The 57,671-nt window shown below is 35.5% G+C and carries 54 protein-coding genes (2 of these 54 cut by a window edge); 23 read left to right on the top strand and 31 right to left on the bottom strand.

The features are described from left to right. The 4 genes in view from G6W41_RS03770 to rpsJ are tightly spaced (at most 20 nt apart) and all read right to left on the bottom strand, a layout consistent with a single transcriptional unit that may run on beyond the window. Window positions 1-42 carry the 5' portion of a 50S ribosomal protein L23 gene (locus tag G6W41_RS03770; protein ID WP_002941535.1) on the bottom strand. 240 nt of this gene lie to the left of the window's left edge, so 42 of the gene's 282 nt are visible here — the first part of the coding sequence; the start codon lies at window positions 40-42; the stop codon falls past the left edge of the window. 1 nt (window position 43) lies between these two features. Then, window positions 44-658, bottom strand: coding sequence for a 50S ribosomal protein L4 (gene rplD / locus G6W41_RS03765; RefSeq protein WP_002941609.1), 615 nt, complete (start codon window positions 656-658; stop codon window positions 44-46). Next, the gene (gene rplC, locus G6W41_RS03760) at window positions 655-1,233 is read right to left on the bottom strand and encodes a 50S ribosomal protein L3 (protein ID WP_002941563.1); all 579 of its coding nucleotides are present in this window, start codon (window positions 1,231-1,233) and stop codon (window positions 655-657) included. Before rplC ends, rplD begins: the two co-directional genes overlap by 4 nt. A gap of 20 nt (window positions 1,234-1,253) precedes the next feature. Further along, the gene (rpsJ, locus tag G6W41_RS03755) at window positions 1,254-1,562 is read right to left on the bottom strand and encodes a 30S ribosomal protein S10 (protein WP_009295257.1); all 309 of its coding nucleotides are present in this window, start codon (window positions 1,560-1,562) and stop codon (window positions 1,254-1,256) included. 363 nt (window positions 1,563-1,925) lie between these two features. On the opposite strand from rpsJ, the gene G6W41_RS03750 reads away from it, so the two are divergent. From G6W41_RS03750 to G6W41_RS03740, 3 genes are all read left to right on the top strand, one after another. Further along, window positions 1,926-3,020, top strand: a complete 1,095-nt coding sequence (locus G6W41_RS03750) for an ATP-binding protein (RefSeq protein WP_194170671.1) — start codon at window positions 1,926-1,928, stop codon at window positions 3,018-3,020. Between the two features lie 77 nt (window positions 3,021-3,097). Beyond that, window positions 3,098-3,952, top strand: a complete 855-nt coding sequence (locus G6W41_RS03745) for a hypothetical protein (protein WP_194170670.1) — start codon at window positions 3,098-3,100, stop codon at window positions 3,950-3,952. Then, on the top strand, window positions 3,952-4,506 hold the full coding sequence (locus tag G6W41_RS03740) for a ribonuclease HII (RefSeq protein ID WP_194170669.1): 555 nt from the start codon (window positions 3,952-3,954) through the stop codon (window positions 4,504-4,506). The genes G6W41_RS03745 and G6W41_RS03740 overlap by 1 nt, the downstream gene beginning before the upstream one ends. Here the strand turns inward: G6W41_RS03740 and G6W41_RS03735 are convergent. The 6 genes from G6W41_RS03735 to G6W41_RS03710 all read right to left on the bottom strand — a co-directional run bounded on the left by G6W41_RS03735 (window position 4,498) and on the right by G6W41_RS03710 (window position 9,143). Continuing rightward, the gene (locus G6W41_RS03735; protein ID WP_194170668.1) at window positions 4,498-6,075 is read right to left on the bottom strand and encodes a DUF4153 domain-containing protein; all 1,578 of its coding nucleotides are present in this window, start codon (window positions 6,073-6,075) and stop codon (window positions 4,498-4,500) included. The genes G6W41_RS03740 and G6W41_RS03735 overlap by 9 nt on opposite strands. A 92-nt stretch (window positions 6,076-6,167) precedes the next feature. Continuing rightward, window positions 6,168-6,725, bottom strand: coding sequence for a ribosome recycling factor (frr, locus tag G6W41_RS03730; RefSeq protein ID WP_087581160.1), 558 nt, complete (start codon window positions 6,723-6,725; stop codon window positions 6,168-6,170). Then, window positions 6,715-7,674 carry a polysaccharide deacetylase family protein gene (locus G6W41_RS03725; RefSeq protein ID WP_194170667.1) on the bottom strand — a complete coding sequence of 320 codons (960 nt, stop codon included), beginning with the start codon at window positions 7,672-7,674 and terminating at the stop codon, window positions 6,715-6,717. The genes frr and G6W41_RS03725 overlap by 11 nt, the downstream gene beginning before the upstream one ends. 2 nt (window positions 7,675-7,676) lie before the next feature. Continuing rightward, window positions 7,677-8,006, bottom strand: coding sequence for a preprotein translocase subunit SecG (gene secG / locus G6W41_RS03720; RefSeq protein WP_194170666.1), 330 nt, complete (start codon window positions 8,004-8,006; stop codon window positions 7,677-7,679). A 62-nt stretch (window positions 8,007-8,068) separates the two neighbouring features. Continuing rightward, window positions 8,069-8,452, bottom strand: coding sequence for a hypothetical protein (locus G6W41_RS03715; RefSeq protein WP_002941503.1), 384 nt, complete (start codon window positions 8,450-8,452; stop codon window positions 8,069-8,071). Beyond that, the gene (locus G6W41_RS03710; protein WP_002941542.1) at window positions 8,445-9,143 is read right to left on the bottom strand and encodes a Bax inhibitor-1/YccA family protein; all 699 of its coding nucleotides are present in this window, start codon (window positions 9,141-9,143) and stop codon (window positions 8,445-8,447) included. Before G6W41_RS03710 ends, G6W41_RS03715 begins: the two co-directional genes overlap by 8 nt. 171 nt (window positions 9,144-9,314) lie before the next feature. Here G6W41_RS03710 and G6W41_RS03705 point away from each other — a divergent pair, with 171 nt between their 5' ends. The 5 genes from G6W41_RS03705 to G6W41_RS03685 all read left to right on the top strand — a co-directional run bounded on the left by G6W41_RS03705 (window position 9,315) and on the right by G6W41_RS03685 (window position 14,151). Next, a complete protein-coding gene (locus tag G6W41_RS03705; protein WP_194170665.1) occupies window positions 9,315-9,959 on the top strand; it encodes a carbonic anhydrase in 645 nt (214 codons plus the stop codon). Next, window positions 9,952-11,796 (top strand): mechanosensitive ion channel family protein, encoded by a 1,845-nt coding sequence (locus G6W41_RS03700; RefSeq protein WP_194170664.1) that lies wholly within the window; start codon window positions 9,952-9,954, stop codon window positions 11,794-11,796. Before G6W41_RS03705 ends, G6W41_RS03700 begins: the two co-directional genes overlap by 8 nt. Window positions 11,797-11,806: 10 nt before the next feature. Continuing rightward, window positions 11,807-11,965 (top strand): hypothetical protein, encoded by a 159-nt coding sequence (locus tag G6W41_RS03695; protein WP_002941615.1) that lies wholly within the window; start codon window positions 11,807-11,809, stop codon window positions 11,963-11,965. A gap of 46 nt (window positions 11,966-12,011) precedes the next feature. Then, entirely contained in the window at window positions 12,012-13,109 is a 1,098-nt protein-coding gene (locus tag G6W41_RS03690; RefSeq protein WP_194170663.1) for a GGDEF domain-containing protein, read from the top strand. An 82-nt stretch (window positions 13,110-13,191) separates the two neighbouring features. Continuing rightward, window positions 13,192-14,151, top strand: a complete 960-nt coding sequence (locus G6W41_RS03685) for a GGDEF domain-containing protein (protein WP_346010876.1) — start codon at window positions 13,192-13,194, stop codon at window positions 14,149-14,151. A gap of 25 nt (window positions 14,152-14,176) precedes the next feature. Here the strand turns inward: G6W41_RS03685 and G6W41_RS03680 are convergent, their stop codons facing one another. From G6W41_RS03680 to G6W41_RS03670, 3 genes are read right to left on the bottom strand one after another with little or no spacing between them, the layout of a single operon-like run. Then, entirely contained in the window at window positions 14,177-15,460 is a 1,284-nt protein-coding gene (locus tag G6W41_RS03680; protein ID WP_194170661.1) for a TRAP transporter large permease, read from the bottom strand. A gap of 10 nt (window positions 15,461-15,470) precedes the next feature. Further along, window positions 15,471-16,013: a TRAP transporter small permease gene (locus tag G6W41_RS03675; protein WP_021084026.1), complete on the bottom strand. Its 543-nt coding sequence runs from the start codon at window positions 16,011-16,013 to the stop codon at window positions 15,471-15,473. After that, window positions 16,013-17,005 carry a DctP family TRAP transporter solute-binding subunit gene (locus tag G6W41_RS03670; protein ID WP_148786747.1) on the bottom strand — a complete coding sequence of 331 codons (993 nt, stop codon included), beginning with the start codon at window positions 17,003-17,005 and terminating at the stop codon, window positions 16,013-16,015. Before G6W41_RS03670 ends, G6W41_RS03675 begins: the two co-directional genes overlap by 1 nt. A gap of 467 nt (window positions 17,006-17,472) precedes the next feature. On the opposite strand from G6W41_RS03670, the gene sodB reads away from it, so the two are divergent. Beyond that, complete coding sequence (gene sodB, locus G6W41_RS03665; protein ID WP_103646039.1) at window positions 17,473-18,090, top strand: superoxide dismutase [Fe]; 618 nt, start codon at window positions 17,473-17,475, stop codon at window positions 18,088-18,090. A gap of 655 nt (window positions 18,091-18,745) precedes the next feature. Here the strand turns inward: sodB and G6W41_RS03660 are convergent. Together G6W41_RS03660 and G6W41_RS03655 are read right to left on the bottom strand one after the other, a co-directional pair. Further along, a complete protein-coding gene (locus tag G6W41_RS03660; protein WP_194170660.1) occupies window positions 18,746-18,889 on the bottom strand; it encodes a hypothetical protein in 144 nt (47 codons plus the stop codon). Between the two features lie 244 nt (window positions 18,890-19,133). After that, on the bottom strand, window positions 19,134-20,300 hold the full coding sequence (locus tag G6W41_RS03655; RefSeq protein WP_103613105.1) for a MalY/PatB family protein: 1,167 nt from the start codon (window positions 20,298-20,300) through the stop codon (window positions 19,134-19,136). Between the two features lie 88 nt (window positions 20,301-20,388). Here G6W41_RS03655 and G6W41_RS03650 point away from each other — a divergent pair, with 88 nt between their 5' ends. The 6 genes from G6W41_RS03650 (at window position 20,389) to G6W41_RS03625 (ending at window position 32,627) form a co-directional block, all read left to right on the top strand. Next, window positions 20,389-20,844 carry a DIP1984 family protein gene (locus tag G6W41_RS03650; protein ID WP_194170659.1) on the top strand — a complete coding sequence of 152 codons (456 nt, stop codon included), beginning with the start codon at window positions 20,389-20,391 and terminating at the stop codon, window positions 20,842-20,844. Between the two features lie 218 nt (window positions 20,845-21,062). Further along, entirely contained in the window at window positions 21,063-22,205 is a 1,143-nt protein-coding gene (locus G6W41_RS03645; protein ID WP_194170658.1) for a trans-sulfuration enzyme family protein, read from the top strand. Window positions 22,206-22,214: 9 nt separating this feature from the next. Then, complete coding sequence (tpx, locus tag G6W41_RS03640) at window positions 22,215-22,745, top strand: thiol peroxidase (RefSeq protein ID WP_194170657.1); 531 nt, start codon at window positions 22,215-22,217, stop codon at window positions 22,743-22,745. 195 nt (window positions 22,746-22,940) lie between these two features. After that, window positions 22,941-24,917: an NAD-binding protein gene (locus G6W41_RS03635; protein WP_194170656.1), complete on the top strand. Its 1,977-nt coding sequence runs from the start codon at window positions 22,941-22,943 to the stop codon at window positions 24,915-24,917. After that, on the top strand, window positions 24,914-27,691 hold the full coding sequence (locus tag G6W41_RS03630; protein ID WP_194170655.1) for an AAA family ATPase: 2,778 nt from the start codon (window positions 24,914-24,916) through the stop codon (window positions 27,689-27,691). Before G6W41_RS03635 ends, G6W41_RS03630 begins: the two co-directional genes overlap by 4 nt. A 25-nt stretch (window positions 27,692-27,716) precedes the next feature. Further along, a complete protein-coding gene (locus tag G6W41_RS03625; RefSeq protein WP_194170654.1) occupies window positions 27,717-32,627 on the top strand; it encodes an ATP-binding protein in 4,911 nt (1,636 codons plus the stop codon). 570 nt (window positions 32,628-33,197) lie between these two features. Here G6W41_RS03625 and G6W41_RS03620 read toward each other — a convergent pair. Beyond that, entirely contained in the window at window positions 33,198-33,422 is a 225-nt protein-coding gene (locus G6W41_RS03620) for a type II toxin-antitoxin system VapC family toxin (RefSeq protein WP_021092441.1), read from the bottom strand. A gap of 169 nt (window positions 33,423-33,591) precedes the next feature. Between G6W41_RS03620 and G6W41_RS03615 the strand changes: the two genes are divergently transcribed. Both G6W41_RS03615 and G6W41_RS03610 read left to right on the top strand, forming a co-directional pair. Continuing rightward, a complete protein-coding gene (locus G6W41_RS03615; RefSeq protein ID WP_021089960.1) occupies window positions 33,592-33,843 on the top strand; it encodes a hypothetical protein in 252 nt (83 codons plus the stop codon). Then, a complete protein-coding gene (locus G6W41_RS03610; protein ID WP_194170653.1) occupies window positions 33,844-34,131 on the top strand; it encodes a type II toxin-antitoxin system RelE/ParE family toxin in 288 nt (95 codons plus the stop codon). A gap of 10 nt (window positions 34,132-34,141) precedes the next feature. Here the strand turns inward: G6W41_RS03610 and G6W41_RS03605 are convergent, their stop codons facing one another. The 6 genes from G6W41_RS03605 to G6W41_RS03580 form a co-directional block, all read right to left on the bottom strand. Continuing rightward, the gene (locus tag G6W41_RS03605) at window positions 34,142-35,392 is read right to left on the bottom strand and encodes a hypothetical protein (protein ID WP_194170652.1); all 1,251 of its coding nucleotides are present in this window, start codon (window positions 35,390-35,392) and stop codon (window positions 34,142-34,144) included. Window positions 35,393-35,901: 509 nt separating this feature from the next. After that, window positions 35,902-37,170: a 5-methylcytosine restriction system specificity protein McrC gene (locus G6W41_RS03600; RefSeq protein ID WP_194170651.1), complete on the bottom strand. Its 1,269-nt coding sequence runs from the start codon at window positions 37,168-37,170 to the stop codon at window positions 35,902-35,904. A gap of 4 nt (window positions 37,171-37,174) precedes the next feature. Then, the gene (locus G6W41_RS03595) at window positions 37,175-38,785 is read right to left on the bottom strand and encodes an McrB family protein (protein ID WP_194170650.1); all 1,611 of its coding nucleotides are present in this window, start codon (window positions 38,783-38,785) and stop codon (window positions 37,175-37,177) included. Window positions 38,786-38,886: 101 nt separating this feature from the next. Next, a complete protein-coding gene (locus G6W41_RS10445; RefSeq protein WP_430733013.1) occupies window positions 38,887-39,195 on the bottom strand; it encodes a DUF1566 domain-containing protein in 309 nt (102 codons plus the stop codon). 353 nt (window positions 39,196-39,548) lie between these two features. Then, window positions 39,549-39,872, bottom strand: coding sequence for a DUF1566 domain-containing protein (locus tag G6W41_RS10440; RefSeq protein ID WP_429803777.1), 324 nt, complete (start codon window positions 39,870-39,872; stop codon window positions 39,549-39,551). A gap of 158 nt (window positions 39,873-40,030) precedes the next feature. Further along, complete coding sequence (locus G6W41_RS03580) at window positions 40,031-40,513, bottom strand: DUF1566 domain-containing protein (RefSeq protein ID WP_103615039.1); 483 nt, start codon at window positions 40,511-40,513, stop codon at window positions 40,031-40,033. Between the two features lie 200 nt (window positions 40,514-40,713). Between G6W41_RS03580 and G6W41_RS03575 the strand changes: the two genes are divergently transcribed. The 4 genes from G6W41_RS03575 to G6W41_RS03560 all read left to right on the top strand — a co-directional run bounded on the left by G6W41_RS03575 (window position 40,714) and on the right by G6W41_RS03560 (window position 45,015). After that, window positions 40,714-41,145 (top strand): hypothetical protein, encoded by a 432-nt coding sequence (locus G6W41_RS03575; protein WP_002941319.1) that lies wholly within the window; start codon window positions 40,714-40,716, stop codon window positions 41,143-41,145. Window positions 41,146-41,516: 371 nt separating this feature from the next. Beyond that, window positions 41,517-42,800 (top strand): hypothetical protein, encoded by a 1,284-nt coding sequence (locus tag G6W41_RS03570; RefSeq protein ID WP_194170648.1) that lies wholly within the window; start codon window positions 41,517-41,519, stop codon window positions 42,798-42,800. Between the two features lie 96 nt (window positions 42,801-42,896). Beyond that, entirely contained in the window at window positions 42,897-43,454 is a 558-nt protein-coding gene (locus G6W41_RS03565) for a ClpP family protease (protein WP_103652008.1), read from the top strand. Between the two features lies 1 nt (window position 43,455). Then, window positions 43,456-45,015 carry a TraM recognition domain-containing protein gene (locus G6W41_RS03560; protein WP_194170647.1) on the top strand — a complete coding sequence of 520 codons (1,560 nt, stop codon included), beginning with the start codon at window positions 43,456-43,458 and terminating at the stop codon, window positions 45,013-45,015. Window positions 45,016-45,053: 38 nt separating this feature from the next. On the opposite strand, the gene G6W41_RS03555 is transcribed toward G6W41_RS03560, so the two are convergent. The 7 genes from G6W41_RS03555 to G6W41_RS03525 form a co-directional block, all read right to left on the bottom strand. Beyond that, on the bottom strand, window positions 45,054-47,027 hold the full coding sequence (locus tag G6W41_RS03555) for a double zinc ribbon domain-containing protein (RefSeq protein ID WP_194170646.1): 1,974 nt from the start codon (window positions 47,025-47,027) through the stop codon (window positions 45,054-45,056). Window positions 47,028-47,039: 12 nt separating this feature from the next. Beyond that, window positions 47,040-47,591 carry a zinc ribbon domain-containing protein gene (locus tag G6W41_RS03550; RefSeq protein WP_194170645.1) on the bottom strand — a complete coding sequence of 184 codons (552 nt, stop codon included), beginning with the start codon at window positions 47,589-47,591 and terminating at the stop codon, window positions 47,040-47,042. Between the two features lie 96 nt (window positions 47,592-47,687). After that, window positions 47,688-48,152: a hypothetical protein gene (locus tag G6W41_RS03545; RefSeq protein WP_194170644.1), complete on the bottom strand. Its 465-nt coding sequence runs from the start codon at window positions 48,150-48,152 to the stop codon at window positions 47,688-47,690. Then, entirely contained in the window at window positions 48,149-49,486 is a 1,338-nt protein-coding gene (locus G6W41_RS03540) for a hypothetical protein (protein ID WP_194170643.1), read from the bottom strand. Before G6W41_RS03540 ends, G6W41_RS03545 begins: the two co-directional genes overlap by 4 nt. A 34-nt stretch (window positions 49,487-49,520) precedes the next feature. Continuing rightward, window positions 49,521-50,030, bottom strand: coding sequence for a hypothetical protein (locus tag G6W41_RS03535; RefSeq protein WP_242039895.1), 510 nt, complete (start codon window positions 50,028-50,030; stop codon window positions 49,521-49,523). Between the two features lie 180 nt (window positions 50,031-50,210). Further along, a complete protein-coding gene (locus G6W41_RS03530) occupies window positions 50,211-50,513 on the bottom strand; it encodes a type II toxin-antitoxin system RelE/ParE family toxin (protein WP_194170642.1) in 303 nt (100 codons plus the stop codon). Then, on the bottom strand, window positions 50,500-50,769 hold the full coding sequence (locus G6W41_RS03525) for a type II toxin-antitoxin system prevent-host-death family antitoxin (protein ID WP_194170641.1): 270 nt from the start codon (window positions 50,767-50,769) through the stop codon (window positions 50,500-50,502). The genes G6W41_RS03530 and G6W41_RS03525 overlap by 14 nt, the downstream gene beginning before the upstream one ends. A gap of 201 nt (window positions 50,770-50,970) precedes the next feature. Between G6W41_RS03525 and G6W41_RS03520 the strand changes: the two genes are divergently transcribed. Both G6W41_RS03520 and G6W41_RS03515 read left to right on the top strand, forming a co-directional pair. Continuing rightward, complete coding sequence (locus G6W41_RS03520) at window positions 50,971-54,768, top strand: hypothetical protein (RefSeq protein ID WP_194170640.1); 3,798 nt, start codon at window positions 50,971-50,973, stop codon at window positions 54,766-54,768. 3 nt (window positions 54,769-54,771) lie between these two features. Beyond that, complete coding sequence (locus G6W41_RS03515; RefSeq protein ID WP_194170639.1) at window positions 54,772-56,133, top strand: thioredoxin reductase; 1,362 nt, start codon at window positions 54,772-54,774, stop codon at window positions 56,131-56,133. 73 nt (window positions 56,134-56,206) lie between these two features. Here G6W41_RS03515 and G6W41_RS03510 read toward each other — a convergent pair whose 3' ends face one another. Together G6W41_RS03510 and G6W41_RS03505 are read right to left on the bottom strand one after the other, a co-directional pair. Further along, complete coding sequence (locus G6W41_RS03510; RefSeq protein ID WP_194170638.1) at window positions 56,207-56,422, bottom strand: hypothetical protein; 216 nt, start codon at window positions 56,420-56,422, stop codon at window positions 56,207-56,209. A 417-nt stretch (window positions 56,423-56,839) separates the two neighbouring features. Then, window positions 56,840-57,671: the 3' portion of a tyrosine-type recombinase/integrase gene (locus tag G6W41_RS03505; protein ID WP_194170637.1), read on the bottom strand. Its footprint extends 809 nt past the window's final position; the window shows 832 of its 1,641 coding nt (coding positions 810-1,641); the start codon falls outside the window, past its right edge; the stop codon is at window positions 56,840-56,842.

Here is a 57,671-nt window from a genome sequence, read left to right as displayed (position 1 = left end):
TTCTGTATAAATAATTGTTTTGATATCAGTTATATCCGCCATTTTAGCCCTCTTTTGTTATAGTTTTTAGTGCAGCTTTTTCAATGATAACCGAACTAAATGTAGAGACAAGATAAGCATTTACCTCATTTGCATCTACTACATAGCAGTTTGCTAAATTTCTAAAAGCAAGTAGTGTTTTATCGTCTAGTAAATCTTTAACGATAAGTGCGTCTTTTACTTTTAAATTTTTGATGATATTAGCTGCATCTTTTGTCTTTCCAGACTCGATTGAGATGCTATCTACTGCGAAAATTTTACCATCTTGTGCTTTTGCTGCCAAAGCGTACTCAAGAGCTAGTCTTTTTTGTTTTTTATTGACTTTTTGAAAATAGTTTTTCTCGTTTGTTGGACCAAATGCAACTGCACCGCCTACCCAAACGTTAGTTCTAGTTGAACCCGCTCTTGCACCACCACGTCCTTTTTGTCTCCATGGTTTTTTACCACCACCGCTTACAAAAGCACGGCTTTTAGTATGAGCCGAATTTGCTCTTATGCCAGCAAGGTAAGATTTTACATAAAGATATAGGTTGTGCGGATTTACTTCAGCGTAGCTTGCAGGAAGCTCTAACTCGCCTGAATTTTCAAATTTATCGTTTAATACGTGAATTTTACTCATTTTACAATCCTTATTTTACCCATTGCACCATTGTGACCAGGAACGCAACCTTTTACAACTACGATGCCATTTTGAGCGTCAAAGCTTATTAGCTCGTTTTTAACAGTAACTTTCTCATTGCCCATGTGTCCTGCCATTTTCATACCTGGTTGAACACGACCTGGCCATTCGCAGTTACCAATTGAACCGTGGCGTCTGTGGAAACGTGAGCCGTGGCTTTTTGGACCACCACCGAAACCATGTCTTTTTACCACACCTTGGTAGCCTCTACCTTTTGAGTTAAAGCTAACTTTTAAAATTTTAGCCTCATTTAATGGTGTAAAGTCTAGGTTTCCAACTTCGCTATTAGCTACTTCAAGCGTAGCAAATTTGTTAAATTCTGCTGTCAGATTGTATTTTTTTTGCTGACCAGCGATAGCTTTGTTGTTTGCTTTAGTGTGGGCATACGCTACGATAGCACGTTTGTTTTCGTCGATCTCACATACTTTAGCCTCAACTAGCTTAAGTAGTGTAACTGGCGTACTCTTCGTGGCAATCGTTCTACTCATGCCTATTTTTTCTACAATATATTCCATACTCTTATCCTTTTGTCCGCTTATTTCATCGCACGAACTTCGACATTAACTTCTGGAGCTAGGTCGAGTTTTGTTAGGCTATCTACAGTTTCTGGAGTAGCAGCTACGATGTCAAGCATACGAGCGTGTATTCTCATCTCAAACTGCTCACGTGAGTCTTTGTTGATGTGTGGAGATTTTAAGACTGTATAGCGTTTGATCTTTGTAGGCATTGGTACCGGGCCACGAACGTCGGCACCTGTTCGTTTGACAGCTTCTACGATTGCTGCAACAGTGCGGTCTAGAACTCTATGGTCGTAAGCTTTTAGCTTTAACCTGATTCTTTCCATGTGTTTTCCTTTAAAAAGAACTTGTCGCAAACTCGCGACCTCTTTACATCAAAATAACTCGCATAGGATCAAGCGATCGTACGAGCAAGACATAGGTCTTTCGTAAAGAGATAGGGATTTTACAAAAAAGCTATTATAGTTGTCAAGAAAAACGCTATTTTTTGTTGAATTTTGAGTAATTATTTCCTTTTGATAAGGAAAGTATATTGCAAATGGAGAATTTATTTTTCAAAAATTTTATAAATTTCTAGTCTAAATTTTTATTTTTTATTTCTAAATTTTGTTTATTTTTTAAAATTTAACACAATATTTTCCTTTTTAAAAGGAAGTGGCTATAATTTCAAAAAGCCAAAAAGTTCAAATTTGAAAAGTTTAGAAACGCTCTATCAAGCACCTATTAAAAATGCTAAATTTATCCCTAGAAAATATGAGATCATCTCGCCAAAGACACTTATCATTGGTGCCGTATCAAGTGGCAAAACAGCCCTTGTTTATGAGTTTTTGAGTCATTACAAGAGCGAGGAGAGGCTTTATATAAATTTAGACGATCTAAGGATAGATAGAGCCTTGCTTTTAGCAAATTTAAAAGAGTTTTTAGAAAAAAATGCCCAGATAAAGGTGCTCGCAGTTGAAAATTTACAAGGCGCTGATCTTATAAATTTAAGCTTTTTAAAAGATGCTACACTTGAAAATATCATCCTCACAAGCAAGGAATTTTCACTCTCGCTTGATGGCTTTGTGCGCATAAATTTAAACTATCTCGACTACGAAGAATTTATACTATTTTTTAAGAAAAATTTAGACCAAGACCTGCTTTTTAGCTACTTTTTGGCCCATGGCAACGAGATAGCAAGCGCCTTTTTGGACTCCAGCGAGGTTACGGCCCACTTGCAGCAGCTCTTAAGAGCAAATTTAAACGAGCAAAGCATCGCCATCTTAAAAGAGTGCGCAACAAAGTGTCACGACACCATAAGCGCCTTTGGGATTTATAAAAACCTAAAAGAGCAGATGAAAATTTCAAAAGATAGCGTTTATAGCGCGATAAATTTGCTAAATGAGAGCGGATACGTGGAGTTTGTGCCAAATTTAGATGAGAGTAGCACGAGTAAGAAAATTTACTTTACAAATTTCGCACTTCGCAACGCTTTGTGCCTAAAAAAGGACTTTTTGGCTGTCTTTGCAAATGTCGTTTTTTGCGAGCTGCTTAAATTTAAAGATGAAATTTACTACACAAAAGAGATCGATTTTTTCCTTACAAAAAGGAAGCTTGCGATCATTTGCGTGCCATTTTCTGCGCCTGAGATCGTCTTTTTGAAATTTAAAAAACTCCACGCGAGCCTAAAAGAGCTGGGCGTTAGCAAACTTCAAATCATCAGCGTCGCAAACCAAGCCGAGCAAAGCATCGAGGGGATAAAGTGCGAGATCTTGCCATTTTCTAGGTGGAGCCTAGGTTTATAAATTTAAACTCTTTGTTTGTTTATCATTTTAAAAGTCTAGAGATAAAATAGTTATAATCAAAAAAACGAAGGACAGACATGAGAGCATTTTTTGGGATCTTATTCATCGCTGCAAGCCTTTTTGGCTATGAGATAAACCACGAAAACTGGGCTAAATTTTATAAATTTAGTGGCGATGCAAATGGTGTGAAATTTGAAGTTTATATGAACTATTTTAAAGATGAATTTGAAAATTTCAAACAAAGTAAGAGCTTTAAGGTCCCGCCTAAGATAAGCGGCCACATCTTTTTTGACGGCGCAAAATACGACTACGAGAAGGGCTCTTTTGAGCAAAATGGCAGTGAAATTTCTTCATTAAATGCAGTCTCAGATAAGATAAATTTAGACGTTAAAAACGAAAACGGCGAGCTAAAAGGCAAGATAATCGTCAAAAACAAAGCCTACAACGCCACCATAAAAGAAGAAAAAGAGTATGAGATCCTAAATATCGGCATCCAAATGACCGAAGCAAACGGCACAAGATATGAGGCGATCACTAACGATATCTTCGCTAAAGACTCCGCTAAAAAAAACAAAAACAAGCTTCTTGCAGAGTTTTACGACCTAAAAAGCGAACGCAAAAAATGGCTAAACAACCAGTATGAAAGCCTAAAAGAGATCTACTACATCAACGACAAGATCAAGAGCGTTTGCACCTATAAAAATGAAAAAACAAACTGCGAGGTGATCTCGCTTGCGGCAAACAAAAAGCTAAAGCTAAAGCAAATCTTTAAAGATATAAACGACAGCCACCTAAAAGCGATCCTTGCAAATGCTGGTGTGAGCGATAACTTCGTGCTTTCGCCACTTGGGCTTACATTTTTAAACGAAGAGCAGATCAGCGTGCCACTTGAGGAGCTAAGACCTTACTTTAGCGATGAAGTCGGGCTGTAATGGCTAAAATTTGCGGTATCGACGAGGCTGGACGTGGGGCGCTGGCTGGACCTCTAAGCGTGGCTGCTTGCGTGCTAAATAGCGAAATTTCTGGTCTAAACGACTCCAAAAAACTAACCGCAAAAAGGCGCGAAGAGCTCTTTAAAGAGATCACAAAAAGCTCAAATTTCCTCATCGCCTACTTTTCAAACGCCCAGATAGACGAGCTTGGGCTAAGTGAGTGCCTAAGGCGCGCGCTCAAACTTTTCAAGGCGCATTTTGAGGGCTTTGAGATCATTTACGATGGAAATTTAGACTATGGCGTTGGCATCACGACGATGATAAAGGCCGACGGCAAGATCGCTGGGGTAAGCGCTGCTAGTATATTAGCAAAAGTAAGCCGTGACCGCTTGATGAGCGGCTGGGATAAATTTTACCCAGCTTACGGCTTTGCAGGACACAAGGGATATGGCACAAAGTCGCACCTGGACGCCATAGCTAAATTTGGCTACTCAGACTTTCACCGCAAAAGCTTTGTCATAAAGCCAAAACTCACGCAAGGCTCGCTATTTTAGCAACGCATCCTCCATATAAAAAAGCACGCTTGCGTCGTAAAATTTATAAACTCCGTTTTCTTGTACGATTTCCATAGAGCGCAAAACAAAGGCGCGCTTGCCAACTTCAAAGATCAAAAGCTTCCCTTTTAGCCGCTCAAATACCTCAGCGCCAAAGTCGCCATCTGGCTTTAAATTTACACTTGCAAGCGCCTTTTCTAGGTGCTTTTGCATATCTATGCTAACGCTTTCATTATCTAGCTGCATAACGAGCTCGTCACCATTTGTGCTGCTTGCGACGGGCATTTTGATGGTTGCATCTTTCACGTTTATAGCGGTGCCACTAAAGTCTATGCTAAATATCTGCCAATTTTTCTGTTCAGCCGCCTCAAGACCCGCTATAAATTTTTTATTTTCTAACGCAAATTTATCGCCATTTTCTATTAAAAAGTCAAATTTATCTTGCAAAAAGTAGAGCTTCTCTTTGCCTATCTTGCTCAAGTCGCCGCTTAGCGAGCCACTGCTATCAAGTAAATTTAGTGCTCTTAGCTCTCTTAGTAAAAGCTCTTTTTGGGAATTTAGCACAAGCTGCTTCGTATCAAGGACAAAATGGGTGAAAAATATGCCAAATATCATGAAAAACGCTAGAAATTTATAAGAGAAATTTCTAAGAAATATCATCACAAAATAGCTCAAATTTGCAAATATCACGCAGGCTATGAGATAGATCCTAGCCTCGCTTAGACCGTACTCGCCGACCCTGTGCATGACGCCCCACCAAAGCATTATGCTAGGCAAGATGATAAAAAGTGGCAAGAGCTTAAAAATTTGATCATAAATTTGGCTTTTGATAAGTAAATTTAGCCCCCTTAAAACAAAGCCGGCGATCAAGCAGGCAAGCACGATATAAGCCACTCCGCCACGTGGCAGCTCAAGCAAAACAAGCCTATAAATGCAGTATAAATTTAAAAGCACCACATAGATGATGAGCACGGGATTTAGGATGAAATTTATAGCGATCTTGATGAAATTTAAGAGCCTATACTCGCTAAATTTGCTCTCAAAAAAGATAAATAGACAAGGCAGACCAAAAGAGGCTAGTGTCAGATAGAGCCTTTGCGCCCTGTGACTGGTTAGAAGCTCTAAATCAAAAAGGTAGTTAAGCCCTGCACAAACAGCCACAATGCCAAGAAAAAATAGGTGAAAAAGGGCAAATGAGATGAGTAAATTTAAAAGTCTTGCTAGGCTCCCTCTTATAAATTTCTCATTATCTTTGGCAAAATTTAAAGAGAATAAAAGCACAAAAGCCATGAGATAAAGTGCCACAAGATCGCTGGCGTGACCGCTTAGCTTAAGGCCAAAAAAATAAAGGCTAGCTCCAAATATCAAAAAATATAAAGGTAGTAAAATTTGCCTTTTATTTAGGTAGATAGCGACCAAAAGTAGCGGCTCAAGCAGCCAAAAACCTCTATACTCATCTACTATCTGGCTGGGGCTAAGAAAAATAGTAGCTAGGCTAAATGCCAAAATGGTAAGAAACAAAATTTTTTTATCAGCAAATGCGGTTTTTAGTTCAGTGGCGATCTGCAAGGTCGTCCTTTAAAGAGTGAAATTTAGCCACTTTGCATGGCTAAAAAGTGGGGGTTTAGAAATTTGCAAGGGGCGCAAATTTCTAAGTAAATTTAGATTTTTAAAAGCTCGGCTTCTTTCTCTTTTACGAGAGTGTCGATCTTTGCGGTATAGGCGTCGGTTATCTTTTGAACCTCATCTTGACCTTTTTTGCTCTCGTCTTCTGTTATAGCTTTGTCTTTTTCAAGCTTTTTGACCTCGTCGTTTGCGTCTTTTCTTACGTTTCTGATGCTAACTTTGGCTTTTTCGCCCATAGCTTTTGCGTGTTTTGCATTTTCTTGGCGTTGCTCGACGGTCATCGGTGGGAAAAATAGCTTAACGCTCTCGCCATCGCTGTTTGGATTGACGCCGATATTTGCAGCTTGGATGGCTGATGAGATCGCTTTTATCATGCTCTTTTCCCAAGGCGTGATAGCGATAGTCGAAGCGTCGCTTGTAAGCACGGTGGCTACTTGATTAAGCGGAGTTGGCGAGCCATAATAATCAACCATGACGTTATCTAGGATGTTGATATTTACCTTGCCAGTTCTTAGCGTTGTAAAATCGCGTTTTAAAGAAGCGATCGCCTTTTCGCAACCCTCTTTTTGGGTATCATAAATTTTATTTAGCATTGGTGTCCTTTATTAGAAGTTTTGTGCTTCTGTGATGATCTACTTTTAGCGACATTAACACTTTGCGTTTATCAAGCGGTGGGTTAAATTTACACTCAAAAACGCCATTTGTCATAGGTACTTTTCTAAAGCCGTCAAAGCCAGTCATAAAAAAACTGCCCTCACTTGCGTTTGTGTCGGTCTTGATGATGAGTTTATCGATCGCATTGTTTTGCGGATAGCCCTCTGGAAATATCCACTGGGCATTTAAAAATTTGCTATTAAAAGTTAGCGCTATCTTTGTGCCATTCATCACTGGCGTTCTGTAAAGATCATAAACGTCACTTTTATCTGAAACTGCGCCTGAGTTTTGATTTAAAAGTGCTAAAAAGCCAAATTCTTTTGCCAAAGAGACGACCCTACTATCGATCTCACCGTAAGGCACTGCAAAGTATTTTGGCTTATAACCCATGTGTTTTTCAAAGGTCTCAACGCCCTTTTGAAAGTCCTCTCTTAAGGCCTCATCGCTAAGTTTAGTCATCCTTGGATGAGCGTATGAGTGATAGCCGATCTCGCCGTAAGCTTCTAGCTCTTTGATCTGATCAAAGTCTAAATAATCGCCATATTTGTTCGCGCTTGCCTCTACATAGACCATCAAAGCAAATGGGTAGTTATACTCTTTAAATACGCTAAGAGCGTTATTGTAAAAGCTTTTGTATCCATCATCAACGGTGATAACGATCCAGTTATCAGGGATCGGCTCGCCAGCATTTACCGCATCGACAAGCCTTGATAGCTTGACAACTTCATAGCCATTGTTTTTGAAGTATTCAAACTGAGCTCTTAAATTTTGAATAGAAATATCCGTGCTAGCGTGCCTTGGATCGTCAAAGCGGTGATAAACTAGGATGTGAGCGTCTGCCAAAGCAAACGTTAGCGTCAAAAGTGACGCTAAAAACGTTTTTATCATTGTTATTTTGCTGGATTTTGTGGTGCGCTAGGAGCTGCTGGCACGTCGTTTGATTTTGGTATGACTAGAGATTTGCTATCGACGCTATCAACGATAGAGCGTTTTAGATCTTTATTGTAAAAATATCCAAGCGCAAGTGTGTTTAGGATAAACAAAATACCTACCACAAAGGTAAATTTAGCTAAAAATCCAGCTGGTCCTTTTGCTCCAAAAAGGCTCTCGTTGCTTCCACTGTATGCTCCAAGACCGATAGATGAGCTCTTTTGGAGTAAAACTGCGATCGTGATAACGACAGCTAGAACAAATTGTAAGATTAAAAATATTAAACTCACGAAATTTCCTTTAAATTTTTTAAATAGTTTGCGATTATACAAGAAAAGATTTAAATTTTTAGTTAAAGTTCTTTTTCAAGCTCATAAAGCTCGTATCTTATGCTTTTAAAAAGCTCGGCTCGCTCTAAATTTATAAGCTTAAAGCACTCTTCAAGCACGCGAGCGCTCTCCTGGGCACGCTTGAAATTTGCAGTGATGATCTCATCTAAATTTGATCTTTCTTGCTCGCTTTTTGTGCTGGTTTTTAAAACGTCGTTTTGTGAATTTCTAAATTTTAAAAATTCTTTTTGTGGGATCTTTGCCTTGTGGCGGAGGGACTTTATCTTATAGGCGAGCTTAGCGTCATCAAAGACATATCTTTTTATATCTTCAACGACGCGAAGCCCTTCTTTTAGCCTATTTAGATTCGCATCTATCACTCGGTAGATGCGCTCGTCATTAGTCATTTCTATTAAAAATGCCTAAAATTTGTAGTAATGATGTAAATAAATTTACAAAATCAAGATACAAAGCAACTGCACCTTCAACCGGCGTCTCGTAGTTGCCACGGATGATATTTTGTGTATCAAAAAGTATGTAAGCGCTAAATAAGATCGATGAAATACTTGCGATTACAAGTTGAAACATCGTGCTTTTAACGAAAATGTTGATGATCGCTGCTACAACGATAACTATCAAAGTTATAAATAGCATCTTGCCCATCGTTGTAAAGTCGCGTTTTGTATTCATCGCAAAGACGCTTAATGCACCAAATGCAACTGTTGTCAAACCAAATGCTTGAGCTACGATACTAGCGCCACTTGGCATAGCAAGGATCGCTGAAAGTAGCGGAGTTAGCGTAAGACCGCTTACAAATGTAAATGCAAAAAGAAGTATTAAATTTAATCCCTCTTTGCGTTTAGCTGCCATTAGACCAAAAAGTAACACAAACTCTAGTATCACAAGTCCCCAAAACAAAAATCTATTTGCCGCAAAAACGCCAGCAATGCTAATGCCTACATAAGCGCCAGCAGTAGCTGAAAGTAATGATGCTGCAAAAAGTTGATAAGTTTGTTTTATAAAAGTGCTTAGTGAGCTTTGAGAATACGCAAGCTCTTCTTGATTTTGCTTAGCGTAGTTTCTATCATACAAACTCATTTTTTCTCCTTATGAATTTTTGTGGTGAGTTTAGCCTAAAATAATTAAACAATAAATAAAAAGAAGTTTAATAAAAAATATTAGTTTAAAGTCCGTTTTAGAGGGCATTTTTTTGATTAAATAAAAGTTGCTATAATCGCGATAAAAATATAAAAAATGGAGATAAATTTTATGGATGATTCAATACTTGAAGGTGCAGTAAAATTTATGGAAGATGGCTTTTTAGAGCACGAAGAGCTATTTAAAAGCTTGCAAAGCAAACAAGATCCGCATACGCTTTTCATATCATGCGTGGATTCAAGGGTCGTGCCAAATTTGATAACAAACTGCCTGCCAGGCGAGCTTTTTATGGTGCGTAATATCGCAAACATCGTGCCGCCATATAGAGTGAGCGAAGAGTTTTTGGCGACCACTTCAGCGATCGAATATGCGCTTGAAGTTTTAAACATCAAAAACATCATCATCTGCGGACACTCTGACTGTGGCGGATGCGCGGCACTTTATGTGGACGAAAAGAAGCTAAAAAATACTCCAAACGTTAGAAACTGGATCAGGCTAATAGAGCCAATCAAGCGAGAAGTGCTTAAATTTACCAGCGACGATCCAGCCAAAATGGCATGGCTAACTGAGAGGCTAAACGTGATAAACTCGATCGAAAACATAATGACCTATCCAAATGTAAAAGAGGAGTATGAAAGCGGCAAGCTTCAAATTTATGGCTGGCACTACATCATAGAAACTGGCGAAATTTTTAGCTACGATTTAAAAGAGGGCACATTTAAGCTTCTAGCGGATAAAAGAGGCGAAAATGCGTAAATTTCTAGCCATTATCCTGCTTTGCTTTACCTTTGCTTTTGCGGCCGAGAGCAACAAAACTCAAGAAGAAGACATAATAAGCATAACAAATCAAATCCAAACCATAAACAGCCAGATAAAAATTTTAAAAGCACAGCAAAAAGATACGAATAACTCAAAGGCTGACAACTCAAATTTAGCCAGCCTTCACAAAAAAAAGAGCGATCTTTTAGAAAAGATACCAAACTACGTCATGCAGATCGAGGTAACACAAAGCGATATAAATAAATTCAATCTGCAAAAAGAGGCGCTAGAAAAAAAGGTCGCAAGACTTGAGAAGCAGTCAAACAAAGACGCCTACATCCAAAGCGCTATCGAGCTTGAGAAGATGAAGGTTGATTACGCTTACTACTCAGCACTTATTAGCCTAGAAGAGGTCTTTAAAAAGGGCGCTAAGGCAAATTCTATAAGAGATGTGATAGATAATGGACTTTTAAATTTACAGACAAATTCTTATGTAAGCATAAAAGATCTAAAAGACTCGCTAAATGACACTTCAGGCTCTTATGACAGCGCCTTTTTTGACCTTGAGCTAAAAAAAGAGAGTGAAGAAGAAATTTTAACCTATCTTAAAAATAACGCCGATCTTCTAAGCTCAAGCATGCTCTTGTCTGAGCTAAATTTAGTCGATGCAGTCGAATACATAAACAAAGTAACTGACATAAATTCAAGTAAATTTAACATCGGCAAGATCGTTGTTATCGTTGCGATATTTTTATTTTTCGTCTCGCTAACTAGAATTCTAGCCAAACTAACCTACTGGCTAATGTCACTCATCGCTTCAGGCGAAGGGGTAAAAGAGGCTAAAAATCAGATCGTTGATATCGTGAAAAAGCCGATCTCAGCACTTCTTATCATCTATGCGCTAAATATCTGTATCGGCGTTGGATTTTACCCAGTGCCAGTGCCTCTAACGGTAGCAAATATCTTTTCTATCATATATATAGTCGCATTTTCATGGCTTGTCCTAACCATACTAAATGGCTACGGTATCGCTATAATCGACAAGATCGCGCAAAAAAGCAAGCGTAAAGAGGTGATAAACCTAGCACTGAAAGTCATCTACGTGATCGTGCTAATTATCACACTTTTACTGATCCTTCAAAAGCTTGGATTTGATATCTCAGCGCTCATCGCCTCACTTGGTATCGGTGGTCTTGCCGTTGCCTTCGCTGCTAAAGACATCATCGCAAACTTCTTTGCCTCTGTTATGATGCTCTTTGATAACTCATTTTCACAAGGCGACTGGATAGTTTGTGGCGACATCGAGGGCACAGTCGTTGAGATAGGATTTAGAAAAACGACTGTTAGAAGCTTTGATAATGCCCTTATCTTCGTGCCAAACTCAAAGCTAGCAAGCGATCCTGTTAGAAACTGGAGCAGAAGAAAGGTCGGCAGACGCATAAGAATGGTTATTGGCATCGAGTATGGACCAACTACAGAAGAGATCAAAAAATGTGTAAATGACATCAAAAATATGCTGATAAATCACCCTGATATCGCTAAAAGCGAAGATATCGCGGCTAATAAAAGGGGCCTAAAATATAGACAAAACATAGTCTCAGTTGATGACTATGCTGGATATAAGTCAAATTTATTTGTCGTGGTTGATGACTTTGCTGATAGCTCGATAAATATCCTAGTTTATTGCTTTGCAAAAACTATCGTTTGGGGAGATTTTCTAGACGTAAAACAAGATGTAATGCTAAAAATTATGGATATTTTAAAGCAAAATGGTCTAAATTTTGCATTCCCAAGCCAAAGCTTGTATATCGAAAATATCAAAGATAAAATTTAAGGAGAGAAAAATGAGTGATGATTTTGACTACGAAGAGGTAGAAGAAGACTACTCTGAATTTAACGACGAGGATGAGGATAGTAGCGATAGCTATGACTATAACTACGACGAAAATGACTACAACTATGAAGATAGTGATGAGGATGAGGATAGTTACGACTCGTATTAAAATGATCTAAATTAAATTTAACGGATGAAATTAACGGAGAGAATGCTTGGTACAGGAATTTATAGAGCAAGATAGCTATAAGGCTATCGATGACATTTACAAAACGATATTAAACGTAGCGATAGCAAGTAACTTGCTTGCTATTTTAGTATTTGGTTTTTTTAGCGAAAGCCTATTAAATGTTTTAATCTGTCTCTTGTTTTTTTGCATAAATATACCACTAAGGCTAAAATTTGACGTAAAAAAGAGGTATCTAATATCAGCTCTTTTTCATATGAATACAACTGCTGTTGTTATTGCTGGCGTTATTAATATGGGCTGGAACTGTAACATTTGGATAATACTAATTGGAGATATTTTTATAAGCTACTTTTTAGCTTTTAATAAAAGGATAGTTACCTATTTAGTTAGCATCTTTGAGCTTCTAGTGCTTTTATGGCTCTATTTTTCATACAAAGATTCTTCGATGGTAGTTTCTGAACAAGTTCAACGCTTTATCACCTGTTGCAGTATTGCATTTACTTTTTTTCTTGTTTTTAGGCTATCTGGGTTTGCTGATGCGATCACATCTAATGGCTATAAACAGATCAGCGAAGAGAAAGATGAGATAGAGAGGGTTGCCAAATATGACTTTTTAACTGGTCTTTTTAATAGACGCTCAATAGAAAATACACTAAAAAATAAGCTTATAGAGCTTCGAGACAATAGTAGTGATACAAATTTAGTCGTTATGCTAGGAGATATAGATAACTTTAAAAAGATAAACGATACCTACGGACACGACTGGGGCGATAAGGTCTTAAAAGAGATAGCGCTGTCTTTAAAAGATACATTTAGAGAAAATGACGTCATTTGTAGGTGGGGTGGAGAGGAATTTCTAATTATCTTGCCTGATGTTAAAACTGAAGACGTAAAAAAAGTAGAAACTAGACTTGGCACAAGGATATCACAAGTAAAGCTACCAGATAAAAGTGCGGTGACTATGACTTTTGGCTTAGTTCTTTGCGCAAGTGGTATAAATATAGATATGGATACGGTGATAAATATAGCCGATAAAAAGCTATATGAGGGTAAGAAAAATGGCAAAGATCGTATAGAATATGCCATATTAAAAAAAGGACATTTAGACTATGGCAATGCCTAAACTTTCGCTTTATATATCACTAAAGATCATTATTTTTTCGGTTTTTTTAATACACCTTTTTTATATAATTGGATTTTGTATCATGGGCGAAGAAATTTTGGCCATGGCAAACATCCTTTCTGTTAGCATATATCTTTTTGCACTAAAGATACTCTTCGATAGCGAAGACAATAGCAAGATCGTGATGCTTATCTTGCAAGTAGAAATTTTACTTCATGCCTCACTTTGCGTCTTTATCCTAGGTCTAGGCTGGGGCTTTGAAATTTTATTTCTAACATCGACAATTAGCCTCTTTTTCTTATCGGTTAGCTTTAAAATTTTAAGCAGACTTATCTCTTTTCTAGATGTTGCGGCTTTTTTATTTTTCTATCTAGTGATAGATCTACCAGCAAAGGACGATCCTTTGTATAAAGAGATATTTTTTGTATTTAACCTAACTGCATCTTGTGTGTTTGCTGTCTTAACATCATTTTTGCTAGAGAGCTCAAATTTATTTATATTCTTAGGCATCTTAGAAGAGAAAGAATCAGCCAAAGCTGTCTTTAACCACGACCCACTAACTGGGCTTTTAAATCGCGCCTCAATGCAACAAATTTTTAGACAAAAGAATTTATTTGACGGCAATGACTTTGCTATCGTGATGTGCGACATCGACAACTTTAAAAAGATAAATGATACCTACGGACACGGCGCAGGCGATGAAGTGCTAAAGAGCCTTTCTAAAATTTTCAAAAATGCATTTAGAAATGAAGACAGGGTCGCTCGCTTTGGCGGCGAGGAGTTTTTGGCTGTTATCTTTGATGTTAAAAAGGCAAAAGCAGTTAGCATCTTAGAGCGTATCAGAGAGACGCTTAATCAAAATGTCGTTGAATTTGAAAACCATAGGATAATAGCTACTATGACCTTTGGTGTCGTGGCACATAGTGGTAACACTGAGGTAAATATCGAGCGTATGATCAAGCAAGCTGACGAGCTACTTTATGTCGGTAAGCGAAATGGTAAAAATATCGTTATGAGTGCGGATTACGATCCAAAAGGATAAATTTAGAGGCCTAAGCCTCTAAATTTTAATGTCCATACATTATGTTTGGTAGCCAAAGTGAAATTTGCGGTATATAAGTAACCAAGATAAGGCCAAAGAACAAGGTTAGCGTCCATGGCAAGCACGCCACGATGACCTCTTTTAAGTTCATATTTGTAAGACCGCTTGCGACAAATAAATTTAGTCCAACAGGCGGAGTGACCATACCTATCTCCATATTTACAACCAAGATGATACCAAAGTGTATAGGATCGACGCCTAGTTGCGTAGCTATCGGAAGCAAGAGCGGCACCATGATCATGATAACGCTTGAAGGCTCCATAAACTGACCCATGATAAAGAGCAAGATATTTACAAATATCAAAAATCCTATCATGCCGATATTTGCGTCAAGTATCATCGATGCGATCGCTTGTGGGATCTGCTCACTAGTTAGCAAATATGCAAAAACAACGGCGTTTGCGATGATGAAAAATATCATAGCTGTTGTAAGGGCTGAGTCTAGGCAGATGTCCCAAAGATCTCTTATCTTTATATCTCTATAGATAAAAAGTGAGATAAATAGCGCATAGACCGCACTTGCCGCAGCTGCTTCAGTCGGAGTGAATATGCCTCCATAAATTCCGCCAATAACCACAACGACGATTAGTAAAGCCCAAAATGCTTTTGCAAATTTCTGCACTCTTGCTTTAAATGGCTCAGCCTTAGTTGCTTTAAATCCAAGCTTTTTTGCGCCAACGTAGGTTTGCACAAGCATCATACCACCAAGCATAAGACCAGGCACGACGCCTGCCATAAAGAGCTTACCGATACTAACCTCTGCCGTTACGCCATAAACTATCATAACAACTGAAGGCGGGATCAAAATTCCAAGCGAGCCAGCCGTGGTTATGCCGCCCACTGCGTACTCTTTTGGATAGCCAGCCTCTTTTATCGCTGCAAACATTATTGAGCCAATAGCCACAACCGTCGCAGGCGAGCTTCCAGAAACTGCTGCAAAGATGATGCAGGCAAATATCGCACTCATAGGCAAGCCACCTGGCAAGTGTCCGACCATAGACTTTGCAAAGTCGATGATACGCCTTGCTGAGCCGCCTTTGCTTAGTAAATTTCCAGCCAAGATAAACATCGGGATCGCCATTAGCGAAAATTTATTGATACCATCAAAAATTAGCTGCGGGATCGTAGCGATGTCGATATCCGTAAAAAATATCATCGTTAAAACGGTGCTTGTACCTAGCGAAACCGCGACTGGCACGCCTATTAGCATCAGTGCAAAAAGTAGGATAAATAAAAATGCTATTGTCATCTTTTTCTCCTTAGTCTTTGACTACGCTACCGTGAGCTAGCTCGTGCGCTTCGTTGCTTACGACCTTTGCTGCTGGAGTTAGCGCTACTTTGATAGCCTTTTCAGCCGAGCGGTAGCTAGCTGTGACGAAGGCTATTGGAAGCACTAGCATAGGGACCCATTGAGGTATGCCAAGGTCTATTATCATCTGCTCGATCTCGTGCAAAATTTTAAGATAATCAACCGAATAAACCGCGATAAATATCAAAAAGACAGTTGTCAAGATGTGCGAAAAGAGCAGACATGCCTTCGCGAGCGCTGGTGGAAATTTCTCCACCAAGATAGTTACGCTCACGTGGATGCCCTTGTTAAAGCCATACGCTGCTGCAAAAAACGCCGACCAAATGAATAAGTAGTTTGATAGCTCGCTCGCCCATGACCAGCTTTTGTCAAAAAAGTATCTAGCCACGACGTTGGCAAAGGCTAGTAGCGTTCCACTAGCTAGCCCTAAAACGGCGATAGTTTTATTAAGCGAGACTATCAATATATCAAGAGCGTTAATGAAATTCTTCATTATTTTGTCTCGATTGTCTTTTCTATAAGCTCTTTGCCGATGACATCGTAAAATTTAGGATAGATAGCCTGCATAACTTTTTGCCATTCAGCTTTTTGTGCGTCGTCGATCTTGAAAATTTCTAGCTTTTTAGTCTCTGCTATATATTTTTCAAGCTCGGCTATGACGTGAGCGTCCTCTTTAGCTGTCTCTTCTCTCTCGTAAGCTGTTGCTTCGCTTAGAGCTTGTTTTACATTTGCTTTTAGATCATCTGGTAGTTTGTTCCAAAATTTATCGCTCATAACAACTAGATAGCCTAGATATCCGTGGTGAGAAAGTGTAAGAGAGCTTTGAACCTCGTGAAATTTAGAGTTATAGAAATTTGAAAGTGGGTTTTCAGTAGCATCAACTACGCCTTGTTGAAGTGCAGAATAAACCTCTGAAAATGGTAGAACTTGTGGGTTGCCACCGATCGCTTTGATCTGCTCTTCAAGCACTTTTGAGCTTTGGATTCTAAATTTTTGTCCTTTTGCATCTTCTGGAGTGAGGATAGGCTTTTTGCTTGAGCTAAAGTGCTTAAATCCAGCGTCCCAGTAATCAAGCGCTACAAAGCCCTTCTTAGTCACAAGACCTTTTAGCTCCTCGCCAACTGCACCGTCTTGGACCTTATGAAGGTGGTCTGCATCTTTAAAGATGAAAGGCAGGTCAAATAGCTGAAACTGCGGCACGATAGGTGTAAATTTAGAAAAGCTTGGAGCTGCCATTTGGACGTTGCCAAGCTTTAGCGCGCCAAAAACTCTATCATCATCTAGTAGCTGAGCTGATGGGAAGACTTGAACTTTTATCTTGCCGCCACTTAGCTCCTCAGCACGCTTTGCAAAAAAGTCAGCCGCCTTGCCCTTTGGCGTAGAAGCTGCGACAACGTGAGCAAATTTGATCGTATAGACCTTATCAGCACCAAATGCTAAGCCACTGATGGCACATGTAAAAAGTAAAGCTTGTAAGAATTTCATCTTTCATCCTTTGTAATAGTTTTGATAGGTGCATTATAAATTTCAAAAATAAAAATTTAGAAATTTTGTTTCATAAATTCACATATCTTTATTTTTATATGTGTATTTTTGTAACATTTTTGATCTAAAATGGATAGTTTTTGCTTTGTAAATTTAACGTAAAAATTTATTTATCATTTTTATAGAGCATATTTGTTACTTTTCTACACATATTTTTATATTATTTTTTACATTTAGAGAAATTTAAATTTACTTTTCTCTCTTTTACAAAGCCAAATTTGCTCTTTTAGGATATAAATTTCACTCTTTTAATCACAAATTTATAAAGAAAATTTTCTCATCTTTTATAAATGAAAAAATTAGCTTTTATAAAAGCCCTATTTTTGGGTTAAATTTTAAGAGATTTTGTTTGTTAATATTTTGTGGCTATAATGCGAGATAACAAATTTTATTATTAAGGAATTATTATGTTTGAACTAAGAAAACTTCCGTTTGACGCAAATGCCAATGCAGTAGTAAGTGCTAAGACCTGTGAATACCACTATGGCAAGCACCACGCGACCTATGTTGCAAATTTAAACAATCTCATAAAAGATACAAAATTTGCCAACGCATCATTTTACGAAATCCTAAAAAATAGCGAAGGCGGCCTATACAACAATGTCGCTCAAGTTTATAACCACGACTTTTACTGGGACTGCATCGCCAAAAAAAGCGAGATGTCAAGCGAACTAAAAGCTGCGATCGAGGCAAATTTTGCAAACTTCAAAGAGGAGTTTTTAAAAGCAGCTACAACACTTTTTGGCTCAGGCTGGGCGTGGCTTGTATTTGACCCAAGCAGCAAAAAACTAGAGATCGTGCAAACTAGCAACGCAAAAACTCCAGTAAGCGATGGCAAAGTGCCACTTCTAGTCGTTGATGTTTGGGAGCACGCTTACTACATCGACAACTTCAACGCTCGTCCAAAATACCTAGAGACATTTTACGAGAACATAAACTGGGAATTTGTAAGCCAAGCTTACGAGTGGGCGCAAAAAGAGGGCCTTGGCTCAGTTGAGTTTTACACAAAAGAACTACATAAATAATATCTGGCGGGACCTCCCCGCCTTTAAATTTCTACTTTTATTCAAAATTAGCTATCAAATTTATCATTTTAAACGAGAGTGCAAACACTTGTTTTGGCAAATGATCTTTTTATAAATTTAAAATCAGCACGAGCTAGCTTGTCTTTAAATTTCTGTTTTTATATAAACTTTAAAATCATCAATTTTTTCAGCAAAATCACTTTTTTGAAAGATATCAAATTCTCGTTTTGGCAAGCAGCTTCTTTTAAATTTAACGCTAGCGCGAGATATCTCACTTTCAAGTTTATAAATTTAGCAAGTAACGGGCGCGATATTTACTATTTCAAAAGGGGCAAAATGTTTCTTATGGCGGTCTGTTCTATTTTGATAAGCGACTTTTTCTAAGTTTAAAAGTCAACGCAACTATCTCACCTTTAAATTTTATGTTTTTCCAAATTTAAACTACTAAATTTATAAGAAAAACTGCATTACGCACGTGTGGCGAACACAAATTTGCTCATAAAGACAGCATAAAATAGTAGTTTTGGCGACCGCTCTATTTTTGACTGATAGCTTTTCTAAATTTAAAATAGAAGATAAAAGTCGGCGGTGGCTTTAAATTTTTTGCTTTGAAATCAACCATGACTATTCGTATTCAAAGGCTTTTTGCTTAAATTTAATGCAATTCAAGATCGGCGCAGGCTATCTCACCTTTAAATTTATGTTTTTCCAAATTTAAACTACTAAATTTATAAGCCAAAGCCACTTTAAATTCAAAAATGTTCTCGCTTTTAGCTTCAAACAACTCAAACGCAACCAAGACACTCTTTTAACGCACTAGCGCATGCTTGCAAGATACCAAAAATAGCAAAAAACTGGCTTTACTGCCTAACCACATTGCAAACAAACAATTCCATGCTTAAATTTAAAGTAACCAAAAACAAGCATAGGCTATCTAGCTTTTAAATTTATCAGCAAAACTCGCTTTGATATTCAAGAAACGAAGGGCTATTTTACAGCTTTAAGCAGAGGTGGCTTAAATTCCAAAGCCACCCAGCCAAAATTTATCTTTTTGAAGTGTATAAATTTATCCCATTTTGCAAGCGTTTTAGCCCTTCAAGCACCCTTTCGCGTTGCGTTGCGATATTCATACGAAGGAAAAATCTATCTCCTCTGTAAGCGTTACCGTCATTTAGCCAAAGTCCAGCTTTATCGCGCAAGAAATTCATAAACTCACTCGAATCCTCGCAAAACGCACTGCAGTCAAGCCACAAAAGATAGGTCGCACTCGATGGCAAGAGCTTCACTGGCAGATTTTGCTCTTTTATGAAGTTTGCAACAACCTTTTTGTTTTCAAAAAGATACTCTCTAAGCTCATCGAGCCACGCTTCGCCCTCGTTAAACGCAGCGATTGCGGCGATGATCGCAAAGGCATTTGCCTCGCCAACCTCATCGTAGTTGATAGCGGCATTTAGCCTTGATCTGATCTTTTCATTTGGCGTAACGACGGCTGAGCTTTGAAGGCCAGCTATGTTAAAGGCCTTTGTAGGCGAGATGCACGTGATGGAGTTGTTTTTGCACTCCTCGCTAACGCTGATAAATGGCACGTAGCTTAGCCCAGGGTCAGTTATGTCGCAGTGAATTTCGTCGCTGATAACCAAAACATCGTGCTTATAGCAAAGCTCGCCTATCTTTTTAAGCGTCTCTTTGTCCCAAATTTTGCCTATTGGATTGTGAGGGTTGCAAAGAAGCATCATAGTAGTTAGCGGCTGAGCTAGCTTTGCCTCTAGGTCGTCAAAGTCGATCTCGTAAGAGCCATTTTTATAAACAAGGTCGTTTGATAAAATTTCACGTCCGTTGTTTTTGATGCAGTTAAAAAAGACGTGATAGACAGGCGCTTGCACTAAAATTTGATCTCCTGGGCTGCTAAACCTCCTAATAGCAGTTGAGATAGCTGGTATGACGCCAGTGCAAAAGCACATCCACTCGTTTTCAAAGCTCACGTTGTGGCGTCTTTGCCACCAGCTTTTTATCGCTTCGTTCCACTCTTTTGGTATGAAAGAGTAGCCAAAGACGCCGTTATCAAGGCGCTTTTGCAAGACACTTAAAATTTCAGGTGCGGCCTTAAAGTCCATGTCTGCAACCCACATCGGCAAAACATCGCTCTTCATACGCCATTTTGATGAGTTGGTGCCTTCTCTGCTTACTAATGTGTCAAAATCGTACTTCATAGCTTTTCCTTAAATAAAATTTTAAATCAATTATAACCCAAAAGATACTAAGATGATTTAAAAATTTAATACCAAAAAAGGAAAAGTGATGAAACTAGCTCAGGCTCTCATCCTAAGATCTGACACGCAAAAGCGCATCGAACAGCTAAAAGTTAGACTACTTAGCAATGCAAAAACGCAGGAGAACGAAAGTCCAAGCGAGGATCCAAAGCTTCTTTTAAAAGAGCTTGACAAGCTAACAAGCGAGCTTTTTAGGCTCATTTGCTCTATAAATTTAACAAACTCAAGTGCGAAATTTGAAGGCGTGAGCCTAACTGAGATGATCGCTAAAAAGGACGCTTTGACGCTAAAAGCAAACGTGCTTAGGGAGTTTGCCACGAGCGCTAGTCAAAAGGTCGATCTTTACTCAAACAGCGAGATCAAAATTTTAAGCACAGTCGATGTGGCCGCACTTCAAAAGCAAGTAGATACGCTTTCAAAAGAGATCAGAGAGCTTGAGATGAAGCTTCAGGAGGCAAACTGGGCGGTTGATCTAGTAGAGTAAAATTTATGGTAAAAATTTAGCCAAAAGCGAGTAAAAAACCATACATTGGCGGCTTGCGAAGACCAGGCAAAAGCTTAAATTTAGTCTTAGCAATCTTACAAATGCAAATTTAAAAAGCACTTTTACTACCACTTACTGGTTTGGCTATATTTTGGGTGGGTTTGGGGAAAATTAATTTTTATCATGTAAAATTTCGTAAATTTTTAAAAAGGAAATTTATGAAACTAGACACTCTCGTCGTAAAAGGCATCGAAGCCAAAAACAACCCAAACAAAGCGGTCGTTCCGCCAGTATTTTTAGCTAGCACCTTCGTACAAGATGACCTTGAAAATTTTCAAGAATTTGCCTACTCACGTGGCAACAACCCTACAAAAAAAGCCTTTGATGATATCTTTGCTAAAGTTGAAGGTAGCAAATACGCATTTAGCTTTGGCTCAGGCATGGCAGCAACAGCAGCCGCACTTAGTCTTATAAAAACAGGGCAAAAAGTCCTGCTAAATAGCAACGTCTATGGTGGCACATATAGGTATGTCACGACTGTTTTTGAAAGTCACGGCATAAAGAGTGAATTTATAGATGATCTAAATTTTTTAAGCGAAGATGACATAAGCGACGACGTGGCAGCTATCTTCATCGAAACTCCCTCAAATCCTCTCTTAAGAGTGACTGATATCGCTAGAATTTCAAAGATCGCTCACAAAAAGGGTGCTCTAGTCATCGTGGATAACACATTTTTGACGCCTTATTATCAAAAAGTGCTTGAGCACGGAGCTGACATCGTGGTATATAGCGCCACAAAATATATCGGCGGACACGCTGACGTGATCGCTGGTATCGTCACGTTAAACGACGATGCTTTGGCTGAAAAGATAAAATTTGCCAAAAACACGCTTGGTGGCATCATCAGCCCGATGGACGCATACTACCTAATACGTGGGCTTAAAACGCTTAGCGTTAGGTTTGACAGACAAACGCAAAATACCCATAAAATCATCAAATTTTTAGAGAATAATGACGCCGTTAGCGTGGTGCATTTCCCTGGCTCATACAGCGAGCAAGAGGCAAAGATGCAAGCGGCTCAAGCAAGCGATATCGGCGCTCTTATCTCATTTGAGCTTGATGAAAAATATGATGTAAATAAATTTGTAAAAGCGCTAGAAATTTTTGATCTAGCAGTGAGCCTTGGTGGCGTAGAGAGCCTTATCTGCAGGCCTGCTACGATGACTCACGAGGCATATCCAAAAGAGTTGCTAGATAAGATCGGCATAAAGCAAAATTTGCTTCGCCTAGCCATCGGCATCGAAAACGTCGATGATCTAATAGCCGACCTTGATCAAGCATTTAAAAAAGCTAAAAGATAAGGAGAAATCATGGCAACTACAAAATTTAAAGGCAGTGAGGTAAATTTAAGCGGAAATGAGCTATTTGTCGGCTCTTATGCGCCTGAAGCTAGAGTCGTAGCGCAAGATCTTAGCGAATTTAGCGTGGGCGGAAATAACGGCATAGAGGTGCTTGTCTGCTTGCCATCACTTGATACTGGCGTTTGCGCGGCTGAGGCTCGTAAATTTAATGAAAAAGTAGCCGGCAAACAGGGCATTAGACTTAGCATCATCTCAAACGACTTGCCATTTGCGATGGGGAGATTTTGCACGACTGAGGGCATAGCAAATTTGCGTGTTGGTAGCGACTTTAGATACGGTGAATTTGCCCAAAACTACGGCATGCTGATGAGTGATGGGGTACTAAAGGGCTTGCTCGCAAGAGCAGTCTTTGTCATCAAAGATGGCGTCATCATCCACAAGCAAATCGTCCCTGAAGTGACCGAGGAGCCAAACTACGACGCAGTTTTTGACGCGATAAAACAAAGCGGCGGATGTGGCTGCGGCTGCGGCTGTCATTAAAATTTAAACTAACGCTGCTTTTGCGGCGTTAGACCATGAAAACAACAATAAATTTATATACCTCCAAAAAACGCCCATCTAATCACTGTGTTACAAATTTTAGTTCAACAACCTATAAATATAAAGTATAATAGCTCATTATAATTTTCGTGATTTTAAACTTTGCACTATAAAAAATATTATTTGGAGAGCACAATGAAATTTGATTTAAAAAGGTATTACCGTAGTTTTATATATAGCAACTTAAACGACACCACAATGCTGATATGTGGCATCTTAACTGTCTTTTTCTCTTTACTTGGGCACTCCATTGAAAATGGCTTCTTCTCTGGCTTTTTAAAATCAGCCTATCAAACGCTAGCTCTATTACTTGGAAACTATGATTTTAAAGCAACTAACATTGTCAGTAAATGCTCACTTTATATAGCTATAGTCTTTACTCTATTTTTTTACTGCAGTGTTTTTATTAAACTACTTGGCAAAAAGCTTAGAACATGGTGCTTTTTAAAATTTTGTGTAAAAAATCATATCGTGATATGTGGTGCTGGAGATATGGGATATGCCTTGGCTAAAGATATCTTAAACAAACATCAAGATAAAAAACTATTAGTCGTGGATATAAATCCTACAAATGATAATGTAAATAGTATATGCACACTTGGTGGATATGCCATATCTGGCAACGCCATCGATAAAGATTTATTAAACAAACTCAATATAGCAAAAGCTGAAAAAATCATCCTTATGACTGGAAAAGATATATCAAATTTAGAAATTCTGGACGCTATCACTAAAGTTATTCCTGAAGCAGATAAAAACGATCCAGATAATGAAAAAAATATATATATCCACTTAGAGTCAAAAGAAAATTACGAAATATTGCCAAGCATAAAAAGATGTGGCATTAACATAAGAGCATTTAGTGTTTATGACAATGCAGCGCAAACATTATTTATGAAACACCCTATAGGCGAGAATGCAGATACAATAGATAATGATAGTGCAAATCTTGCTATAGTAGGCTTTGACGCAGCAGGGCTATCTGTGTTATACCGCGCTTTGGCCTTAGGTCATTTTTTTAACGGCAAACCACTAAATATAACGATCTTTGATAATAACCACGAAAAAAAGAGAGCAGAATTTTTAAAACTATATCCTATTAGCCTAAAAGCAGGTGGCATAATCAATTGGAATATAGACTTTAAAGATGATGGAGAGCTATTTAACAAAGATGGAATAGAAATTTTTACTCAAATCATTTTTTGCAAAACCAACGTTCAAGCAAGCCTTACTGATATAGCTAGGATCATAAAAAATCAATCAGCTCATTTAGAAAAAAAACAGTTTTTTATATTTATAGATAAACACGATGGCATAAAAGGTATTGCAAATGATATCAAGATAGATAATAAAAACAAAATGGACATTATACCTTTTGGCAACTTCTCTCAAATTTGCTCTTACGATGTCGTTGTAAATGAGATATACGACAAAATGGCTATAAGAGCAGATCAACGATACAATCAGCTTCATAAACCTGAATATGAGACAAATTGGGGTGATCTGTCACCTTTTTTACAAGACTCAAATAGAATGCAAGTTGAACACTTGCCTATAAAACTAAAAGCGATAAACAAGCTATTGAGCGAAAACAGATTTCTAGAGTATGATGAAGCAAAGGAGAAAGCTCGAAATAGATGGTTTGATCTTATGCTTAATAATCAAAATGTTTCTGATATAAGTAAAATAGATTTATGGGATAAGGAGATAAAGGGGGCTAAAATTTTAGCAACATATATAAGTCTTGACGACATAGAAAAATTAGCCAAAATGGAAAAACATCGCTGGAATGCTTTTCATATCCTAAACGGCTGGACTACTCTGCCAAAACCAGAAGGACAAGACTATCCTTATAGAAAAGATAACAATAAAAAAGAACACGCTCTTTTGATCGGCTGGAATGAACTAGAAGAAGCTTCTAAATATATCGTTGAAGATGGCATTAAAAAAAATCATAACTACAAAAGTGACGACGTGGAAACCGTCATGAGGGCTTATGACATGATAGTTTCGGCTTTTGAAGATGACAAAATCTTACAAGATGAAAATTCCATCTATTGTAAAGAGATATTCGAGTTTAAACAAAAAATAGACAGAATCAAAAATAAATGAGAACCATTTTCCTAGCGGCTAAATATATAGCCATACAAAAAGGCAAAGACGTTATAGAAGCTGAAGATATAGCAGAAGCGGTAAATTCAGTTGAAGTGACTGATCCTAATTTTAAAAAAATCTTAGCATCGATTGGCCTTAAAAGGTCTAAAAATAGCACTAAAATAGATGAGTTTGCTATTAACATCGCAACAAAAAATAACACTGTTAAATTTTCTGAAGAAGTGAATAAAATAAAGAGGGTTCTTGAACAAAATGGATATGGCTTTAACACAAATATTAGCAATCTTAAAAAAATAGATAAGAGCGAACCACAAGAAGAAGCATGGCATACAAATCAGGGATGCTTCTCCCTCATTAACAAAATAAAAAAAGAACTAGAAGATAAAATTTACTCTCAAGAGCAAGCTATAGAGACAATACTAGATAAAGTCGTAACCTTTTACTACAGAAAAAACACAAACTCTCTAAAAGCCATCTTCTTTTTTCTTGGACCGCCAGCCACCGGTAAAACCTATTTGGCTGAAATACTAGGGGAAATTTTAACTGGTTATTCTACTAAAGTCTTTAATATGAGCACATATCAAGGTGAAAATCAAAATTTTGCCCTTACTGGACTAAGTGCTGGCTATAAAAATGAAAGAGAAGGCGATCTAACTAAATTTGTAAAAGAACATCCTAAGTCTATATGCGTGTTTGACGAGATCGAAAAAGCCCATCCAAATGTTCAAAATGTCTTTTTAGACATTATGGCTAGAGGTAAAACAGATGATGATTTTACTAAAAAGACTGTTGATTTTAGTGAATGTATTTTTATATTTACATCAAATTTAGGTAGCGAGCTCTATTCTAATAAAAATTTCTTAAACACCATGGCACTAGAGGTAAATTCTGCTCAAAATATCATTTTAGAAACTATCAGCAGAGAGAAAAGCACTGCTTATAGCAGAAGTGAAGCAGAGCCTATCTTTAAACCAGAATTTTTATCTAGACTAGCTCAGGGCGAGATAGTGTTGTTTAACAAGCTTACTTTTAATGCGCTACTACGTATCGCTAGAGAAAATTTCCAAACCGATATGAGAAATTTTGAAAAAGCTTTTGACTTAAAAATCGAAATGCCAAAAGAGGAAGAGCTACTATTAAAAGCAAATTTACTTACATATCTGCCATTTATTGATGCAAGATGCATAAAATCAAAATTTAGCCAAAAGATATTTGATGACATAACAGATCTTTTGAGAAGCTACCAAAAAGATATCAAAAAGATCAAATTTATCATAGATAGCGAAGCTATAAAGTCTCTAAAGAATATCATAAAAGACGATCCAAAACAAAACGATGAATTAATTATGGATTGCTTTAGAAAAAATCAAACCTTAAAATTTTTAAGCAAGATCGAAGTAACAGGCAAGACATTAATTATTAAGTATCACAACGCTTACATAACCAAACTACCAAAATCAGTTGATTATTCAGATGAGGCAGGAAGCATAGTTGCTGATATACCTAGTATCAAATTTGACGATATAGCTGGGCATGAGAAAGCCAAAAAACGCTTAAATGAGATAGCAGCCCTTTTAAAAAACAAAGAAAAAATAGCAAATTTTAATATAGACGCACCAAAAGGCATATTACTTTATGGACCTCCTGGCACTGGTAAAACCATGCTTGCAAAAGCATTTGCAAACGAGGCCGAACTTCCTTTCATAAGCACTACTGGAAGTGAGCTTTTAGATATGGAGTTAATGAAAAAAGTATTTAAAAGAGCTAGGGAGTATGCCCCATCTATCATTTTTATAGATGAGATAGATGCTATAGGCAAAAGAGATGGCAGCAGGCTAGATATTTTAATCAATCAATTTTTAACTGAAATAAATGGTTTTGGCGACAGTTCAGATATTTTTATCATTGCCGCTACAAATTTAAAAGAAAAGTTAGATCCTGCCATTTTACGCTCTGGCCGAATAGACATACATATCCATATCGGTATGCTAGATAAAGAAGCTCGTGGATATTTCATAGACAAGATACTTAAAAATCCAACCGTAGGCAACATAAATAAAAGCAAGCTTATAAAATTTAGTGTAGGAATGAGCGGAGCTGATTTACAAAAAGCGTATAGAGAAGCGTCCCTAGAAGCTTTGCGTAACGGGCTCGAAGGCATTAGTGAAGAGCTAATTTTAGAGCATATCAACAATGTAAAATATGGCGACAAACTAACTGGCAAAACCTACGCACAGATACAAGCTGAAACAGCATATCATGAAGCAGGCCACGCCATTATCTCGCATATATTAATGCCGCACGTAAAAATAGAACAAATAACGGTTGAGCCAAGAGGCAAGGCATTTGGTTTTGTAGCCTTCGATAGAGAAGAGGATGTTAAAAATTTAAGCTTTGATGATATCAAGAACCAAATTTGTGTCTCTTTTGCAGGTAGAACAGCAGAAATTTACTTTCAAAAAAATGAAGGTATAGACACTGGCGCGACTAACGATCTAAAAGTAGCGACAAATTTGGCATATAGCGCTGTTAAAAACTACGGCATGAGCAATATAGGATATATAAATTTAGAGTCTATTGATAGCTTTGGTGGTAAATTAAATGACAAAATAGATAACGAAGTTCTAGAAATTTTAAAAGGACAAAAAATAAGATGCGAGCAGCTAATCAAAGAAAACGAAGATAAGATAAACAAACTAGCAAAACTCCTTATAGAAAAAGAAGTTATTGATGAAGATGAGTTTTTAAAACAGGTTAAAGACGATAATTAAGCCTTAAAATGCTCTAGGACATGCCATGAAAAAAGCCTTTAGATTATTCATATCTTCTACTTTTGAAGACTTTAAAATAGAAAGAGATCTGCTTCAAAATGAGGTTTTCCCTAAGATACGAGAGTATTGTGAAAGCAAGGGCTTTTCCTTCCAGCCTATAGATCTTAGATGGGGCATCAATAACGAAGCTCAATTAGATCAAAAAACTCTACCAGTCTGCCTTAGAGAGGTGAGAAACTGCGCGTCATATCCACATCCAAATTTTTTAATCATGCTTGGCGATAGATATGGCTGGGTACCACTTCCTTATATAATAGACAAAAAAGAATTTGATGATATACGAAAAAATTTAAAGAGTTCAGATAAACAACTATTAGACGAATGGTACCGATTAGATAAAAACCAGTTAAGTGAAGATAAAGACCGTGGCTGCTATATATTAAAACGTAGAGACGGAGCTTTTGTAAAATACGAAGAGTGGTATAAAGTCGAAGAAAAAATACGCCAAATATTGCAAAAAGCCTCCGAAAATTTACCAGAAGAGAAAAAGAAAAAATATTTTATGTCTGCTACTCACCATGAGTTTGAAGAGATATGCAAAAACGAAAGCAACAAAAATTTTATAATCCCTATCTTTAGGCAGTTTAAGAACCAAAAGCAACCTCGCAATCAAAATATCGAAAATTTTAGACAAAGTGTAGAAAACAACATACCAAAAGAGTGCAGACACAATATCATTAACGAAGAGATTGATGATAAATTTAAAATATACTCTAAAGCTAAATTTATAGCGCAGATAGTGAAAAAATTAAAATCAAATATAGACGCAGGCATAAAAGAGTTGAGTAGTGCTCCAGAAAATTTTGAACACAACATATTTAAAGCACAACAGATAGATACATTTTTAGGCAGGCAAAAATCACTAAAAAAGATCGCTAACTATTTAGACGATGAAACTGACACACCACTCATCATATACTCTCACTCTGGTATGGGTAAAACAACGCTTATGAAAAAAGCGATCGAGGAGGCAGAAGAAGCGACACTTGGTAAAGCTCGCATTTTTTACAAATTCGTTGGAGCCGATGGTAAATCCTTTTATAAAAGGGATTTATTAACCGATCTCATCTGCGAGATAGAAGGCACATCAAAAAAAGACGACCTAAACAACCTAAGCGAATATGATTTTGACAAATATATCAGCGAATTGCTCTCAAGCGACAAAGATGAAAATATAGTTATTTTTATAGATGCACTTGATCAGCTTAAAGCAACAGATCAACTCTTTTGGCTACCGCAAAAACTTGGTAAAAACATAAAGATCATTTTATCTGTTTTAAAAGATGAAGAATTTAGAGATGACAGCATTTATTTTGAAAATTTGATCAAAAAATATGGAGATAAAAATACCATAAATTTAAACAATGATAGTTTAAGTAGTGAGGCAAAAGGGCTATTTGAAAATTTCCTTGGGAAACATAAAAGGACGCTGACAAAAGAACAAATAAACGAGGTAGAAAAGAAATTTAAGAATGCAAACTGCTCTCCTTTGTATGCATTTATCATCTCACAAGAGCTAAAAAATATAAGCTCAAACGACAAAATAGATATCGCAGACGATATACCTAGCGCTATAAATGAATTTATAGATAACCTTGAAAATTTATACCATCAAGAAAAGCTTCTTATACAAAAGGTCTTAAGCTACATAACCTTTAGCAAATACGGCATTAGCGAGAATGAGCTACTTGACCTACTATCAAAAGAGATAAAAAGCGACAAAAAATTTTACAACAAAGTCTTTTTTATAAAAAATGTCTCTTTGTCTAAAAATATATCATTCCCTATATCTCTTTGGGCAAGCTTATCTAGCCTACTTGAGCCATTTTTAACTCTTGTTTATAAAGACGATAAACTACTCATAAACTTTTTCCACAGGCAGTTTATAGAGACTGTCTCCAAAAGATATGAAAAATACAAGCAAGAAACGCACTTGAAACTAGCAGAGTACTTTTGTAGCTTTGAGAAAAAAGAAAAACTATGGGACGAAAGATACTATTCATCAAGGGCTCTAAGCGAACTATTTTACCACTTATACTACTCAAATTCTAAGAATTTTGAAAAATATCTAAATGATATAGAGCTTATCGGCAGCATATATGACCATTATAAATTTAAAGATTTCAGAGAAATTTTGGATAACCTAGATGAAGATAAATTTTTGGCTCAAAAGAGCTTCTACCGAGAAAAAGACTATCTTTTTAATGACAATACGAACTATTTTAAACCACACATTGTATTGTTTCAACTAGCTTATGCAGATGGTAAAGACTCGCAGCTAACTATATCCGCTAAAAAGCTATTAAAAGCTGGTAAAGTAAATTTCTGCTGGCTTAAGTCTAGCAATATCTCCGTAAATTTTACCAGGACTGGACTACTAGCAGTTTTTGACTGGGAAAATGCCAAAAGACTATCAAATGGGAATTTTTTGGCTACAAAGTCTGGGGGTAATCAGTGTATTTTTTCTAAAGATTTCAAATTTCTAGCAGATCTAAGGACAAGATCCAAAAGTTACTATGAACTGCAAAATGGTAATCTCTTAAATAAAACATTTAAAACCATTGATTATGATGATATAGAAATTATTACGACTATTACGAATGATGGACAAAATGTAAATACACCAAAAGAGCTAACATTTGAAAAAGAGCTAGAGAATGGCGATCTGCTACTATATGACGGCAAAAACTATGGCGTATATTCTGTTGATCTAAATTTAAAGAAGCAATACTCGAACAAAGAATTTGACTTTTTTATGATACAAAAATATGAACTAGATATGCAAGATAACTATAAGTATTATCTAGGACAAAATATCAAGATCGAAAGAATTACTTATGATTATATATATGATGAAGACGACTACCCAATTCCGCTTTATAATTACAATATATACGACAAAAAAGACAGCCTGCTCATAACAGCACAAGATGTTGCTCTTTTTAAAAATAAATACATATTATTAAATATATGTAAAGACGATAACTCAGCTTTTCATATCTACTCTCTTGGTATGAAACTTATAAAAGTTATATCACCAAGCATTAAAAGCTGTTGCGTAAAGGAGCTTAGTAATGGTGATATACTTTTAGACAACGGCGCCATACTAACCAGCGAATGGGAAATAAAATATAAATTTGAAAAGATAGCACTGATTAAAAATAATACTCTGTTAGTAGCTGATAAAAATGGTACCTCATTTTTTGACGAGAATTTAAAAAATATCTTATTTGTAAGCGATCTCAAATTTAAAGATCTTACAAAATTAAAAAACCAAAATTTACTCATATATTTTGAAAATAGCATTGATTTTGTCACCAATGACCTAAAAAATATAACAACTATTGTATCTAAAAAAGACTCTGACTTTTTTAACACCGACGATATCAACTTTAAAGACTTTGGCGATATCATGGTTTTATATAGAGACCGCATAGATATAAAATTTTATGAGACAAAAACTGGGAGGCTCTTTAAAACTCTGCCAGCGCAAGATAGTATAACTGGTTTAGAAATTTTTAACAACAAAGCATTGATAAACTTTGGAGAGTTAAAAAAGGCATTTTTATATAGTTTAAAGCAAAGCTACAACAAGATAAGCAACTTCAATGGAAAACTAGAAAAGGTTGGTGCCTTTACAAATAGTTATATAGTTGCGCATTTTAGTAATGGAAATATCTATATATACTGCAAAGATTTTAAAATAAAAAAGCTTTACGAACACTGTGATGATCTAGAGATACAAAAAGATACCTTTACCATCAAAGAAAAAAATAGCGATATATGCATAATTAATAAAGAGTTGAAAGCTATAAAACATATAAAGGAGCCATATACTATAGGAGAGTGCTTATCAAATGGCAACATATTATTATATGAATTAGAAGACGATATTCTAATTAAAAGTTTTTATATATATCTAAAAAGTGACAATGCCATTAAAAAAATAGATGCACCAATATCTGGCGCACTCGGATATGATACTAAAATAAACATAGATAATGCTAGAAATAAAATTATCATTGAGCACTTTCTGCAAGGAGAGGTAGTTCAAAAATATACATATGACAAGAATGGAAATAGTATAAGAAATGCAACAGAACAAGAAAATAAAAATCCTTCTTATAGGGTCATTAAAAAAACTAGCAAAGTGATGAAACTAGAACTAAGAGATAATGATTTTATAATGGAAGTGTATTTTAAATACTATAGCAAAATGTATATTAATTACACAAAAATCTATAGATCAAATATATTATTAGATAAAAATAATAACTTTATACTAACTCTCAATTTTGCCGACAGTGAGAATGAGGGATATTTTAAAGAAATAACCACTATATATAGTCGTAATAGAAAACGGATAAAAACTATAATGGACGCATCTCTTAAAAAGCAACTAAGCAATGGAAATATACTGATGGCCTCTGGTGATCTCTACTCAACAAATTACAAACATATAAAAAGACTATATGGAAATTTTATAAAAGAACTTGATGATGGTAGTTTAATCTTTACCGAAAACGACAAAACCTTTTATTATGATGCAGACTATAGACTAGTAAATAGTAGTAGCACTTTTAATATAGATGTCACCAAACACGAGAAATTTGACTATGTGCCAGACAAGCGTATTTTTATCTATCACTATGATCCAAATAGACCAAGAGTTATAGAATTTAATCATGGATGTAAAGTAAAAAATTTTAAAGATTACTATGTAGTAGTATTTAAACATGGCATAGCTATCTTATATAAATATATCGATAAGAGAAAATTTTTCTATATACCAGAAGAAACAACAGTGATAAAAATATATAAAAATAAATGTTTGGTTTATAATGAAAATAGATTTTCATATTTTATGTTTAGCTAAAAGTCAGAATGTCTAACAATAAAAAGTTAAATACAAATTTTCTTTAGTATAAAAATATTTCAAACCAAAATTTTTATAATTTAAATTTTTAAAAAAACCTGAATAAGATTGAAGTAAAGTGGCCGGGAGATAGGGACACCTAGAGTGTAAAAACATTTTTCATTACTACAAGTACCTAAAAATGGGATTTCTATGGCATTTTTAAGAGTATAAATTTTGACTCTTTCTGGGTAAAAAGATGTAACAAGCCTATGTAACAAGTCTAGCACCATTAATTCCTTTCCTCTGCGATATTTTATATAAAATTTCGTCCAAAATTTTAGACGATTTTTATTTAAATATATTAATCGGCAACCGTCAGGTTATCTAGATACTTAGTCTTTTGCCTGGCGCTGTCGCACCTTCAAACGTGCTTAGCGTTAGCGAATCGTTGTCTGGGTTTAGTAGTCTATCGAGAGCGGTACAACTGGTTTTCATGAGCTTAGTCATCTTTGTTTTGGTTGCACATTCCAGCTTTAAGCTAACCTCCGACATAACCAACAAAAGGCTTTGTATTTACCGTATATTATATCAAATGCTCCAATTTCCCATCCTGAGCTCGCTTATATCTTTAAAATCTTTTTCGTTATTCGTAACCAAAATAAGATTATTGCCAAGCGCTACGGCAGCAATCAGCATATCCATATCGCCTATCCTTCTGTTTTTATTTCTTATCTCAAGCCTTATTTTACCATAGCTTGCTGCGCATTTACTCGTAAAATCCAAAACGCCGAAATTTGAGATAAAATCGCCCATCTGTAACAAGTATTCTATGATTTTAATGGGCTTTTAGAACATTTTTAATAAAAAACTTGTCCGATTATCAGGACAACTTTTTCTAGAATTTTTAGCTATAGAAATTTTTGTTTTAATAAAATCAAAGACTCTAAAGTGCTATAATCTACCCAAATTTAAAAGGACTTTTATGACTACCATGATAAACATTCAAACAACTGCAGATAATACCACTCTCGAAGCGATAAAGGCTCTACTTTTTAAAATAGATCCAGCTGCTATTTTTGAAACCTATGGTGAGCAGCAAAACTATCTTAGTAAAGAGGACGAAGAGCACCTAAAGAGGATTTCTGATATGGATGATAAAGGAGAGCTAGAGTATGTCTCAATGGACGAAATGAATGCTCATGTAAATTCTCTTTTTAAAAAATACGGTGCCTAAATGCAGCAAATTCCTTATTTAAGCAAGGATTTTTTAAGCCAACTTGATGCCATTTTAGATTTTTACTCTAAGGATAGCGTTGAGACTGCTTGGATTTTTTATTGCGAGCTATTAGAAAGGCTAAAAAGCATCTCTTATATGCCTTACAGATTTAGAAAAAATAAAACAATCAATAGAGAAGACACGAGAGATCTTATCTTTAAAGGGTATGTGGTGGTCTTTCGTATAGAACAAGACTATATAAAAATACTTGCAATATATAAGCACAATCTTACTCCTTACTCATAGAAATACACTATTAGCTTAAATTTATAGAGGCTATAGCTTCTAAATTACTATTTGGCTCTTGCATTTTAATCTCCATAGGAAAGGCTATACCAAAGCGTTCAAGCTCTCTTTTTAGCTTGATATTTGTATTTGCATGAGTTATGACTAGATTATAAATTTCTTCTTTTACTTGCCTTATCTCTTCTCTTGCAAGCTCTATTTCACTATTCTTTTTGATAAGCTCTTGATTAGCCTTGCAAAGCTCATTTTTAGTAGTTTGCAGCTCCGTCTCTTGAGCTTTATATAAGCTTTCTTGATCGCTAAGCCTTGTTCTTAGTGTTTGATTTTCATGCTCTAGCTCTTCTACCTTTACTTTTTGCTCTTCACTATATCCAGTAATGATCCCTATATATGTCTCATCTTTTTCAATGATAGCCCCTAGCTCTTCTAGTTTTTTCATAAGCTTATCATTTTCACTAGCTACTCTAAAAGCTTTTAGTTTCTTATGCTTACTGCCACCATCTCCTTTTATCATTCCCAGAATTTCAGCATTTGTGTTATATACAATTTTAAAAACGGTTTTGTAGTCCAAATTTGGATCAGTTGTATTCTTTTTGAATCTTTGCATTTGGTTTCTGCCATTTACTAAGCTATTCCATTCTACATGAGCATGCTTTTGAAATATTGGTTCAAATTTTTCATATTCCAGTTCAGCCCCTTTTTCATAGTATTGCTTGCCATTTATGCTCTCTTTTATATGTATGTAATAAGCCCTGCCATCCTTGTCCGTAATGTATGTGCCACCTAGTTTGCCATTTTCATCATGAAATAGTGGAAATATCTCCTTGTTATCGCTCTTTCTCAAAAGATGCCCCTCATCATTATGAATGTATAAATTTATGGGTTCAATATTTAAAATTTTGCTTACAGCTTTTATGGATTTTAGTAAGCTTGATAGTTGCGTATGCTCGTTTAGTCCTATGACGCATTCATAGTGACAGTTTTGTTTTAGTGGCTTTTTGCCTTTGTGCTTATCTGCTAGTTTTATCTTGCCAAGATGTGATACTTCATACTTCATCTCGTCTCTTCTTTTTTGCCATAGGTCATCGAAGCTAAGCTTATTTAATCTTATGTGCCTCACAGGCTTTTTCAAGATACCATATTTTTCGTTTAGATAGTATCCTGGCATTAGGTAGCCGGGTTTTTCTTCTCTGCTATTGTGAGCATTTGTGCGGTCACTAGCTAGCTCAAATGTTATGTTTGCTTGTTGGTTTTTAAACATATTGCCTCTTTAAATTTAATATCTATTTATAGTAATTATATGTGTTTGGGCAAAAATCATTAGCCTAAACCATTTTATTGCCCAAATTGGTTTAGAGAGCTCTAAACCTTTGGGCTCTGCGAGGCTTTTTAATGTAAAAAGAGAGATTTGACCTACATTCTTTAAAATACAAGTCATATTCTAGAGCTAGACTAAATGAGTCCTTTATGCCTACCCCTGCTAGCTTGTTTGTGCATCATCTGCTACATAGGTATTTTTCTAATCACATATTTTACGTATTTTATTTTTTATCTTTAAAGTATATCTTTACAGTATGTTTCTCCGCTTAGCACTTCGACTACTAGCGGATCACTTGATGATATAGTGCCTTTTATCTTATATCCACATAGACAGCGATACTATCTTTTTTCTTTTAAAAGAACATCTTTACCATATATCCTTCTATGGATAAAACAGCTTTTGTATCCAACAATCTTATGGCCATAAACGCTGCAACCTTTATAATGTTTTCACATTATCTTTTTTTCTTTTATAGTTTCTAAAATCTTCTTAAGATACTTTTTAAATTTGTCAGCAGATGTTTTATTATCATTTTTTAATACACTGAGTATAAAAATTTTGTTTTCAGAACTATGTCTTATGATTCCTAACCCATTAAAGACGCCACTTTTGGCATAGATTAGAATTCCGGTGCTTGAACCAGCTTTCTTTGCATATCTTTTTATTTGTAGCAAATTCTTGCAATCAGTTTCACCTAAATTGGCATTACAAAAATGCCTATATTTAGCATCCAAAACAGCTAAAATTTTCCCTTCTTCATCTTTTATCGCAAAATCAGGTCTCAAATCCAAGCCTGGAATTTTATACTGAGTCTCTAGCCTAAATTTACCGCCAAATTCGTCCAATGCACTTTTTATGAGCCTCTCGACATAAAGTTCAAAAAGGTTGGGCGCATACAGTAAATAACCAAAATTTAGATTTTTGACGGCGCTTTCGTTCGTATATCTAGAATCTTGCAAAATGATAACTCTGGCGATTTGAAGAGCAATTTTGTAGTCTTTATAAAGCTCGTTCATAACGGATTTTGAGTTCAAAGCCGTATCTATGTCTCTGATACTCTTCATCTTGCCATTAGCATTGGCTAGCAAAAAATTCTTTATTTCTTTGTCGTAAAGTGCGAATTTAGTGTTTTTTCTAACCAAGATATCGTAAGCTTTTAAAAGCACCCTTGCGACCACTTCGTCAGGCACTCGCGAGCTTTTTCGACTTGAAATTTTACCCATAAAGGGCTGATCTTTTTTGATAAAATTTTTAACGTCAAGGCTTCCGTGCAGGGCGTAGTCTCTAAAAGGAATTTTCTTATAAACGCTTGGAAAGCCGCTTAACTTGGCTAGCTTTAAGCGGCTGATAAACGAGGCGTAAAGGATGTAGTCCATAGGGATCTCGCCATTTATCTCGGCGACGCTACCGCCAGAGCTAAAAAACGACGAGTCGATAGTTTTAAAAAGCTCGGCTTCTAGCTGCTTACCGAAACGCGAGTTTATGATATACTCTTGTCCTTCAAAGGTAAAATGGCCTATGTAATTGCCAAATACATAGTTGCTGTCTTCATACTTTCTAAGTATATAGTGCGCATCTTTGTCGTCTTTTTTCTTTGGGTCAAATTTATCGTGCTGTCCGTTTAAAAAAATTACATCCGTCTTACCTTTTGTCAGCTCATCAAAGGTTATTTCTTTTTTATAATCTTCTTGGCTGCAGGGGCTATTATCTTCAAACATCGCGTTAGCCTACGAAAATCTTCTTAGCTGTCTTTAGTTTTTTCTCTACTTCGCCGTCGCCAAATTGCGTTCTTATATATTCTCTTAAAATCGGCTCTATATGCCTATTCCAAATTTGTTGCTCACTCATTGCTTCCTTTTTGAGAAAATACGAATGCCCAATCTCATAAGCTCTACCTAAATTTAAACCATCTTGTTCTTGCTTGCCATTTAACTCATACGTTTTGCCAGTAATATATTGGTTTAAATTTTTGCATTTTGCCTTGTAGGCTTTATCCGTCGTATTTTCTACAACCTCATAATCACACTCCATCAAGACCCACGCAAAGCGCCTTCTAAGAGCCAGATCAAAGCAGTCGATACTCTTATCCACATCGTTCATCATACCTATGAAATATATGTTGCTTGGTATAGAAAACTCCTGCTTACTAAGTGTATAATTTTTAGTCTTTATGCTTTTACCTCGGTAATTCTCCTCTAAAAGCGATAACGTCTCACCAAATACCGCTGCTATGTCGGCTCTATTTATCTCATCGACTATAAAAAAGAAATTTTCATCAGTATTTTGTGCTGCTTTTAAGCAAAATTCTTTAAATATGCCGTTTGTCAAAGCTAAATTTAAATTTCCGTTTTGTATGCCGATCGGTTTTATGCCGTCTATAAAATCCTCGTATTCAAAACCACTATGAAACTGTACCCACTCGGTTCTAGCACGGTTTGGATCTAAAATATCAAGGCAGTCTTTTACGAATTTTGTCTTGCCGGTTCCAGGCGCACCGTAGTAGATGATATTTTTTATACCATTTTGAGTTAATTCGTCAAATTCATCAGGAATGCACCTAGGCAAAATGCCAAAAATATCCCTTAAAGCACCGCCATATTTTTCATATACCTCTTTCTCTTCATCTGTTAGTGTTTCTATAAATTTTCCAGTATCTATATGTCCGTATCCATTTGGGATCGTTGTATTTGAATTTCTTGCTACATAATTTTTAAATTTGCAAATTATTCTATTAATAACAAAAAACTCTCTAAGCCTTTTAGCAAGCTCTTCATCAACTGGCTTTACATTGCCATCTTTAATGTCAAATTTTACATCACCTTTTCTAAAGTATTCAAGCAGTCTTTGAAATATATTTAAGTAAAAGATCGTATGAATATCTTTGATATTTAGTCCTTTTATACAAATTTCTAAAATATCATAAAAAGCAGTGTATAACGTGTCAAAATCATCAAATTTAAGATTGCTAAGTTGGTGTAGCAAAACTGAAAAATGTGTATTTGCTTGATCATTTATTTTATTTTTATCTATCCTTGTTTCTATCGTAAAATCTTTCAGTGGCTCGATCTTTGCTCTATCTACTATATGAGTTATATCACTTATACTTAGAGCTTTTTGCGCATTTTCATATATGTCTTCAAGACTCACTTTACTCCAGCCATCTACTAGTGCAAGAGATTTATCTCCATATGGACTTTCTTCACATATAACAATATTGTTTTTATCCTGATCCCAATCAAAATCCTTAAAGACTTTCAAATTTCCCTTGCAGTTGACAATCCTACTAAAAATCTTATTTACCTTTAGTATCTGCTCAGCTGTAAAGTTACTCATTGTATTCTCCTAAATTTTAAAAAGCTCACGTAATGGGAGCAAAAGGCTTTTCAAAGCGCCTCCATTAAGTCCGAATTTCTCAAAAAAAGAAATTTTAAAAATCAATCCTGTCGGACGCACCGCACGTAGAAGCGACGAGAAACGTCTTCCCAGCCAGAGATGCCGTCCCAGAAACGCATAATTATCGCACTAGACGAGTGGGCGTTATAGTTAGAGCTCCAGTACCATGGGGAGTCTGCTATGTATTTAAAAATGGTATTTAGAGTGGGGTTGGATCTTTCCGTTATACTTAGCAGCTCTGTCTCGGTCGGCAGTCTCCAGTCTCTGTATCCGGCTAGGTTTACTATCTTGCAGTATTCTTGCGCCTGCTCCCACGTTCCTTGAAAGCTTTGTTTTTCATCCTGCCACATTAGTCTTCCCAGTTTCTTTTCGCTACATATCACTACGTTTTTATCGTTATCTCGGTAGCACGCAGTGCTTAACTCCTCTGCGTGAAGCAGTCCGCAAAGCAGCAAAGATATAGTTATGCATTTTTTCATTCATCTTCCTTTACTTTTTAAAGTTATATATCGCTTGGATATTTTCCAGGCTTTCATTTATCAAAGCCACCTTTTACTTAGCCCATTTTATATGAGTTAGAAACGAAGCTTTTTTAAATTTATAAGTTTTCACCACACTGTTTTCTAAATAGACGCAAAATCTCATAGAAGCTCTAAATATAGACAAATTTTTATATCGCAACTCTTTCAAATCCTTTCAAAAATCAATACTGTCGGACACACCGCACGAAGGGGCGACAATAAACGCAGTTCAAGCCAGCGTAGCCAAGACTGAAACCCACGAACCACGGATAAGACGAGTTGACGGCGTATTTAGTTTGGCTCCAGTAATCTGAATATTTAGGGTCTGCTATGTATTTAAAAGCGGTATTTAGAGCGGGGTTATACCTACTATGATCCGCTATACTTAGTAGCTCCACTTTTGTTGGTAGCCTCCAGTCTTTGTATCCGGCTAGGCTTAATGTTTTGCAGTACTTTTGCGCCTCATCCCACGTTACTTTAAAGCCTTGCTTTTCATCCTGCCACATTAGTCTTCCTAGCTTTTTGTCGTTACATATCACTACGTTTTTATCGTTATCTCGGTAGCACGTAGGGCTTAGAGCTTCTGCGTGAAGTAAACCGCAAAGCAGCAAAGAAGCGGCTATATATCTTTTCATACTTTTTCCTTTATCTAAATTTTCAAAAATCAATAGTCCCGGACGCACCGCACGAAGCGGCGAGAGGAAACGTCGCGCCAGCCAACGAAGCCATCATTGGAATTCACGACCCACACACTAGACGAGGCGCCGGCACTTTTAGTTTGGCTCCAGTACCATCTCTCGCCTCTATGGTCCGTCGTCTCGTATGCGACGTTTTTAAAAGCTTTGTTTATAGCAGGCTCAAATCTAGTATCATCCGTGATGCTTAAAAGCTCTTTTATCGTAGGCAAACGCCAGTCATTAAAGCCAGCAGAATTTAAATTTTCGCAGTAGTGAACGGCTTCGTCGTGAGTCATCTCATGTGGCGACAAATCACCATCTTGCCACATCAGTTTATATATATCGTCTTTGACAACTCCCAAACGGTCATCTCTGCTAAATCCAGTAGTTATATCGCCCACGACTGGGTTAAACGCAAACGCAGAGCCACAACACAGCAAAATAGCAAACATAAAAGCTATCTTTTTCATCTTTATCCTTTCTTGTTTTGCTTGAAATTAGACCTATTAACCTGATGATGTATGTTAGTTCATAAAAACTATCACTATTAAGAATAAATTTACTATACGGATAATTTTATTAGAATTATTCTTATTGAATACTTAATTCATATAGTATTTTTTTATCAATTATACTTCTTAAATTTAGAGCAATTTCAAAGAGTGTAAAAATGCAAATTTATGAAAGAATAAATGCGATCCTAAGAAGTAAAAAGTTAAAGAAAAAGGACTTTGTCCAAAAATTTATAGATCTTGAACCTAGGCTAAAAAGCACAGGTGAAGTGCCATCTTTGCCATCTATATATAACTATCTCAATGGAAATAGAGAGATCAAAGCTGAGCTTATACCTTATATAGCAAAAGCCCTTGAAGTAAGCGAACAAGAACTTTTTATAGACGACCTTAATATCTCAAGCTTTTTAAAAGATATGGTCAATAAATGTAATTACAATGACAAAGAATATGAAAATTTACAAAACATAAGTCGCATCATAGATCTTTGTCAATATGCTTCAGAGCCACTCTTATCAAGGCTAATAGAAATTCTAGAGAAAAACAAAGAGCAAACGCTAAGACATATGAGAGATATTTCTCTTTTATAACCACCTTCTACTCACTATAAAGATGCCCTACCTAGAAAATATGTAGTTAGAATAAATTTTATATTAAATAAAGTTCGTAATGAATAATATACTTGCAAATTTTTACTTATAGAAAAAGGCATTATTTATTATATGCTTTTTTGCTAGTATGGTATATGGATTGGAAAGAGGTGCTACTAGCAATTTCAAATACATTATAGATACAGGTGTTCAATCAATCTATGTGCTTCAAAATAGAACAGACGGCTATGACTTATCATTTCAGCAATATTATTGCTTTTTTTGGAAAACTAATAAAAATATAGGTAGAATTTTGGTGGATGTAGTCTATTGAAATACTATAGGTCTATTAAAAACTACAAGGATAAAATATGTCATTCGAGGTCGAATATAATCTTTTTAATGGTAGAAGTAAAAAGAAGCCAAATAATAACCTAAAAATAGATCAAACACCTATTTTAAACTCTATTGTAAATACATATGCGCTCTCTCTTTTTGTTGGTAAATTTTATGATTTTAGTGAAAATGACCATGCTCTACTTGAAAAGGTGGTCGATAAAAAAAGAGATATGCAGACTGAAAAATTTATGGATGAAGTTTGCAAAGTTTGTGGTAAAGACGAAGATCTAATAGTAAATGTGCCAAGACTTCGTGGTTACATTAAAAATTTTGATGAAAAAATAGACAGCAAAAGAAGGCAAATAAATATAAAGCTAAAAAAAGTATGTGAAGAGTATGCACTTATAAAGCTAGATCGAAATTTATCACTGAGCCAAAAACAGCATATAAATGATAAAAATAGTTACATCCTAGCTCCAAATGAATACCTAGAAAAGCATGTAAAATCTCTAAAAAGTAGATCAATAGACGATGATAAAAAATTTGCATATATGCAAGACGCTGCTTTTATAATGATGTGTTTAAGACCAGGAAATTACCTTTGGGATTGCGAATACACAGACTTTTCGAGTAGTCAGCCAGATGATATGACGCTTTATCTTTTAAGCTATGTTTATGACGAGGCAAAAGTTCAGAGATTTTTAAAATCCATGAATGTTTTGATCATAAAAAGAGGCTTTGTGATGGGGATAGATAGAGATAACCAAGCGCTAGTTTTTAGCAATATGGGATCTGAAATTTTTGAACTTGAAATTTTTAAAGATAGATATATAAGCTTTAGAGAAGATGATGCTTTGGTTATATTTTCACCCGCATTTTTTGGTAACTTTGATCAAATTTATGATGAAATTTGGAAGATAAAGCAAAATGTGATAAAAATAAAAACCACCCCTACTAAAAAGTGCTTAAGATCTTTAAATGATAGCTTGCTTTTAGACCCTGAGCTTATATATAAATCCCTTAAAGATGAAAATATCTTTGTATTAAGCAAATTTAAAAAGGAGCTAGATAATCTAAAAAATGATCTTTCTTACAAAAATTTTGAAACAAACAAAGATAGATACGCAAGGCAGTGGCTTATAGATGATATCTACGGACTATATCTTGCCACGCATGCTCCTTTTAGATACAAAAACTCTAAAGAGCTAGCTAAAATTTACTTTGAAGATCTCCTTGACAAGAGCTTAAATTTATTCATCGATGAAAAAAGATCTCCTGCTTTGAGACATCACATAAACGATATAGAGCTTTTATAAACTACCAAGCCACCGGCTCTAGAAGCAATAGGTGGAATTTAAAGACTCATCTACTATCTTAAACTTCTCTCACAAAAATCAAAACAAGGAGAGAAGATGGCAGAGTTTGACAAGTTAAATTTCGCCGACATTCACATGAGCTTACTAGCTGATAGAAATATCTTTTTATATGGACAGATCGATCAAGAAATTTGCCTAACCACACAAAAGACGCTTTTGTATCTTGACAGCGTAGATCAAAGCGACATAAACATATATATAAGTGGCCCTGGAGGCTCAATATATGATGGCTTTGGACTAATCGACTTTATGAAGACCATAAAATCACCAATCAATACATTTTGCGTGGGGCTAGCTGCCTCTATGTCTGCACTCATATTTTTAAACGGAGATAAGCGCTATATGCTGCCAAACTCAAGCCTCATGCTTCATCAGCCTCTTGGCGGTGCATCGGGTCAGGCAAGCGATATCGAACTAATTGCAAATCAAATTTTAAAAATCAAATCAAAAGTCAATGAGATGATAAAGGCTAACAGCAACCTAAAAATAGCAAAGATAGAGCAGATCACCGATAGAGACTGCTATATAGACGCATCATTAGCCATCGCTTATGGCTTAGCCAATGAAATAATACCAACTAATAAAGGAGAATAATATGTCAGTTTTTTCAATAATCAACAACAAAAAAGAGCTAGCTCAAGTCGCTGCCTTAAACGCTCTTAGCATACCTATTAGCTTTACGCATGCGATGATAACAGGGCAAACAGGTTGCGGTAAGACCACTTCAGCGATCCTGCCAGCGATGGATGAGCGTATAAAAGCAGGGCATGGGATGCTTATCTTTGACTACAAAGGAGTTGAGCATAAAAAGGTTAAATTTTTAGCCAATAAGCATGGCAGGCTAAAAGATGTCGTAATGATAAATGTGCCATGGGGGAACAAAATAAATATAATGGATGATGCAAGTGAGAGTTTATTGATGAATTTCTTTCAAAAGACATTTGGCACAAAGCGTGATCCTTTTTGGGGAAATTTAGCGGCAAATATCGCCACAAAGTCTCTTTCAACGATGAAGGCGATATGTGACCTTACGGAGCAAGGTTTTTGCACCCCATATATAGAAAATAGAGCAAAAGATATAAAGCCAAGCTTTGCAAATTTATGCAAATCAACCCAGCAGCTAGGTGACTTTAAAAAATTTTATGCCTTAGTTAAGCTGGTAGATGATCATGTAAAAAGCGACACAGCATTTGCAAAAGGTATAAGCAAAAGAAGACATTTGGCTAGCTCTTTAAATGAGAAAATTTGGGCATTAGGCGAGTTTAATGAAAAATCTGAAAATTTTATACAAGCTTTTAAGGAGTATGAAGGTGTAAGAAATGATGAAGAGTCACAAAAAGCAAGACTTTTCTCAAACTATACATTTATGCTCTTTGCCTTACAAAGCATAGCCGACGATGAGATGCTAAACTATCATGGCAATAGCATAAGCAAGCTACTAAATGAAGGAAAGATAGTCGTTGTAAATTCTCAAGGACTAAAAGATAGTGCGGTGGAGCTTATGCTAAATTCCACCCTTTCAAATATGGCGCAACGCATAGCAAACGAAGAGAAGGTGCCAGTTAGTATCTTTATAGACGAGGCGCAGCGTGTGCTAAATCCCTCAACCGACCTGCACGCTGACGTGCTAAGAGAGGCTAGGGTCGAGCTAATACTCGCCTTTCAAAATGAAGATGTGCTAAAAAGTAGCCTTGGTAGCGACTCGAGATATAAAGAGCTGGTGGGAAATTTAACCAATCAATACTTCTTTAAAAACTCAGTCAGACAATACGCTAGCGGAGAGGATAAAGACTTTAGCAAGTTAAAAAAATTTGAGTATTACCACGATGGTAAAATTTATAAGGCCTCGCCTATATTTATAGATGAAAATGACCTTTTAAAGGCTGAGCTAAGCTACCAAAAAGAGCTTGGTATCGGTAGTAGTTTTACTAATGTAGATCTTGGAGATAATGAAATTTTGGTATATAACGAGCAGCTATTTAAAAGGCGCTCTTTACTCATAAAGCAAGACATAGTGACAAAAAAGAAGTCTGAAGTGCCAGTGCTAAATCAAAAACTTGACGCGTTACTTAAAAGACTAAATGCTTTAGTTCAAGAAGCAAACGATGCAAGCGAAGCAAATGATGAAGATAAAGATCTCTGGCAGTTTTTATAAGATGTAAATTTACTCATGGGAGAGCTTCCCATGAGTGTTTAATTGCTAAAATATTGATTAAGTATATCTAGTGCTTTCTTGTCGCCCAGTTTATAGTATGCTTTGTTTAGCGCATCTTGTGCCTCTTGCTTTGCATTGGTATAATTGCCATATTTGCATAATATTTCGCCTAAATTTGTGCATCCCCTAGCATAGTTGTAGTCATAACAAGACTTTTTGAAGTAAGAGTATGCGTTTTGCATATTTTTTTCAAAGCCAGCGCCATCTCTATAGTTTACGCCAAGATAGTTACAACCTCTACCACTTCCTGCGTCACAAGCTTTTTTATTATATTTATTAGCCAAAGTTAGATCTTTAGTTATCCCATAACCATATTTATAGTTATAACCAAGACTTGCACATCCATCAGCATCGTTATTTAGATCGCAAGCTTTTTGATAGTATTTATTGGCCTCTTTAAGATCCTTTTTTATACCATCACCTTCCCCGTATCTATCACCAAGGATAAAGCAGCTCTTGCCATCTTTTAGATCGCACCCTTTTTTAGCAAATTCGATAGCTTTTTTTAGATCCTTAAAGATGTTTGCGTCATCCTTAAAAAGTTCACTTGCATACCCACAAGATTTAGCCATACCAAGATTACAAGCTTTTTCATAATTTATGGCTGCACTATCTATCTTTTTTTCAAGCCAATATAGATTGGCTAGATTTTGGCAAGCAATACCAATATTAAGATCACAAGCTCTTTGAAAAAACTCTTTTGCTTTATCTATATCCACCAAGACCCCATCTCCATTTTTATAATTAATGCCTAAATTATTACAAGATCCGCCATCTCCTAAATTACACCCCATTTCATAATATTCATTTGCTTTCTTGTAATCACCCTTGTTGTTGTATTCTAATCCCATTTCAAAGCAAACAAGACTATTGTTTAGAAGGCATCCATGTTCGCCGTTAAAAACTGTATTTGCTTTAGATGCATCAACATTTTTATATATCTCATAAGCTACTTTTATATTTTTTTCAGAGGGATCACCTTTTAGTAGATTGCCAGCTAAAGCCTTGCAAGCTTCCTTGTTATTATTGTTACATAGCTTTGTATAGATCTCATTTGCATGCTCTAGGTCGTTTTTTTGTTCATAATCTTTAGCCAGTTTTATGCAGCCATCGCTTATCCCTATCTCGCAAGCAATTTTTGCATCGTCTTCAAGTGCTTTTTGCTTATCGCAAGCTTGCGTATTATCTAATTTGCAAGATGTTTTGTAGTATTCATAAGCCTCTTTATAATCTACATTTTTTATCTTCTCTAAAGTAAAACTACTAGTTTGATAGTCGCCATGTTCATAAAGCAGGCCTAGTTGATAGCAGGCTTTAGAGTCAGATTCGCACCTCTTTTTTAGAAGACTTATTGCTTTGTCTGCATATAGTTTAACTGCTGCAGTGTCATGCTCTTTTTGATAAAAGTATGCCAATTTCATACAGCTATCACCTTTTTGATTTTCGCATTCATTTTCTAGACTATAAATTTCATATCTACTTGGATTTCCTAAGAATATAAATGCAGAAGCTACCGCTACAGCAAGTATAAAAATAGATATAGCATATATAAATTTATAGTTTTTTATATGCTTTTTTAGTTGCTCTTTGTTTTCTCTTTTTTTGGCTTCCTCAGCAAGTCTAGCTTCCTCTAATTCACGCTGTCTTTGCTCTCTCAAGCGAATTGCCTCTTCTTCTTTTTCTTTTCTTAGCTGCTCCTCTCTTGCTTCTTCTTCTAACTTTCGCAGCCTTTTTCTTTCACTCTCTTCTTGCTCTTTAATGATCTCTTTTTTGGTTTTTGGCATAAAGTGCAAAGTCTCACCACAAAATCTACACTTGGTAGCATTTGTCTTTACTTCTTCTTTGCAAAAAGGGCACTGTGTTTTTAGCTGTGTATCACAGATTGGACAAAATTCCAAATCATTTTCTATTTCTTCAGCACAAAAAGGACATTTGACTAGATTGTTATTCATGACCAAATCCTACTAAAAAAATAGTCTTAGAGATATCAATTGTGCAATAAGTAATACTAAAAATGCACCAATTACCCAGCCATAATTAAATTTAACTGTTTTTACTGGAAGAACATTATTTGCTATTGCTCCCGCTATGATTTGCGTCACAATCAAACCTATTGTATAAACTATAGAAACAATATTAATCATTTCTATACTATCATTTTTTATGCCTATACTAATCAAGAAGTAAAATAAAACTATTGATATAGTTGATAGAAATATATATAGCAGGTTATCATATCCGACATAATATAGAGGCCCAAACAAAAATGCTAAAAAGTTAAAACCTTGTGGTTTTGGGATTATTGCTCCATCCCACGTTTTTATAAAGCCAAGCGGAATTTCATTACCATTTGCTTGGTTTTGATATGGGAAATTATTCGCCATATTTTTTTGGCTATTCATTTGTTCTCTTGCTTGGTTTTTGGCTTCCTCATTTAAGAAGCTACCACAAAATCTGCACTTAATAGCATCTTTGTTAATTGTCTCACCACAAAATGGACAAAATTTAGTCTCCATACTACTTTCCTTTTTTATTTTTAAAGAATATAACTATTCAAAGTGAATAATTCTATTTAACTTTTACTAAGCTCATTCTTAAAAATAAGCATAGCTTTAATAAATATAAGAAGGCATGGACTGCTTGAAGCCATATTGCATATCTAAACCTTGTGGTATTTTAAACTCGTCTAAAATTTTTTTAAACTTATCAAGTTTTTTATTGAATTTTTGATAAATTTCATCAAATTCTTCTTTGTCTGTGCAGCCTATGGACTGACAAAAGAGCCCAACTAGCTTGCCCCTGATCTTAAAGACTTCATCGTATAGCTCTTTACAAAAATCTAATACATTTTGGTAAGTCAATGCCTCGCCTTGTTCGCCACCTATTGTGAAATCACTCGTTTCTGTAGTAAATTCACCAAGAGATGAACCGCTTAAAACAAAAGGGCATTCTTGTTTTAAGCCCATGATCATCGCATCAAGCCAATCATTAACAGTCTCAAACGGATCATCAAATATATAAAGTTCGTCTGAGTAAGCAGGTCTGAACAAAAGTTCATTGTTATGAATTACTATCATTTCTTATCCTTTTTATTATTTTTATTTGATTTAATATGGGGTATTTTATTACTTGGTATATCTAAGTATTTGAAAATACCTGAATATTCATCAAATGCTTTTATGTCTCTTAGTTTAGGTTTCAAAAGTTGAGACTTGGCATATATGTCAAGAGCGTCGGAGAGGTTGTAACCCAACATTCCCCTAACTTGGTCGTTATATTGTTCAAGATTCTTTCTATTGTTTTTATTTGTATTGTGGCCTAATTCATCTGCAACATTTACAATGGAGTCACTTATGTTGTTTATATGATCGTATTCTACTAATTTCTTAGCAAAGTTGCCTCTCAAGCGATGATCACTAACTTTTTTATCACTTATAACTTTTCTTATGCAGCCATTGACTTTTTTATTAAAAGACTTTATTGTAGGGTATTTTTCTTTTATGGTTTTAACCCATTTATAATTATGTAAGTCTTTGATATTTTCATGTAGGACAATTACTCTTTTGGATTCGCTACTGTATTTGCCTTTTGCTGTATCTATAATGACACAATTATATGCTTGCTTATTCACTCTTTTTTCGCCACGTTTATGTGTTTCATCTTTAGAATCTAAAAGACTATCTTGAAATTTTTCAGCTACAATTAAATTTATATCATTTATCCCAATGCTTTTACTATCAAGAAATTCTTGAAGTAGTTTTGATACAAATCTGTATTCTTTTTTTGTGCTTTCGCTAAACTTTTGTCTTGATCCAACACTTTCTAAATAGTTTTCAACTAAATCTTCTATCGTTGTTATATTTAGTGAATCTTTGTTAGGTTTGATTGGCTTTATTTTGGTTTTCTTTTTCTTTTCTTTATAGTTTAATATCTCTGACACGATATAATGTGGTATAAAAGCAATAAGCCCATCTTTTACCTCTACTGTATTGCCACTAGGAATTTCTTTAGCATTCTTTTTCTTATGGGCTGGTTTTTTCTCTGGTGCAGCTGGACAAAAACTATTTATTAACTCCTCTACAGGCAGATCATCATCTATCGGGACGGCAAGTCTTTGGGTAGTATCGGTCTTGAATTTTAAGGCACTAAGTCGCTCATCTATTATCTTATCAAGCTTTTTAGCTCCAGGCAAATGGACAGAGTATGGAAATAGACCAAAAAGATTAAAGCATATTTTTAGCCAGTAATCTTTACTCTTATCACTTGTGGCTCTCCCATATCCCTTTGTGAGACAATATTTTATATCATCAGGTAGTTCTTCTATCTTGTCTTGATAATAAAACTTTATTCCTAGATGATTTAATTCATTGAAATCATCAACTTCAAGTTGCTGTTTAATATCTTTTGTCATAAAAAATCCTTTTTTAAAATTTTTATACTAGTAATTATATCTTTTGCGATAAAAAATTTTTGCTAGCGCTAAAAATCAAAAAATTAAAGATTTCGAGCCCCTTTAATGCCTCTTTTTTAGCCTTCAAGGACACTCCTTTTGCATATGTATCAGTTGCTAGGTCTGTGCTATGACCCAAAAGAACAGAAGTAAGATCTGCTAGAGAATTTTCCAAACAATAGTCTTTAATGGCTTTTGCAAAATTGCCGCGCAGTCTGTGAAAACTAACATTTGCACTTGGGGTAGATTTATGAATGTGTCTATTTAGGCGCTTTCCAAAATAATCACTACTCTCTTTTCCTTTCTTGATTTGCTCTAGCCACTTTAAATCACCCAAATGCTCAATATTCTTATGTAGTGGAATTTGCCTATATTTGCTAACGCCTCCTTTTTGCTTGGCAGTCTTAACATTTATAAATTTTATGCCATCTTCTTCGCCTACGCTTTTACTATCAAGTTGCCAAATTTCATTAAGCCTTAGCCCAGTATGAAGAGCAAATATCATATAATTTCGTAGATCAAGCCTTTTAGTATCAAAAACTATTTTTAGTTCATCTAGGCTAAAGTTATCTTTCGGGGACTTCTCGTCAGCTGAAATTTTAAAAGATGTTTATGTATATTTTCACAAAAAAGAGTGCTAGATTGGTGGATATTTCCCTAGAAAGATATTATTGAAGTTGTATGTCTAAAAAGCGCTTGGTGTGTATCTAATAGTGATGATTATAACAGCCTTATCTTTTTCATTTACCCTATAAATAACTGTATAGTTTTTAACAAATAGCTGTCTATAGCACATATTGGCATATCTGCCAACTTTTCTAATAGCACCACGATTTGGCATCTCATATAGACTAAGTATAGCGTTTTTGATAGCCTCTAGCGTAGAGTTTGCAGCTCCTGACGAGAGCAAAGATAGTGCGATATATTTATATATTGCTTCAAGCTCTTCATAAGCTTGAGGTGAGACAAGGACTTTATACTTGCTCAAGATACTTATCTTTTAAGCTAGTAAAAACGTCTTTTGCTTCTAGCATCTTTGTATCTGCTGTTATCTTAGCTTCAGATGATGCGATGGCGCTATCTATATCGGCTGTGGCCACTAGCTTATCATATGTCTTTATGCTCATCACAACCAAGTCTCCATAGCCATTTTTAGTTACAAATACTGGCTCATCCTTGCTATTGCATAGCTGTGAAATTTCATTTGTGTTTCTAAGCTCTTTTATAGGTACTATTTGAGGCATATGTTATTTCCTTTTAATAATATGACATGATTATAGCATAATTGTGATATAAATTTAGATGGCTTGTCCAGCTAACTTGACAAACTAAAAAAGACAAGCCCAAGTATCAAGCATTTCCTACTTTTTCTTAACCAATAATAAATTAATAATATTATAAATACAATCACAATAAAATATCTAAAACAGTAGTGGTGGCTTAATATGCAAAACAACGAAATAAAAATAACCTACTCTTGCGAAGAGACATTAAAAAAGATAAAAGAGTATATGGTTGATGCAAAGAGCGTAACTCTTTATACATCTAGTTTGAATTCACTCACATCGTACTCTAACGGCATAGCTAATGAGATCATATCTAATCTAATATTTTCTAAGAAGAGAGATAAAAAAGATGTGTCGATCGTATCTGACTTTTATATAGATAAAGAGAGCTTTACTGATAGCAAACTAAATAGAATAAGAGAATTTGAATATAGAGATATACCAGTAAAGATTGTCCATAAAAAGAGTGCAGTTGACAAGTTTTTTGCAAATTTAAAAGAGAAGATAAGCCCCATAAAAAGCAAAGCAAGATATGAAGCTGAACTTGAAGCTGCTCAGGATGAGCATGAGAGAAATTTGCTAAAAAGCATGGGTGAAACAAAGACAGAAGCTATAAGCTTTTATGATATGTTTGAGACCGTAGTATCCAACTACGACGACGCCAAAGATATTGTAAAAGAGTGCCTAAATACCTTAAAAAATGATCTACTAAGTGATGCTAGCTCTTTGATATCTAGCGAGGGACTAGATGGAGCTAAATTTGAAAAAAGTATTGAAGAGTGTTTTAGAGAGTTAGATAAGAATTTAAGCGAGTTAAATAAAGAAAGCGGAGAGTTTTTGCTAAAGCAAATATTTCTTTTTATACTAAGCATAGTTGATCTAAGTGATCCAAAGGCAGCGCTTAAAAAGGCAAACGGATGCTTTTTATTCTATGAGCTTAGTAAATTAACCTACAAGATGGTTGAGCATCAAAGTAATAGATCTCTTTATGGCGTAACCTTACCTATCCTTAGTTTTTTCACATCTAGATTTGCTTCTATTATAAATACCCTAAATATAAACTCAAGCTGCAATGTATTAGTATTTAAGCAAGATAAATCCTCTAATTCTGGCTTTTTTATAGACTTTACCCATCTAAATTTAGACTATATCTACTTTAGAGACGACAATAACCTAAATGAGGTTAATTGCAATGCAGATGAGGGATATAGTGTGTTTGGTCATTTGGATGATCTGTCGGTATTTGATCACACTAAGGACGTTTGCTCTTATGATATAGTAAATAAAAACTTAGGCTTTGGCTCTAGTGATGATACGCTCTTTAAAAGACTAAAGGATCAAATAAAAGGACTAAATGCAAACCTAAATTTTATCTGTGCTTCAAATTTCAACTCTATAAAACTAGCCAATCTAATAGCAAACAAGTCCGATAAAAATGGCACCTCTGCAAACGATGAGATGAACAGCAAAGATTTTTCAAATTTAAATAAAAACTATGTAGTCCTCTCAAACTCACCTTTTAGATCAAGTGCAGGTCTTAGAGAAGAAGTAATAAGTAAATGCCTAGATCAAGTGATAGAAGACGAGCTAAATAGACCCAACAAATCCAACCTAGTAAAACAAAAATTCACCGATATAAAGACCCTAAGTCCTATTAAGGACTACAGCCAGTACAGCATAAACATCAATAAGGAAAACAATAGATCAACTCTTGTTTTAAATTTATCTCCATTTGCAAGGATAGATAAAAAATATATAGACAACATAGAGCAAAAAAGGGAAGAATTTAAAGAGATCGCCTATCAAGATGACACTAACTATCTTGATAATTACACCAAATACGAAGAGTTATTTAAGACAAATTTCTCTCACGTAAATGCTTATGCTAAGCAGCCAAATGATATGGAGAAGATCAAAAAAAGTGAAGAAGAGTATATGAAAAAGGTAACTCTCTCTTTTAAAGCAGTATTTGATAAGGTAAATGAAAACGCCTTAAACAGAAGAGAGACTGAAGCATATAACAATAGTAGTATCTCAAGCCAAATCATAGATGATATAAAAAATGGCTCATCAACCGCAGATGAGTACTACCCACAAATGCAACGTATAATACAAACCCTCCCAAAACGCTACTCTTTCATAGAGGCACTATCTCTTGGAGTGGCTTACTTTATAATGACTAAAAGCTATTCAAAAAAAATGATAAAGAAAAGCATTAAAGATGGTGATGAATATATAGTAATAGAAGATGATGAAATAAAAGCCCTACACTCAAACTCTATAATAAGAGTTTTTGATAGGGATTTAAAGCTATTTTTCTATAAAGACTCAGTAAAAAATAGTGGTCTAAAAAGTGGTGAGTATCTATGTATAGAAGAAATTTCTAAATATATGGATGGAGTAAATAACAAGGATGTAGTTAGCGTTGAAGAGCTTTTAGCAGAAAATGAAGTTGGTAAAAATGCAGATATCAAAGATCCTTTGCAAAAAGATCTAATGAAACTTCTTATAGAACAAGCTGATAAGATAGATGAAAACTATAAAAAAGATGAAGCTACTATAAAAGAGGCTATAGCTGCTAAGAATAAAAACACTCTAAAAGAGGCTATAAACTTAAAGGATATAGCATATAGCAATGATAGAGATATAAATAAAGAGGTTACCTCGTTATTAGTAAAAACTACTATAGAAGAGGTATTTCCACTAGCAAAATTTGTTGGCGAAGATGGCATATCTAAGATATATGAATCACTTGGCTCTTATATATTTAATAAAGATGCAAAGGCACTAAGAGAAACATTTCTTGATGAGCTTGGGGTATTAAATTTAGTAAAAAGCCTACTTGGTGCAAGAAAGACTAAAGAGATAGATCGATATATCTTACTAATAACAAGCCTAAGAACTACAAGTGTAGTTTTACAACATTCAAAGCTTAATCTAATCATTCAAGCTTCGAATGCATTTAGGCTTCATATGGCAATGGAGTATTATAAACTAAGTATAACCTATACAGAGATCACAACATATACCTTTATGAGATATACTCATAGATTTAGCTATACAGATTTTCAAGAGATAAAGAGACTAATAAAAGATTATGCAGGATCACTAGGTAAGAGCATAGGTGCTTCTATGGTCAGTGGTGCATTAGAACTCTGGAAAACCTCATACGAAAAACTAGAAGAGAACTACAAAGAGATAATGCATACAAGATATACATATAAATTTAATGAAGCTTACGCACTAAATAATATCTCATATAAACCTATGTCCATAAAAGAAGCCTATGATAAAAATAGTACAAATACATATTGCTACTATCCAGTAATGATCTATCAAAACTATATAAGTCTAAATTTAAATAGACTATTTCTAGGAGCTAATATAAGTAGTGGGGGACTAGACTATAACTCATTTATATACTATGACATAGATCATAAGAAGAACAAACTATCTTTTAACCTAGCTTCTAAACTAGCACTAAATAACCTTAGTGCTTATCTATGCTTAGATGAGCTAAGAGGAGCTGGCAATGAGATAGATGCAAACTACTTTAAATATGCTAGGAGTAGATATACTGAATCTGATGTGGAGATAAGGGAGTTAAATTTAGATGTTAAAGAGGAGAAAGAGATATACAATAATTACAAGGATGGCGCATTGCCAAATAAAGCAGCAGGCAAACCAAAATATCCGATAGATGCCTATCAAGAGGCTGCAAATATTATATATAAGCTTAGACTAGGAATTTTTAACACAAACTATGGCAATACTCACCGCAACCTCTCAAGAGATCTAGTAGAAGCTCTTGATACTATAGGAAACAATAACATAAAGGGTATATATGTGGGGTGTAAGATAAACAACGAAGACAAGGGAGACAAGGTGATCCCTCCTCGCCTAATAGGTCGCTTAGCCACCACCATAGTAATGGAAGATGGTCTATATATAGGATAAGATATGAAGAAGATCATATTTATCATCATAGCTATTTTAGTAGCTGGATCACTATTAATAATAAATAAAGGAAATTTAATGAGTAAAGAAAATTTAACGGATAATACATATACGGTTATAGCACTTAATGGTAGAGAAGTAAAATTTGATAAAAAGACAAATTTAATAGTTGCAAAACATGATAGCAATAGACAGCTAGCTCCAGATCTTGCAGCTAAACTAGTTCTCGACTCCCGCTCCATCCTAGACTCATCACCATATAAAAACTATAAACCCCTATACTATAACCCTAAACCAAATTCTCTAGGTCAAACAGACTATCTATCTTTTAAACCATGGCTAGACATTAGCTATAAACCAAACTCAAATAAAATTTCACCTTGGACTAAGACAGAAAAAGCCTACTATGAAAGTTTAAAAGATAAGAGAGATAGATATATCTATCTAGTAAAAAGAAGCAATCTAAAATGCACTATTATAGATATACCAGATGATGCCATAGGTAGAGTAGATAGCAATGGCAAACTAACAAAGCCAGAGTATGCTGAAATTTATGATGAAGTAAATGCTCACAAAGGTACTCTAAAATCAGAACTATTTGCAGCAGAGTGGAATATATGTGCAGGAGTATTAGGGGATATGGGAGGATTTGTAGGAGGTGTTGGATTAGGTTATGCAGGATTTAAAGCAAGAGCATATCAATCAATGTTTCTATCAGCCCAGCTTGGTCAAGACGGAGCCCTAGAAGCATTAGCTGATTTATTTGAATACTCTACCTATTTAGTAGGTCTAAACAAAAATTTACAAATGGCAGAAGAATTTAGAAAACTAGCTAAAAATCCTCCACTAGATGAATATGGGATGATACCTTATCTTGATGAGATAGTAGGAAGCTATTTCGTGATGGATTTTAATAGGGACGGAGTAGCGCAAAATACTTCTGGCTCAATCCATAGACATCTAAGAAAATTAGTAGAAGACGAAGGAAAACTACTAGATCCTAGAGATATTGACGCAAACGAGACTACTAGGGAAGAATTTGTGAGCTATGTAAATAAAGAAATGAAATTTTACCAAGATAAATTTGATGAGTACGCTTTTCCAAACACATGGGACGATCGCGACTTAAGTCTCTACATCGACTCCACCCTCCTAGAAGCTAAAATAATGTCTCTAACCCCACCAGAGGGATATCCTAATGCACCATACTACAACACACCAGAAGAGCTAACAAGACTATATGAGGCTGGTAAATTAGATAAAAAGCTAAACCCTTTAACACCAGTGATGTATAGAGATAGCTTCCCAGAAGATCTTAGGCAAAAGATATTAAGCTATGCCAAAGAGCATAATATAAAGGATTAGATTTAACATCAAGCAATAGATTATGGTTTATAGAAGAAAGCATGTATCCATATAAACCATACATCTAAAATATCTAATAGCACACCATTTCAACTTTTGCTTTTAATACACTAGCATTTATATTTGTAGCATATGTTCCGAGTAAAATTTTATACTGCTTCTCATGTCCTACTATTTGAGCTATGATATTTGGCTCTACTTCTTGTTGGACAAGCGTATCTATAAAATAGTGCCAAAATATCGTTATACACAACTTTTTGCTGTTTCTGCAAACGACGCTAAAAAACAACCGCAAGCTATTTTATAGAAAAATTTATGTTTTATTAACTAGAAGCAAGGAAAAATTTATACGTTTTGATTCCTGAAAAGCTTGACGAAAATTTGCCTGCCGAGATCAAAAACGTAATAGAAACGATAAAAAAATACGCAAGCATAGCAGAAGCTGCCGAAGGGCCGAGCAAAGACAAAAAACCGCAAGCTCAAAAATAAAACTAGCCTCCATAAAACCCGTGCTAAGAGATATAAAAGACAGAGCCGAGCTAGTGGTAGCCGAAAGCGAACTGTTTGCCATAATAGCGGGGTTGTTTGGGTAGAATTTAGCCTTAAATTTGGACTTGCAACTACCGACCGACCCATGAAAGCCAATTTTACACACGTGCCTACATACTAAGTTTTATCAAAATTCGGCAGATTACGGTGTCTTATTTTATTTTGCAGTCATAGCAATGGGCTTTTTTGTTTTTCTAGATTTTCTAGGTTTTACGTGTCCGATTTGATTTTTTGGGATATTCAAATATTCAAAAATATTTTCAAAGGCATCAAGTCCTTGTATTGCTAAAATTTTCGCATCCATGTATTCGGACTTCGCATATGTACCATGCGTCATATCGGGCGCATAACCCAGTATAGTTTTGGTTATTTTATATTTTACTTGATCTTCGATATCGTCTTTTTTCAAATTTTCCGAATGCCCGAGCAATTTCTTATCCGTACCTACATAATCCTTAAAGCCAGCAAGAACCAGCCATTCATCGATCGCGTTAGCAAAATTTCCCCTAAGTCTATGGACGCTTACCGTATTATCTTTTATTACCTTATCTATTTCGGCATTGAGAGCTTTTGACAAAGTTCCTTTATTTGAATATATTTTTTTAATTTTTGCAATCCAGTCGTATTTGTAGAGATCTTTTAATAATTTATGCAATGGTATGTTTCTATAAAATATCTTATCGGCACCTTGCTTCGCGGTTTTTACCTTCAAAAACGGATGATTGCAATCCGTATAAAAACTATCTTTATTTAAGTTATAAAATTCCTCCGTTCTTATGCCAGTTGTTAGTAGAAATCTTAAACAGTCTAAAATTTCTTTGCGCGCATTATCATATTTGCCGCTAAATATCTTTTTGAGCTCTTCAAGGGTAAAATTTCTTTTATCCGTTACGTTTTTATTTACCCCGTAGTTACTAAGTTTTTCAAACGGATTAAAGCTCATATACCTTTTTGATACCACATAATCAAAAAATGTTCTTACTCTACCT

Source organism: Campylobacter concisus (assembly GCF_015230035.1).
Lineage (GTDB): Bacteria > Campylobacterota > Campylobacteria > Campylobacterales > Campylobacteraceae > Campylobacter_A > Campylobacter_A concisus_BK.
This window is presented reverse-complemented; position numbering and strand designations above follow the sequence as displayed.

Excerpts from the sequence above, each read along its gene's own strand:
- rplD (WP_002941609.1), bottom strand. The coding sequence starts at position 658 with ATGAGTAAAATTCACGTATTAAACGATAAATTTGAAAATTCAGGCGAG.
- rplC (WP_002941563.1), bottom strand. The coding sequence starts at position 1,233 with ATGGAATATATTGTAGAAAAAATAGGCATGAGTAGAACGATTGCCACG.
- rpsJ (WP_009295257.1), bottom strand. The coding sequence starts at position 1,562 with ATGGAAAGAATCAGGTTAAAGCTAAAAGCTTACGACCATAGAGTTCTA.
- G6W41_RS03745 (WP_194170670.1), top strand. The coding sequence starts at position 3,098 with ATGAGAGCATTTTTTGGGATCTTATTCATCGCTGCAAGCCTTTTTGGC.
- G6W41_RS03740 (WP_194170669.1), top strand. The coding sequence starts at position 3,952 with ATGGCTAAAATTTGCGGTATCGACGAGGCTGGACGTGGGGCGCTGGCT.
- frr (WP_087581160.1), bottom strand. The coding sequence starts at position 6,725 with ATGCTAAATAAAATTTATGATACCCAAAAAGAGGGTTGCGAAAAGGCG.
- G6W41_RS03725 (WP_194170667.1), bottom strand. The coding sequence starts at position 7,674 with ATGATAAAAACGTTTTTAGCGTCACTTTTGACGCTAACGTTTGCTTTG.
- G6W41_RS03715 (WP_002941503.1), bottom strand. The coding sequence starts at position 8,452 with ATGACTAATGACGAGCGCATCTACCGAGTGATAGATGCGAATCTAAAT.
- G6W41_RS03710 (WP_002941542.1), bottom strand. The coding sequence starts at position 9,143 with ATGAGTTTGTATGATAGAAACTACGCTAAGCAAAATCAAGAAGAGCTT.
- G6W41_RS03705 (WP_194170665.1), top strand. The coding sequence starts at position 9,315 with ATGGATGATTCAATACTTGAAGGTGCAGTAAAATTTATGGAAGATGGC.
- G6W41_RS03700 (WP_194170664.1), top strand. The coding sequence starts at position 9,952 with ATGCGTAAATTTCTAGCCATTATCCTGCTTTGCTTTACCTTTGCTTTT.
- G6W41_RS03695 (WP_002941615.1), top strand. The coding sequence starts at position 11,807 with ATGAGTGATGATTTTGACTACGAAGAGGTAGAAGAAGACTACTCTGAA.
- G6W41_RS03685 (WP_346010876.1), top strand. The coding sequence starts at position 13,192 with ATGGGCGAAGAAATTTTGGCCATGGCAAACATCCTTTCTGTTAGCATA.
- G6W41_RS03680 (WP_194170661.1), bottom strand. The coding sequence starts at position 15,460 with ATGACAATAGCATTTTTATTTATCCTACTTTTTGCACTGATGCTAATA.
- G6W41_RS03675 (WP_021084026.1), bottom strand. The coding sequence starts at position 16,013 with ATGAAGAATTTCATTAACGCTCTTGATATATTGATAGTCTCGCTTAAT.
- G6W41_RS03670 (WP_148786747.1), bottom strand. The coding sequence starts at position 17,005 with ATGAAATTCTTACAAGCTTTACTTTTTACATGTGCCATCAGTGGCTTA.
- sodB (WP_103646039.1), top strand. The coding sequence starts at position 17,473 with ATGTTTGAACTAAGAAAACTTCCGTTTGACGCAAATGCCAATGCAGTA.
- G6W41_RS03655 (WP_103613105.1), bottom strand. The coding sequence starts at position 20,300 with ATGAAGTACGATTTTGACACATTAGTAAGCAGAGAAGGCACCAACTCA.
- G6W41_RS03650 (WP_194170659.1), top strand. The coding sequence starts at position 20,389 with ATGAAACTAGCTCAGGCTCTCATCCTAAGATCTGACACGCAAAAGCGC.
- G6W41_RS03645 (WP_194170658.1), top strand. The coding sequence starts at position 21,063 with ATGAAACTAGACACTCTCGTCGTAAAAGGCATCGAAGCCAAAAACAAC.
- tpx (WP_194170657.1), top strand. The coding sequence starts at position 22,215 with ATGGCAACTACAAAATTTAAAGGCAGTGAGGTAAATTTAAGCGGAAAT.
- G6W41_RS03635 (WP_194170656.1), top strand. The coding sequence starts at position 22,941 with ATGAAATTTGATTTAAAAAGGTATTACCGTAGTTTTATATATAGCAAC.
- G6W41_RS03630 (WP_194170655.1), top strand. The coding sequence starts at position 24,914 with ATGAGAACCATTTTCCTAGCGGCTAAATATATAGCCATACAAAAAGGC.
- G6W41_RS03625 (WP_194170654.1), top strand. The coding sequence starts at position 27,717 with ATGAAAAAAGCCTTTAGATTATTCATATCTTCTACTTTTGAAGACTTT.
- G6W41_RS03620 (WP_021092441.1), bottom strand. The coding sequence starts at position 33,422 with ATGGGCGATTTTATCTCAAATTTCGGCGTTTTGGATTTTACGAGTAAA.
- G6W41_RS03615 (WP_021089960.1), top strand. The coding sequence starts at position 33,592 with ATGACTACCATGATAAACATTCAAACAACTGCAGATAATACCACTCTC.
- G6W41_RS03610 (WP_194170653.1), top strand. The coding sequence starts at position 33,844 with ATGCAGCAAATTCCTTATTTAAGCAAGGATTTTTTAAGCCAACTTGAT.
- G6W41_RS03605 (WP_194170652.1), bottom strand. The coding sequence starts at position 35,392 with ATGTTTAAAAACCAACAAGCAAACATAACATTTGAGCTAGCTAGTGAC.
- G6W41_RS03600 (WP_194170651.1), bottom strand. The coding sequence starts at position 37,170 with ATGTTTGAAGATAATAGCCCCTGCAGCCAAGAAGATTATAAAAAAGAA.
- G6W41_RS03595 (WP_194170650.1), bottom strand. The coding sequence starts at position 38,785 with ATGAGTAACTTTACAGCTGAGCAGATACTAAAGGTAAATAAGATTTTT.
- G6W41_RS10445 (WP_430733013.1), bottom strand. The coding sequence starts at position 39,195 with ATGTGGCAGGATGAAAAACAAAGCTTTCAAGGAACGTGGGAGCAGGCG.
- G6W41_RS10440 (WP_429803777.1), bottom strand. The coding sequence starts at position 39,872 with ATGTGGCAGGATGAAAAGCAAGGCTTTAAAGTAACGTGGGATGAGGCG.
- G6W41_RS03580 (WP_103615039.1), bottom strand. The coding sequence starts at position 40,513 with ATGAAAAAGATAGCTTTTATGTTTGCTATTTTGCTGTGTTGTGGCTCT.
- G6W41_RS03575 (WP_002941319.1), top strand. The coding sequence starts at position 40,714 with ATGCAAATTTATGAAAGAATAAATGCGATCCTAAGAAGTAAAAAGTTA.
- G6W41_RS03570 (WP_194170648.1), top strand. The coding sequence starts at position 41,517 with ATGTCATTCGAGGTCGAATATAATCTTTTTAATGGTAGAAGTAAAAAG.
- G6W41_RS03565 (WP_103652008.1), top strand. The coding sequence starts at position 42,897 with ATGGCAGAGTTTGACAAGTTAAATTTCGCCGACATTCACATGAGCTTA.
- G6W41_RS03560 (WP_194170647.1), top strand. The coding sequence starts at position 43,456 with ATGTCAGTTTTTTCAATAATCAACAACAAAAAAGAGCTAGCTCAAGTC.
- G6W41_RS03555 (WP_194170646.1), bottom strand. The coding sequence starts at position 47,027 with ATGAATAACAATCTAGTCAAATGTCCTTTTTGTGCTGAAGAAATAGAA.
- G6W41_RS03550 (WP_194170645.1), bottom strand. The coding sequence starts at position 47,591 with ATGGAGACTAAATTTTGTCCATTTTGTGGTGAGACAATTAACAAAGAT.
- G6W41_RS03545 (WP_194170644.1), bottom strand. The coding sequence starts at position 48,152 with ATGATAGTAATTCATAACAATGAACTTTTGTTCAGACCTGCTTACTCA.
- G6W41_RS03540 (WP_194170643.1), bottom strand. The coding sequence starts at position 49,486 with ATGACAAAAGATATTAAACAGCAACTTGAAGTTGATGATTTCAATGAA.
- G6W41_RS03535 (WP_242039895.1), bottom strand. The coding sequence starts at position 50,030 with ATGATATTTGCTCTTCATACTGGGCTAAGGCTTAATGAAATTTGGCAA.
- G6W41_RS03525 (WP_194170641.1), bottom strand. The coding sequence starts at position 50,769 with ATGCCTCAAATAGTACCTATAAAAGAGCTTAGAAACACAAATGAAATT.
- G6W41_RS03520 (WP_194170640.1), top strand. The coding sequence starts at position 50,971 with ATGCAAAACAACGAAATAAAAATAACCTACTCTTGCGAAGAGACATTA.
- G6W41_RS03515 (WP_194170639.1), top strand. The coding sequence starts at position 54,772 with ATGAAGAAGATCATATTTATCATCATAGCTATTTTAGTAGCTGGATCA.